This window comes from Floricoccus tropicus (genome assembly GCF_001832905.1).
GTDB lineage: Bacteria > Bacillota > Bacilli > Lactobacillales > Streptococcaceae > Floricoccus > Floricoccus tropicus.
On sequence record NZ_MKIR01000026.1, the window covers coordinates 173,015 to 230,685 of the forward strand.

A 57,671-nucleotide genomic window follows, 5' to 3' on the forward strand; every position below is an offset into this window, starting at 1 on the left:
TAAGAATTGGAGAACATAACATTAATTTTACTATAGAGATTATTAATAAATCAATCGAGAATATTAATCGTACTGCTATGCAGCCACATTAACTAGATCATCTAAAATCAGAATGCAATAATACTACCTTATAGCAATGGTAGATTTGAAGCCACGAACAATAATGCTATGTCTAAGAGAAGAATAATGATTACACAAGGAAATTTATCTCTGTCAACAAAAAAGTAACACGTTTAGCGTGCTACCCAAACTATTATTAACTGAACAGATATTTTATACCCCCATAACATTTGGTAAAGAGCTGGTATATAAAGGTTTTATAATCTATTTCAAAGCCCTTAGGCATGCCTAACTTCAATCGCAATCTCGTACTTCGATGTCGCTGAAACAAATGCAAATAAGCTTACTAGTTTCAGTGGCAAGTTCGGCGAGGGCTTTTCCGTACTTCGCTTCACTACGATGTCCATAGAACTTAGATCGCTAAAGCGATTAGTTCTAATGGCAAGTGTTCGTAATTCTTCGAATTACTCCTACTCCGCTAATTCCATTAGCTACGATGTCGATAAAACTTAAGCAAGTAAACTTGCTAGTTTTAATCGCTACTTCAAAGTTCTCAGACTCACTAAACTCTTTACTTCCTTTGGTCGTAAACTCGTTAAGTTCGGCGAGGAGCTTTTCCGTAAGTGTTCGTAATTCTTCGAATTACTCCTTACTAACTTCAAAGCTCAGGCTAGGGATTGCGTTTAGGTTTAATGGTGCGAAGTTTTCTTTTCCGTATTCACAGACGCTTGCTGCTGCTATCATTCCTGCGTTATCTCCACATAGTCTTAATGGTGGGATAATAACTTTGGTATCTGTAATCTCTTCTGCTAAGCGTTCTCTTAGTCCTTGGTTAGCGGCAACTCCACCTGCAACAACTAAGTTTTTAACTGGATATTGCGCAAGTGCTTTTTTAGTTTTTGCAAGTAGAATATCAAGAACTGCAGCTTGAAATGATGCAGATAAATCTTCATTTGATAGGGTTTCACCTTTTTGATCTGCATTATGTTTTAGATTAATGAAAGCTGATTTAAGTCCACTGAAACTGAACTCTAAATTATTTTCCTTAATCATGGCACGTGGAAAATTGTAAATATCCTTGCCAATATGAGCTAGTTGATCAATTTTACGTCCACTTGGATAAGTAAGCCCCATTACACGACCAACCTTGTCATAGGCTTCACCAACAGCATCATCACGAGTTTCACCTACTATTTTGTATGAACCTGGTTCTTCAACATAGACTAATTCAGTATGTCCACCAGAAACCAAAAGAGCTAGAAGTGGAAATTCTAATTCATCAACTAGGCGTGCAGCCCAAAGATGACCTGCCATATGATTAACAGGGATTAATGGCAAACTATTTGCCCAAGCAAAAGCTTTTGCAGCAGCGACACCGACCAAAAGTGCTCCAACTAGTCCTGGACCATAAGTCACAGCAACAGCATCAAGTTGTTCAACGTCAATATCAGCCTCAGCCATCGCCTCATCAATACATAAAGTAATTTGCTCTACGTGATGGCGGCTAGCAACCTCAGGCACCACCCCGCCAAATCGTTTATGACTAACAATTTGACTAGCAATAACATTCGACAATAAATCATCATCATTTTTCAAAACAGCCACACTAGTTTCGTCACAAGACGTTTCAATGGCTAAAATATATCTATCTTTCATCTTTATAATCTTTCTAAACGCATTAAAATTGCATCTTCCGTGGGATTTTTATAATAATTTTTTCGTTCATGATAAGCTTGAAAATTATACTTTTTATATAAATTCTTGGCAACTTCATTTGATTTTCGGACCTCTAGAAAAAAAGTACCATCAAATTTCAATAGGCGACTCAATAAATCCGATGAAATTCCTTGTCCCCTGAATTTTTGAATAACCGCAACATTAGTGATTTCAATCTCATCCATTACTTCCACCGCTGACAGAAAGCCTATTGGTTTTTCCTCATGATAAGCCAAGAAATAGATAGTGTCTAAATTTAATAAATCAGAAAATGTCTGTTCAAAAGTCCATGGTGGAGTATCATAAACATCACTTAGAATAAGATGAACATCGACCGCTATATCTCTTAAACAATCTAAATCAGGATTTATTCGTTTAATATATAATTCTCTCATCAATCCTCATCATCCAATAAATTTTTTTCCATCCATAAGCCATCACTTCCATCATCATAATATTCAGGTAAAATTTTTTCACTTGAAAATCCATTTGATCTGTATAAAGCTTGAGCTGTTTGATTAGTTAGCTTCACCTCTAGACTAATTTTATTGATTCCTAATTTTTCACACAAGTCCTCAATCTGAGCTAAAAAATTTTTAGCAATTCCTCTATGCTGGAATTCTTTTTTTACTGCAAGATTAGTAATATGAATACTATCTTCATGAAAATCTATTCTTGTACCAATAAATGCTATCGGCTTATCATTTTTAGCAGCTATTAAAAAGTTTGCATTAGGATTCTTCTCAATCTCAAATTCGAAATGACTATAAGTCCATGGAGTATCTCCATCATAAACGTCCCTTTCAATTGCAAGTAAATAAAAAATATCTGATTTTTCTGCTAAGTAATAATAAAAACCATCAATTTTTTCATCAAAATTCAATCCTTTGAGACCAAATAATCGCTGATTAAATTTTGTTAATATATCCTGTATCTTTATCTTCATGATGTGTTTCAAGCCATTTTTCTTCTGCTTCAACGCGTTTCAAATATTCTGGAACAAATGTGTGAATTTCCACTGGTTCCATTTCTGCTCCGATAAAAGCTATTTGATAGGCCGAAGGTAATTTTAATAATGAGTCATTAATTACTCTTGCATTTGGAAGTTTTTCTGAAATATCTTCGATAAAATTATCAACTTCTCCTGTAAATACAATTTCTTCATCTCTTTCTTGCAAGAGTGGCACTAAATCATCAAATGATGTGTGTCTATCTGTAATCACAGATTCTCCATTCAAGTAAGCCCCTGCGTATACATTTTTTCTTCTTGCATCCATCAAAGGTACTACAAGTGAAGGTGTCTCAAGGTTCTTTGCCATAGCCTGCAAGCTTGATACACCAACAAGTTCAATATCTAAACTATAGGCCAGTGTTTTGGCTGTTGTCACAGCGATTCTAAGTCCTGTATATGACCCTGGACCTTTTGCTACTGCAATACGATCCAAATCTTTTGGTTTGAGACTAACTTGCGCCATCAGAAAATCAATGGTAGGCATTAGAGTGATACTATGATTTTTCTTTATATTTAAGGTAACTTGACCTAGAATATCTCCATCTTCGACAAGTGCTACTGAAAGAGCTTTTGAAGATGTATCGAATGCTAAGATTTTCATTACTACCTCTTTTACTTATTCTTTTTATTGTTTATTTTAAATTTATACTTTTTGCAACCCTTACTATTTTATGCTATTATAGTAATAATTGCAATCATGCGACCTTTAGGTGCACAGGCAAAATATAGTTAATAACTATAAATAAAATACCCTCGTGGTACAAAATTTAACATTTAGGAGAAATAAAACATGCTATTTAAAGTATTTTACCAAGAAACAAAACTACGCTCACCAAAACGTGAAACAACTAAATCACTGTACGTTGAACTTGATAATGTAGATGCTAAAACAGGTATCGTTGAAGTACGTCAACTAGTTGCAGATAACACACCTTACAATGTTGAATTTATTGATGCTCTATCTAAAGATGCTGAAGAATACGAAAGAGAATCTGAAGGTTTCAAGATTACAAAATTTTAATAAAGAATGCAGAAAAGTCCTAAGTTAGGATGCTTTTTGCGTATATAAAAACAGGAGAAAGAATGTCTACAAAACTAAATATTAAGAATAATGAAGTCGGTGTCTTTGCCATCGGTGGATTGGGAGAAATAGGTAAAAATACCTATGGTATCCAATATCAAGATGAAATTATTCTGATTGATGCTGGTATTAAATTCCCAGAAGACGACTTGTTAGGTGTTGACTATGTCATACCTGATTACAGCTTTATTGTTGATAACATTGATCGTATTAAAGGTCTCTTTATCACTCATGGTCACGAAGACCACATTGGAGGAATTCCTTTCCTTTTAAAGCAAGCTAATATTCCTATTTATGCAGGTCCATTATCACTTGCCCTTATCCGTGGTAAACTTGAAGAACATGGTCTTTTACGCGATGCTACTCTATATGAAATTAACGAAAACAGCGTTATTAAATTCCGTAAAACTAGCATAAGCTTCTTCAACACTACTCACTCAATTCCAGAACCACTTGGTGTTGTTGTTCAAACACCTCCAGGAAAAATTGTCGCTACAGGTGACTTTAAATTTGATTTTACACCAGTTGGTAAGCCAGCAGATTTACACCGTATGGCACAACTTGGTGACGAAGGAGTATTACTTCTTCTTTCAGATTCTACAAATGCTGAAATACCAACTTTCTCTCACAGTGAAAAAGTTGTTGGTCAGTCAATTTTAAAAATCTTTGAAAAAATTGAAGGACGTATTATATTCGCAAGTTTTGCTTCAAATATTTTCCGTTTACAGCAGGCTGTTGAAGCAGCAGTTAAAACTGGACGCAAAGTTGTTGTGTTTGGTCGTAGCATGGAAAAAGCTATTGTCAATGGTCTAGAACTTGGATACATAAAAGCTCCAAAAGGAACTTTTATCGAGCCCCATGAAGTAAACCAATATCCAGGACACGAAATGTTAATCATGTGTACAGGTAGTCAAGGTGAACCAATGGCAGCCCTTAGTCGTATTGCTAATGGAATGCATAGACAGGTTACACTTCAACCAGGTGATACAGTAGTATTTTCATCTAATGCAATTCCTGGTAATACTCATGGAGTTAATCAACTTATCAATTCAATTTCTGAAGCCGGTGCTAAGGTTATCTATGGTAAGATGAACAACATCCATACATCAGGTCACGGCGGACAACAAGAGCAAAAACTTATGCTTCGCCTTATCAAACCTAAGTATTTCATGCCAGTTCATGGTGAGTACCGTATGTTAAAAATCCATGCTGGGCTCGCTCAAGATACAGGTGTACCAAAAGAAAATTGCTTTATTATGGAAAATGGTGATGTACTCGCCTTAACAAAAGATACTGCTCGTCCTGCTGGTCATTTCAATGCTCAAGATACTTATGTTGATGGATCTGGTATTGGAGATATCGGAAACGCAGTACTTCGTGATCGTCATGAATTATCTGATGATGGTGTTGTACTTGCAGTTGCGACTGTTGATTTCAAGTCAAAATTAATTCTTGCGGGTCCTGACCTTCTAAGCCGTGGATTTATCTACATGCGTGGATCAGGTGACCTAATTAGAAGTAGTCAACGTGTACTCTTCAATGCTATCCGTAAAGCTTTAAATGCTGAAAACTCAAATGAGTCTACAGTAGCTAAGGCGATGACTGATGCCCTTCGTCCTTTCCTTTATAAGGAAACTGAACGAAATCCAATCATTATTCCAATGGTACTAACACCTGACGAAGAAAAATAAATAAAATTTGCAAGACGGCTCTAAGAGTCGTCTTTTTTATATACAATTACAAGCAAAACGACCTACCAAAGTAAGTCGTTTTGCTTTTTTACAGTCACTTAGATTAATACATCGTTGCGATTTATACTAATAAGCTTGCTTATAAAAGTATAATCGACATCGGAGCATGGCGCAGCGATTCATCTCTATGAATACTAGTTCTATCATCAATTCGTCGCCATTAGAACTAATTGCTTTAGCAATTTAAGTTCTATGGACATCGTAGCGTAGCGAAGTGCCTTGTCTTGCGACACTTACACTAATAAGCTTGCTTATTTAAGTGTAATCGACAGCGTAGTAAAACGAAAATATTTCTGTTTTAATCAACTATATATACAATTGCAAAGCAAAACGACCTGCCAAAGTAAGTCGTTTTGCTTTTTATTAATTTATTTAGTAGCTTTTAGAGCAGAGAGAATTTGTGTTCTAATATCATCTGCACCTTCTGGACTAGCTGGTAGGAAAATTGATGAATTTCCATGTTCAGCAAATTGATTCAATGTATCAAGATATTGGTTAGTCAATAAGATTGACATAATTTCATCTTCACTAATATGAACTCCAGATTCTTTCATTTCAAGGATTGACGCTGATAAACCATCAACAATCGCTTTACGTTGTTCGGCAATACCAACCCCGTGAAGTCTATCTTTTTCAGCTTCTGCTTCGGCTGCTGTTACAACTTTGATTTTATCAGCCTTAGCAAGTTCTTGGGCTGCTTCACGTTTACGTTGAGCTGCATTAATTTCATTCATTGATTGTTTAACTTCAGCATCTGGATCAACTTTAGTAATAAGAGTTTTAACAATCATATAACCGTATGTTTCCATCTCTTCTGCCACTTGATGTTGTACTTCTAAAGCTATTTCATCTTTTTTCTCAAAAAGTTCATCCAAAGTTAATTTTGGTACACTTGAGCGAAGTGCATCTTCAATGTAAGACTTGATTTGTTCTACTGGATTCATCAATTTATAGTATGCATCCGTAATATTTTGTTCATTAACACGATATTGAGTCGCTACATTCATTTGAACGAATACATTATCACGTGTTTTTGTTTCAACAGTCATTTCACTTTGAATGAGACGAAGTTGCACACGCGCTGCAATTCTATCAATTCCAAACGGAAGTTTGACATGAATTCCTGAGCTTGCAGTTGTATGGTACTTACCAAAACGCTCAATAATAGCAACGGTCTGTTGCTTAACTACATAAAATAGAGTTCCTGCAGCTGCTATAAAAAACAACAATACAAGACCTAAGATAATTAATAATGTCCACATAATTTTTCCCCCGTAATTGTTTACGATTTTAGAAAGACTCTAAGTTTTTCTTGACTATATTGTAGCACTTTATCACAATCCTGACCAACTATTTGAGAAAGTTTCTTTATCTCTTCTAATCTATCAGATTCAATTACCAAATATGACTTATAATAAATAATTACCGAACTTGGAAACTGCGGTAATACCTTTCTATTCAAAGGCTCTTCATCATAATATTTTACTGGTACCAACTCAATATTAGATTTACCTTCATCCATATTCACAGCGTATGATGGAAATAATGTTGCTAACTGGATTATAACTTCTTCCTTAGCTAGCATTTCACTATTCTCTGGGAAAGCAATGGCCTCTCCTGCTTCATTCTTAAAGATAAAACCATAGGACATACCTTGCAAATTCAAGCGAATAAAACGATATGAAGGATAGTCTACTTGTCCCTCCTGTTGAAAACTAGGATTTTCATTAAAATTTCCCAAAGCTTTACTTAAATCAAGAAAATAATCTAAAGCAGCTTCCGAGTCTTTTTTCTGATAAAGCTCTGAAAAATAGGCATTCACAACACTAGCAGGTGGTGTAACGAAAGCTAGTTTCTCCTCATCTGTTGACAACCTATCAAGCGAATTCCTTAAAAGAACCTTGTCCATCTCCATGTATCCACCATATTTTAGTCCCAAATCAATCCATTTAGATGTGCTCATAATCTTCAATCCTCCACTCTTGATTTTTAGCAATTGAACCTTTGATTTTATAGGAATCATCCAGTTCATCCACCTCTTCAAGTAAGGTAATCTTTTTCAAATCAGGCAACTTATAAGATTCCGCGTATGGAAGCTTAATTGTAAACGGCACAAATACCTCTTGTAGCAACTGAACAATAGTTTCCTTCAACTTCTTAATGTCATCCTTATTTTTTGCAGATATTAAAATATGTGGGTAAACCGTTGGCGTAAAATCATTGCCAGTAAGGTCTGCCTTATTATATACATTCAGAACTGGAATATCAGACACATCAAGGTCTGACATAATTTTTTTAACTGTATCTTCATGTATTTCATGGTCAGGATTAGATGCATCAATAACATGTATTAATAGGTCAACATCTGAACTTTCTTCTAGAGTAGACTTAAATGCATCAACTAATTCTGTTGGTAAATCCTGAATGAATCCTACAGTATCAGTCAGGGTTGCTATAAAATCATCCTTTAAACTAAAATCTTTAGTGGTTGCATCTAAAGTGGCAAATAGCTCATCTTTTTCATATTGAATTTTATCAGTTAAGGCATTAAAAATACTAGATTTACCAGCATTAGTATATCCAATTAATCCAATTCGAAAAACACCAGATTTTTGACGCTTCTGACGAATATTAAGTCTAGTTTTTTCAGCTTTCTTAAGAGCCTTTTCAATATTTTCAATTCTAGTCCTAATGTATCGACGGTCCATTTCAAGTTGGCTTTCACCTGGTCCACGACTTCCAATTCCACCTGCTTGACGACTTAAGGCAATTCCTTTTCCTACCAAACGAGGTAACATATATTTAAGCTGAGCAAGTTCAACTTGTAGCATACCTTCATAACTTTTTGCACGCGCAGCGAAGATATCTAAAATTAACTGCATACGGTCAATTACCTTAACTCCTAGGTACTCTTCAAGATTCATATTTTGTCTAGGAGATAATCGTTCATTAAAGACAACAGTATCAATTTCATCTGCTTCAATATTTTGCCTAATTTCTTCGAGTTTTCCTTTTCCAACCAAGTAACGACCATCAGCACGTTCACGCTTTTGAGTAAAGTCTAAAATTACTTCACCACCAGCAGTTGTTACTAAGCTTGCTAGCTCATCCATTGAAACGGAGAAAGTCTTATAATTAGCTTCTGTCTCTACACCAACGATAGCAACCCGTTCTTTTTTTACTTCTGTTTCTATCAATTTCTATCCTCCTTGTTCAAAAATTCATCAACATCTCTCAAGACATTATTAGGAAATTCATTATCTAATACGTCGTAAAAATCAATGTTCATACGATTTTTAAACCAAGTAATTTGTCTTTTGGCATAATGCCTAGTATTTTTCTTAACAGTTTCTGTTGCTTCCTCTAAATCAATATGTCCATCAAAATAGGGGAAATATTCTTTGTAACCAATTGCTCTAGTAGCTTGTACGTCAGGAAATTTCTTGTATAGCATTTCTGCCTCTTCAAGGATTCCAATATTTGTCATAATATCGACACGTAAATTTATTCGGTCATATAGAGTTTGTCTATCCATATTTAAACCAACAAGCATAAACTCATAAGGAGATTCTTGATTCTCTAAATCACTACCTAGCTCAAACTTCTCAATTTCTCTAATTAGTCTCCTACGATTAGGTTCTTGAACAAAAAGATTATAAGAGTTAAACAATTTTTCCAACTCTTCATCACTTAAATCTTCAAGTTCTACTCGTCGCTTTCTCATTGCCTCATGGTTATCTGAACCGCCCAAATGATAGCCTTCTATCAGGCTTTGAAGATAAAGTCCTGTTCCACCAACGATGATAGGAAGTTTCCCTCGCGAAATTATATCTTCTATCAATATATTAGCCTCTGCTACAAAATCATGAGCAGAAAAGTTCTCTGTTATTTCTTTGGTATCCAGCAAATGATGAGGAGCCTGTTCTTGTTCTTCTTTACTGGCTTTGGCTGTTCCAATATCAAGTCCTTTATAAACTTGCTGGGAATCACCATTGATTATTTCTCCATTAAATTCTTGAGCAAGTTTGATACCTAGGGCTGTTTTCCCCACTGCGGTTGGACCTGCTACTACTATTACTTTATTTTTCATTTATTTTTCCAACTAATTATTTTTATGCCGATAAATATGGCTACTATTTGTATTATACCATTAATTAGAGTTGTTTCTAAACTAAAGAATTATGACTAAACTCCTCTGTTAATTCCCAATTTCATCCTATAGTCCTATACCTTATAAAGTGCCCTCAGAAAAATTATATGTTATAATATTCTCATAACAAATAACGGAGGTACTTAACATGAAAAAATTTACTAAAGGTGTTCTTGCTGGTGTTGCTTCAAGCGTAGCTATTGCTGCAACTGGTGCGTTAACTTATAAAAAGAAAGTTATTGATCCTGAATTAGAAAAAGAAGCATTCGTTGAAGACAATCGTAGAAAAGCTGCTCGTAAACGTACAGCACGCTAATAATAAAAGGCTTAGGCCTTTTTTATTTTATAAAAAATAAATAATATAAAAATGGATTAGCCCTATGGCTAGTCCATTTTACTTCAATTGATTAATTAAAAGTTGTTAGAAGCATCTTCAACATCTTCTTTGATATCTTCAGCTTTCTCAACTACTGCATCTTTGACATCTTCTGCCTTATCAGCTAAATCATCTTTAACGTCTTTTGCTTTATCTTCAACATCATCAAGAATATCAGTGATGTCAATTTGGTAGTCAAAATCATCTTTAGCTTTTTCAAATTCTTCACGTAACTCTTCTTCAGAATAATTTAAGTTTTCTTTGACTTTAGCATAGCGTTCAAAAGCTTCTTCTTTTTTAGCGTTTAGAAAGCCTACTGCTGAATCTACTGAGATATCACCGTTTTCAATAGCTTCACGTAATTCAACATATTTATCTTCAGCAAGATCACGAGCATCATATGCTTTATCAATAGCAGCATCTTTTAGTTCAGCAAATTTTGCTTGAGGATTTTCTTTGTATTCATTGAACTCATCTAAGAGGTCTTCACGAAGATCTTCACCTTTTTTAGAGGCTGTTAAGTATGCTCCCGCTGCACCAAGTGCTGCACCAAGAAGTGCTCCTGCTAGAAATCCAGATTTTTTTGCCATTTTATTGCTCCTTCTTATTCTTATTGTTTTTTCTTTTATTGTTTCTTAAAAGTTTACTTGTTGCTCGACCAACAGTTACAATTGATCCAGCTTTACCAATATTTGAAGACTCTGTTTTAAAGCGTGAAACAAAGTTTTGACCACTTTCGTTCACATTTGACACACTATTTGAAAGATCGGCTGCTGTGTGGAATACCGGATCAATCGTTACCATTTTTTCGTTAACATCATCCAATAAAACACTTGTTTTTGCCAAGATTTGATCAGCCTGACTCGATAAAAGATTTGCATCAGTAGTTAAAAGATTTACAGATTTTGTAACCTCATCGACTGATTTAGATAATTTATTAATGAATTGTACTAAGAATACTACTAGGACAACAAACGCAATTGCAATAATAAGCAAAGCTATTTGCCCCAACCCTATTTGTTCCACAAAAACCTCCTTCTAAAGCGCTACTGCGCTAACTAAATTACAGTAATTATAACAAAATATTTTTAATCTTGATAATATTTTTCTTTTTTCTTTGATTGATAAATAGTTATACCAATACCCGCCAATAAAATAAGAATCGATACAATCTGAGAAACCCTTATCGGACCAAGCATTAAGCTATCCGTTCTCATACCTTCAATAAAGAAACGACCTATTCCATACCAAATTAGATAAAAGGCAAAAATTTGACCCCTTCGCATAAATTTTGGTCTGCGACGCAATATTATGATAATGATAAATCCTATAAGGTTCCAGATACTTTCATAAAGAAAAGTAGGTACTCTATATTGACCGTCAATAAACATTTGATTTTGAATGAACTTTGGCAGGTAATTCAAATTATCTACTGCCTTACCAAAGGCTTCTTGATTAACAAAATTCCCCCAACGTCCAATGGCCTGAGCCAAAAAGATACCAGGACTTATTACATCTAGAAAATCATAAACATTAATAAACTTATAGTAGCAGTATATTATCAAAACAATTAAGCCCGTTATCAAACCACCATAAATGGCTAAACCACCATTCCAAATTGCAAATATTTCAGATAAATGCTTTGAGTAATATGACCACTCGAAGATAACATAATATAATCTTGCTCCAATTATTGAAATTGGAAAAGCCATTAATATAAAGTCCAAAATATCATCAGGTTTAATATTTTTTCTTGGAGCCTCTCGCATGGCAAGAACTACTGCAAGTACGGCACCCAATGTTATAAAGAGAGCATACCAATGTATTTGGATGGGGCCCAAACTAAAAGCGATTGGATTAATAGTTAAAAACATCATTCCTCCTAACTTTTAGCTATTTTCTTTGATTAAAGTATTTAAATTTTTAACAAAATTTTCAGTAGCATCATATCCCATATTTTTAGCATGGAAGTTCATAACAGCTGCTTCAATAATTACTGATATATTTCGACCAGTTTGAACTGGAATCTCAATTTGAGGAACCTTCACTTCTGCAAGTTCAATTGATTTTGTTCCATTACCAAGACGATCATATTGATAACCTTTTTCGTATGGTACAAGATTTACTGCAAGATTTATTTCTCCAAAGTCCTTTACAGCACCTGCACCAAAAAGCATCATAACATCAATAATACCAACACCACGGATCTCCATTAAATGTTTAAGAACATCAGCTGGCTGCCCCATAAGAGTAAACTCGTTCTTACGATAAACATCAACACGGTCATCCGCAATCAGACGGTGTCCGCGTTTAACTAGCTCTAAACCAGTTTCACTCTTACCAACACCACTTGCACCTTGAATCAAGACACCTGTACCAAAAATATCCATATGTACTCCATGGACAGTATGGCGTTCTGCTAAAGCTTCAATAAGATATGTTGTAAGATTTGCAGATAATCTGCTAGTTACTTCATTAGATTGAAGTAAGGCGACATCTTGTTTCTTAGCAGCGGCATACATTTCACTAGGTATTTCAAGACCACGCGCAACAATTACAGCTGGTGTTTCAGGCGTAATAATTTGTTTTAAACGGTCATAGCGATTATCGCTAGTATACTTCATCATATAAGACCATTCTTTCATCCCAAAAAGTTGAATACGTTCTGGGGTGTAATAATCAAAATACCCTGACATCTCAAGACCTGGGCGTGAAATATCAGCAGTAGTAACTTCTCTTTCTAAAGCCTCATCAGTTGCTTGAACGACTTGTAGTTTAATCTTTTTTACTAAATCACGAACAGTTACAGACATTCTTGTTCTCCTTATCATTATTATGTTTATTATAGCAAAAAAGGAGTCACTTGACCCCTATTTATCAAGATTAAACAAATTTTGTGATATCTTCAGCAGGAATACGATAAGTTGTTTTACCTTCCTCATTCGCAATACCCACACTAATAACAATAGCTGGATTCAAATTATCAGCAGGTGCAAAAGCGTTCTTAACTTGATCTCTTACAAAACCACCAATAACATTAGTATCATAACCGAAATGTCTTGCAGCATTTAAAAAGTTTGCAGTTAACAGACCAGCATCGAAAGTCGCAATATGTGCTTTAGAATCATCATCCATAGAAGCATAACTCTTCTTCATGTAGGCCACATACTCATCCTTATTTTCGGCAGGAAAGTTCCCACTCACCACTTCGCCTTCAGCTACTACTTCAATATTATCCTCAAGAATTTGGCGCGAGAAAATAATCAAAGCAAAACTTGAAGTTTTAATTTGTTGAACGTTTGAGTAGACCATTTGTGACAAATTATCTTTTGCTTCATCGCTCTCAACAACAACAAATTCCCAAGGTTGCATATTTCTACTACTTGGTGACTTAACAGCCAAATTTAAAATATCTAAAATTTCTTGTCTATCTATCTTTTTATCTTTATATCTACGAATTGAACGACGATTAACAACTACGTCCAAAAAATCATTATTACTCATGTTTTATAATCCTCCAATATCTTAATCTTATGAATTATATTATACCTCAAAAAATATTAATTTTAAAAGTTCAGAACTGAAAAATGCTTTTATAATTCCATTACTGATTGAAATATAGATTTCTTAATTATTTCAAAGATTCTAATATACTTCATCAGCCTACCATTTAATATTAAAAAACCAGCCGCAGCTGGTCATTATATATTAAAAGTCTGCCCAATCATCCTCATCTTCATGATAAATTGGTTCTGCATCTTTTCTTTTACGTTCAGAATTATTATATCTATCTCTTTGGTTTCGATCATAGTAATTTCCACTGAAACTATCGAAGTTTCGATGGTTTGTATTTTGATTTTCTGATTTAGGGATTATTATTGAGAGTAGTATATAAAGGGTAATGCCTGGGAAGCCAGAAGAACAAACTGACAGAACCACATAGGCAATTCTCACCCAAGTTGAATCCAGACCGAAATATTCTGAAATCCCTCCTAGAACCCCTGACCAAACCTTATCTGTAGATGACTTTGTCAGTTTTTTCTTTGGCATGATTTTCCTCTTTCTTGTTATTTTGTCTATATCTATAATATCTTATTTTTCTTGTTTATTTCAAGTGTTATTTAGTTATTTATTGAAGCAAGCTATCTCTTGTTTTTAAACAATTGATAGCTTGGTCCAAATTATTTGCATTCTTTAACTTATCTATTCAGCATCTTTAAGCCAAATGCTACCCATTTTTGATTCAATATCAAATGTGATTACATCATCACCCTTACGTACAAGGGCAACACCACTCTTACCAATGTCTACTGGATTATCTAATTCAAGACGAGTCTTGTAATTACCAAATGAAGTTTTAGCAAGTCCTGTAATTCCTGCTTTAGATGGAACTGACATCTTTATATCACCATTAACATTCTTAGCAGTAACTTTTTTAGCCTTAAGTGTTGGAGTCATACGAATAGCTCCGTTAACTGACGAAATATCACTTGTTTCAAAATCAGCATTTATACGAATATCACCATTGATTGTACTTGCCTTAAGGTCAGTAAAATTACCATCTGTAACTTTCAAATCACCATTCTTAGTAGTTAGCTCAGCAATAGAAGAAGATAAATCATCAGTATCTAAATCTCCATTGATTGTTGAAACTCTTACGTAGTCAATAATTGAAGATGAAATTGTTACTTCTCCGTTGATTGTATTAACTGTAAGTGAATCATAACGTTTTGCAGGCAAGCTAATCACCATGTCTGCTGAGATACGCTTACTTGAAATATTAATATCAAGGATTCCTGCATCATCAGTAACCGTTACATTTTCTTCAATGAATTTTTCTGGATCATCTACACCAAATACTTCAAAATCAAAGTCGATTTTAACCTTATCATCAGAGCTTTTAACAATTTCTACATCTCCTGTTTGTGATGCTATGTTAATTGCGCGGATGTCTTTATCAATTGTTCTACTTTCAGATTTTTTAGTAGTTTTTACTTTGAAAGTTCCACCCTTCCATTCAAAGTTGTCATCAACTTTGCTCTTAACACTGTCGAATAGTTCATTTCCCCATCCAACAAATCCTTTGAAGGCTTCTCCTAAAGTATCAGCAAAATCTGCTGCTTCTTTTTCTATTTTCTTTTTATCTTCTTCACTTTTAGAAGAATATTCATCATTTATTTTATCAAAATCTGCTCCATCAAAGAATGTTGAAGGATCGAATCCAGAAAAGATATCTTCTGTTCCTGCAGTATTTACTTCTTTATTTTTATTTTCTAAGTTTTCAAGTAGTTCGATTGCTTCTTCGTTTGAGATAACTCCACGACGCATCAAATCTAAAATTCTTTCTTTTTTGTTCATTTGTTTTTCCCTCCTGTTAGGTATGTATACATTATGCCAAATTAAAAGCATAAAAAAATCAGTCCATGGACTGAAATTAAAAAAGGTGCGTAGATGACTGTTAAAGATTTACGAACAATGTAGATAGCAGTTCATTAACTCCAAACGTCAGTTTGGAGCTGCTAGCGAAATAGTGAGATAAATCTTAGGAACCGTAGCCCGTAAATCAAGGTGCTGAATCGACTGCTAAAAGTTTGAGCACAAGGAAATTTGTGGTTTATTAACTTTGAACATCGTTAAAAGGCACAAATGCACTTGTGTTGAAAACTTTAGGAGATGAAGCCCGTAAATCAAGGTGCGTAGGTGACTGTTAAATGTTTAAACAGAATTAAACTTCAATATTTAATATTATTTTTCCTGAACGCTATTTTGTCCAGTTAAGTAATCAATCTCAACACCTGGTTGTACATTGAAAACATAAACGTTTAAATCATAAGTCTTTCCATTATCTTCAATACTTTTAGCCATCATCTGTACTCCACGAGGCAAAAGCTCATTACCAGAATATATTGGTGTAACACGATAGCGAATGTGAGTCTTACCATAATACAAGGCATTAGAAATCTTACCTTCATAATAATTCATACCTGGATTATTAAAAGCACGGGTCCCTGTAACCAAGTTCTCCATACTACCAGCATCTGCTATAAACATCCAAGCAATCAAATGACTTCTATTATAGAGAGCTTGATTTTCACCATCAAAGTATATCTGACCATTGTTAGATTTTCCTCTATAGCGCCAGCCCACAGGATCGTTACCTTGCGGAATTCTCGGACGTTGAATAGATTTAACCTTCATATAAGTATCCCGATTAAGTCTAGCATTTGCTTCTTGAGCTCTGCCTAACTTATCACGCTTAGAAAACTTAACCCAAAAATCTTCACTTCCATCCTCTTTAAGATCGGAATCAGTAAAGGTGGATCTATTATTATTGACTGGTATTGCAATATTTTGCACTGTACCATCCCATTTTAGGTTTAAAAGTGATTCATCATCAGCTGATTGAACAACCTCTTTTTCCTTCTTAGGTTTCTCAACTTCTTCATACTGCGGACTATCTTTTCCGACCGGAGGTTGTTTACTTTCGTATTCATTTAAAAAGTAAAAGGCTAATGCAAAGGCAAGAACGACCAATATCGCTAAAAAAGGAGATTTCTTTTTCGCCTTACCAAACAAAAAGTTCTGTAATTGCCTTAAAAGCGATCTATTATATTTGTTATTCATATTTTTCTTCCATAATAAAATATTTTCCATATCTTCTTACCTATGAATAATGACTTAGATAAGCATAATACCTAATTTTAGCATATAAAATTATAAACTAAAAGACAATAAAAAAGATACCAAGCTATGTTGAACATATTGCTTGATATCATTCAAATATTAAATATTTTCCCTAAAAATTAATTTTTAGCGTTCTTAGTAGCTTCTTTCCACTTTTTAATAGCAGCTACATCCATATCTGACCAAAAGTCAATTGTATGTCCATCATTGTCAACAATTTTCACAAGCGGCATTGATTTCACACCATATTTTTCTTTAATCTTCTCTACTTTTGAAAGTGACCAATTTTTCTTATTTTCATCTTCACTTAAAATATCAATAACATTTGTTTCATCAACATTATCTTTATAGTAATCTTGAACAGTCAAACTTACATCAATACCTTCATCATTTTTAATTGATTTAGCGAAATTTTGTTTAGTAATTCTACATTTCATACAGTTTGGAGTTGAATACATAACAACATGTAAACCAGAATTAAGAGGAGTTATAATTACGTTAAGATTTGCCATAAGTACATTGCTATCAGAAAATCCATGTTTAGCCATTACTTCTTCTTGTTCAGGAGTCAAACCTTCAAACTGATAACCAATTTTTGAAATTTTATCGTATTGCTGATTATCGTCGCCTGTAACCTCAAGAGTCTCAAAATCCGAAACTACAACATCAAAATTATCAGCACCATCTAAATACTTACTAGATAGATTGCTCTTAATAGCCTCTGAAAGTTCTTCTTTAACATTACTTTGATCAACAAGTCTTAAGTTCTTACCCTTTTTTAAAATAAATTGCATTTCTTCTCCTTAATTTAATCGACAATTACATTTAAGATTACCATAATTGAGGAGTGTTTAAAAGACTTGAACTATAATTTTTTTGCGAATTAGGACTATATTTTGGACATGACAACAGATATACACTTGCTGATTTATTCAGTTATGAATATCTGATTTTCAAATATTAAATATATTTATATTATCATAAAAAACAGATACTCACTTACTAATTTACTCAGATATGGGTATCTATTTTTGTCTTATTTCACTATTTCCTCAATACTTCGAGAAATTCTGAAGGAATGTAGTCTGCTAGCCATACCTTCTCATTTCCCAAATAAAATTTTATTCCTTTTGCGCTTGCTTCTTCTGTATTAACTTTCAAAATAATTGGATTTTTATCTTTTCTTTTTCCTACCGAGTTAGCTGTTTGTATATCTTCAGACAAATGAACATATTGTCGAGACATAGACGATAAGCCTTGTTTTTTAATTTCAGTGAGAGAACTATGTGCAGTTCCGTGATAGAGAAACTTAGGAGGAACAGCTTCTTCTTTTTTTATTTTCATTGGGATAGAGTGTCCATATAATGCTCGAATATTATTCTCTTTAATTTCATGTCGCTTTTTTTCTGATTTCTCAATCATTACTTTCAGATCTTCATCTTCTACACTCTGCCATTCATTAGACTGATGGAGAGCTTGTAATAATTGATTCACTGATACCCAACCATTTTCATCTAGTTCCAGCTCATATTCCCATGGAGCATGACGTAATGCATATGAAACTTCTTTACTTATTTTTTTATAATCTATATCCTCAAATTTCATTATATTCAGTTCGCCTTTCAAAGTAATAACCTTTCAATTAAAAATTAACATCTTCAGTAATTATTTCAACATTGGTTGCCAAAAATTCATATAATCCATCATCTCCGAAAAAAATAACATAGTGCTTTAAATCAAAATATTTTATATCCTTGGGGTTAATTTGACTAAACCTTTTAACCCAAGAAGAATTTTTCACTTCTACTAATTGTTCAAAAGCATTATAAATGTCTACTACAAAAATTGGTAAGCAATACTGGCTGCCAGCTACTGTATTAAACAGCAAAGTCGTCTTTTTCTCTTTGTTATTTTCTTCAAAACACCAAGATAACTTACAATTCATTCCCTCCGCATATAGCTCAAGACCACTACTAAAAAATTCTGAAGCAACAGGTAAATAATACAACATTTCAGTGCAATAGTCGCTCACCTTATTTTCCTCCATCCTTTCTGACATTCGAGATACCACTCTTGTCTAGTTTGTTTCTACTTAATTTCCCATCAAGGGATGTTTCAGCTGGTTTATAACCAGTCTTGTCAATTTCTATCCATTTACTCTTCTGGTTTATTACCAAGTTTATGCGAATTAATAAGTCTTACTTCCGCATTAACATATCTTTAGCCATCTTAACATGGTATATTTTCATAAAGTGAAAAGATTTTCGTTTCTTTCTTATAAATTTAAAAGGATTATTTAATTATTAAAGATTCATCTATTTTCCCAAAACATAAACATTTAAAAAAAATATATAATCACTATGATTATTAATATTAGATAGAAAGTTCAATTCCAAAAAAACTTAAAAAATCTTTTCAATATTTACATATAAATATTATCATGAAGTACAGATACTCACTTACTTCTTTATTCTGATATGGTATCTACCATATCATTTTAATTAACTCCTTTTTATGCATATTCAAGCAACATTATTAAATTACTCTAATACCATTCTTCTTTTTCTCAAATCAATTATCGCTTCATATTTTCTGATGGTTAATTCTTTTATGGTGGTAAGCTCACAATATAAAAAACATTATATAACAGCCTCCGTTATGTTAAAGTCTCTACAACTATCACTGAATCAAACCGTGAAATATTCTATACTAGATTTATTTGGAATATTTTTTAATATCATTTTAATGTATTCCAAATTATTTGAATAAACTTCAAAATACGAAAAATCAAATGCTCTTACCTCAATAAGACAATCAGATAGCTGTAATTCTTCTGATGCCTCAGTAAAAGGAATCTCATCATCTTTATATATTTTCAATTCTCCCTCTATTAAACAAAATACTCCACTTTCAAACTGAATGATTTTTTTTACCTCAGTAAGCAATTGTTTTGTATCAAAATACCAGTAGTTCATTTTTTCATTGTTAAATGGTAGAAATACATCATGATGAGTTGCTCCTTCTATATCTGATACTAACCATTTACTATGTGAAATTTTCGAAAAACTTTTTAATACTTCAAACAACTGCTCTCCTGTACAAGCAATGTTACAACAAAAACAATCGGAATTTAGTTGTAATTTATGAGTCATTTCTTTCCACCTGCATTATTTTTATCTTTAAAATTCCATCATCAATTCTTGCATATTCAAAATCCATCCATAAACACTCATTTAATAAGTATTTATTTTTAATATTTCTTCATTGATTTCGCTTGGTACTTTTTCATTTCTCTATAGTACAACTCCTAACAGCATCAAATTTCGTCTTGTTATTCATATAAATAATTAAACTATAAATTTATTAGATAATCGGTAATATAATCTAGTTCCAGTTCTAGATCCTTTTTATTCGTATTATTGTCATCATACCAAAAATAATCTTTTATAGATATATCTTTTGCACCTAAATGAATAGATACAAATCTATATGGGGTCCAACCAGGATCATCAACTAGGATACGCCCCATTCCTTTTTCATTTTTAACCCATATACTCAACGATTGTTTACTCTCTACTATATCAAAAATTTTTATTCCATTTTTTCTAAAATAAGTTTCTTTATCTTTAACCCATTTAGAAACTATTGATATAGCATCATAAAGCGTAAGATCTTTACTATTCATCATTTTTCACCAACTTTTAATATTTTTAGCTTCAGGACTTTCAATAATTGGAGGCAATCCTTTATATTGATTTAATCTATCAGCGAAGAACCATGACCAGGTATTTGCGACCATGATTTGTTGTCATCTTGAACCAAAGAATCAGAATTGACATCAAATTCCACATATATTGATCCTTTAGGTGTTCCAATATCAAATACATAATATGTATGAGCATTCTCAACTTCAAAGTTGTATACCACTGTACCTTTGGTCTTTCTTACGACAACTTCGTCTACTGCGATTGTTTTCCCGATTGATGTGACTAGCTTATCTCCAGACTTAGATCTTTCGCTGGTGTAAATCCTTTACCTTCTACATAGAATGGATGTTCATCTGTTGTGGAAATTACCTCACCATCAACCTGAACGTCATATATCTCATAAACTATTCGTTTAAAGGTTTGTAATATACGTTACAAATTTATTTTATCATAAAAAAATAGATTACTGCCTTACTGTCTTGTTCAGTATGGAGTATCTGCTTTATTTTTTTAATTCAATATTAATTATTATAGAAATCCCACGTAACATCATCTACTTTATACGACTCAGCAAAAAATTTGAAATTTAATTCTCTTTTAGATATTATGCTAAACATTCCATCACTCTGTTGTTTAATATCTATTGAATTACTTTCTGTAATATGATTTACATCATTAGTTATTCCAAATTGTGAAATACCAGAGAATTTTAACTGACATTTTACAAACTTTCTACCATGCATCTTCCAACTGGGTGGTTTATTATCAACTTCTTGATTAAATCCAATCTCGATAACAATTCTACCTTTGCTAGGATTAAATTCAGTAGTGTAGATTTTAATATCATTTAGTAAGGGAATAGTATCATAAAAACTATCTAAATCACTCTTATTAAGATATTCATACCAATTTTTTTGTTTCATGTACTAATCCCCTCCTTCAATCTTCTGAATTAGGCCGCCTACATTTTTTGAGACAATCTCAAACGAAATATCTCCATAGGATTTAACAACAAGACCATCATTACCATCTGATTCAATTTCCATTGATATTTCATCGCCAGGAGAATGTTGCTCAAGAAAAACATCTACAACATTAGCTAAATCAATGTGAATATAAGGATAATTAAAACCTTTTTCCGTCCATTTTAACGGAGGGTAGTCGACTGATTTAGGTAATCTTATTATTAATTCTACTTTATAAGGATAAAAGCCACGTACCTTTATATTTATTAAATTTATTTTTTCTAATGGCGGTATCTCGTTATATAGTCTTTTTAAAAATTCTGTGCAATCAATATTTTCATACCACATATTTATTCCATTCTTTTTTTCATTAGATTTTGATAGCATTATAATATTATTTAAAAACAACAGAATATAGATAATTATTACCATTTATTTTATAAAATTTATCAATATAATCTTCCGTAATTTTATAAGACTCATCTATCGCTTTATCATCGGAAATGTACCAATTGTTACTTGATAAATTTATTGTATCTTTCTCATATGTATAAACATCCCCACCTAATATTCTACAACTCTTATTTTTTTCAATATAAGCTATAATTTTTTTAAAATCAGAAAATTTCCAAGCATAAGCATAAATTCCCAAGCCCTCTAAATCTTCTGATTTCTCTAGTAACTCTTTTGGAAAAATTTTATACTGTTCTTTCCATTCACACATATACTATTCTCCTATTTTAATATCACAATTTATCGAGGTAAATTATAATAATATGACCAAGTAATTTTTTATCTCAAAAAATTTATATATTGATAAAATAAGTAATTCCTCTCGTTAATTGTTCCTTTAGCTCTTTTTTAGAAGTGCTTTCATTATCATACCAACTATATGATATTTTTGTCCTATCATTCTCAATAGTAGCTACTTCAAACGAAACAAATCTATAAGGTGTAAATATAGCTTGTTCTACAACTAATTCAGCCATAGAAACCCCGTTGTCAAAGATAACAACAAAACTATCTTTCCCATCCTGTAAGACATCAATATTTATATTATTACTTTTAAAAATGGAGTCATTTTCTTCGTACCACTCTATAGCAGTTGATTTAATTTCTTGAAATAACTTTTCTCTATTATTCATTATTATTTACCACCCAATTTTTTTATATTAAGAGCATCTGGCATTTCAGTAATTGCTGGTAATCCTTATTTACAACAATATACGAACATCATTATAATTAAAATTGCTCAGAAATTTCGTTACAAGAAACTTTAAAAAAATATTTCAATACTCAATATGCTAATCTTATCATAAAAGAGCAGATACTCACTTACTGATTTATTCAGTGATAGGTACCTGATTTTTCCTTTACAATACTTCTGTATTAATTAAAATCTCTTTACATTATTTTATTTAATGAATCTAAATAAGTTATTTTTTTTCAAATCAATCTTCTAAGACACGGTAGTATTGTTTTTCTTGAGGAATAATTCAATTTCCATTATAGGGTTATAAAAATCATAATTTACAAAGCGAATTAAACCCTTTTAAAAACTCTTGAGGCCCAACTAATTCAATTACATACCAATTTACCGAAATAAGATAGTCATATTTATCATTGGTCACAAAATATTCCATACCAAATGTCTCCTCAAGAATTTGACTTAAAAGCTGTATATTTTCAATTTCAATACAATATTTAGATTGCTTTGAATTATCCTGTTCAAAAAATATGTATCCTTTGCCCTTTGGTAAGTACTTAGAAAATATGAATTCATTAGAATCTGTGTCAAGTTTCATAGAGTCATTAGATATAGCTACATGTCCCGTTAATCTATAAGGAGAAAATTTCTCTATAACATTTTCTATTATCACTTGAGAATTTTCTTTTCCTAAAAGTTTAATATTTATACCTAAACTTTTAGCGCTACGAATTATTTCATTAATTTCATTCAATGCTATCAACTCCTTATGTGCTGGTATACTATCAATAAGCATATTTTCACTTTTAGTAAAGTCGTGACTTTTAGGTTAATAATACCATTTAATTATTTAATTTCCTTTGAGATGTAGTTTTTCAAAACTATTTATTAAAACTACAAACCAACTTTACCGTATACAAATTAATAATATAAAAATTTCTCATATTTTAATTATAGATATTCAAAATATCCGACGAATTTTCTTTTTATTTTAACATTCGTTAAACCATAAAAAGAACCATCTTCAATTTGATATATCCTTATTTAATGATAGATTCAGGTATTTCCACTATTATGGAAACATTGAATTCCTCAACAAATATATCTATAATAGCTCCTTTTCTATTATTTATCATAAAATAATTTTGCGTACTATCATTCTACAACTGTTGACAATACTTCTCTGAATTCTTACTCGAATTTAATCATGCTCTCACTTACTAATATAACATTCATTTTTACTACTAAAAATATATTTCAATAATCAAAAGCATGGAGAGTAATACAAATTATATTTTAAAACGGTTCATCGTTTAAAATTATACATTCAATTCCATTTGCGACTATTTTTATTGTATCTTCTTGATCCTCTGTATTTATTTCGAAAACAAAGTTTATTTCATCAGGTTCCCATGAATTCCCAATTAATTCATAGTATTGTTCTTTATTTGTTAAAGAAATAAATTTTTTTGAATCATCTAAATGCCATTCCATAAATGATGTTATATGATAGGGTTCAATAAATTTTATCTGGATGTCGTACTCCCCCAATGTATTATCTACTGCGCCAGAAAGCATTATATCATTCCCGTTAAATCCTGTAATCTCAAATTCCTCATGAGTCTAGAAAGCCATACCATTCTAGTTATAGTATTATCAATCCAATCATTTTTTTGAACATTTAAAGTAAAATCTCCCCTCTGTTCCCCAAATGAAATTATTATTACTCCTTCCCTTACTTTCCCTCCAAATTCAAGATTTCTAACTAACATGCTACCTGTGCCTTTTTGTCTCAAAGTACTCAGACAAACTTGATATTTCTATATACTCACAATCCCTATTTTTATATAGAAGTGCGACCTAACGATATTAGCCTCTGAAATACGCTTAACATTCCCAATATATTCAAATTACAGTCACTGTTTTTCTGTAATGTACAACCTACCACCAAACTCCTTTTATTGCCTTCTCTTCAACATATACGGTTACCTATGTAATAATAACACGAGGTTTTCGTAATATTAAAATTATACAGTAATGTTTTTAAAATGGATTTTGATTTACAATTTCTACTTTAATATTTTTGCTTGCAATCACAATCGGAGCTGTTCCGAAACCTTCAGCATTGATAGTAAAAATGTAATTCCCCTTTTCAATTTGATACTCATCATCAATTTTTTGCTTCTCTTCTCCAACTATAAGTTTTATAAATAGTTTAGAATCATCTAGGTGCCATGACAACAGGCTAGAAATATAGAAAGGTGTGCCAAATTCTATATTGATTGCAAATTCATCATATGAAGTATCAATTCTGCCTGCAATAACAATATCTCCACCATCCATTCTTATAAATTCAAAATCCATCCACAAACACTTACTTAGATAAGTATTTATTACTTGTATTTGCTTTTCAACTTCTTCTATACTCATTTAGCTCTCCCCGTATATTTTTTCTATTACTTAATTAAATTTTAAGAGAATATATACAAACATAATTTTCCAAGACACTTTTTAAAACGCTTTCATTTAATATTATCATAAAAAAGGTAAATTCCAGTTCACGACTAGAATCCACCTGTTTTATTTATATTTCCTTCAATCTACCTCGACATTTACCACAGACATATTTTCTTGTATTTATTCTTCTTTTTCTGACATATCCTTGTCCACACTTGGTGCATATATACTTATGTTGACTGGAAATGGGAGTTTGCGGTCTGTCATAAGTCGGTGTATATCTTAAGCCTTCAACCGCCTTTAGAAGATTTTTGAAATCTCTATCCGCATGTCGATACCCTTTCCCTGCCTTGTATAAATGATAATGACAGAGTTCATGCCTTACAATCCCTCTAAAGACATTTAAGTCAAATTTTTCATAGATTTTTGGATTAAAATCTAGATGGAAATCTTTTGGGAAAAAGCGACCACCTGTTGTCCTCAAGCGATTATTCCAGTATGCCTGATTTGTAAAAGCAATACCAAAATCTTCAAGCGATACCTTTTCAACATATTCTTGAAGATTAAAGTCCTGCCAACTTACAGTATTCATTATTAACCTCGTGGGTCTAACAGACTTAGGTTGACCTTACCACGTTCATTATCGATTTTATCAACCCAGACAGTTACTATTTCACCAACAGCCACCACTTCTGATGGATGCTTAATGAAGTTTTTACTGATTTTAGAAATATGAATTAGACCATCTTCTTTGATACCAATATCAACAAACGCTCCAAAATCAACTACATTACGTACAACACCTTCTAATTTTTGACCGATAGAAAGGTCCTTGATAGATAGAACATCCTGTCTTAAAACTGGTGCATCAAAGCTATCACGCATATCACGACCAGGTTTCATCAAATCTGCCACGATATCACGAAGAGTCTCTTGACCGACCTCAAGTTTTTCAGCCATTTGAGGATAATTGATATTCTCTAATTTTTTACGTGCATCATCGTCTAAATCATTTATCTTCAAATCATTTAAAAGATTCTTAACAACATTATAAGACTCTGGGTGAACACCCGTATTATCCAAAACATTTTTCCCGTTAGGAATACGCAAGAAACCAGCTGCCTGCTCAAACGCCTTAGCACCTAAGCGCGGTACTTTCTTAATTTCACTACGACTTGCAAGAGCGCCATTTTCCTCGCGGTACTTAACAATGTTTTCAGCTATCGTTTTATTAAGACCAGATACATGGCTTAAAAGTGCCGGACTAGCGGTATTTACGTTGACACCAACCTGGTTAACTACTGTTTCAACGACGAAGTCTAGATTTTCAGCAAGCTTCTTATCACTAACATCATGTTGATATTGTCCAACCCCGATTGATTGTGGGTCGATTTTAACTAACTCTGCTAGTGGATCTTGTAATCTGCGTGCTATAGAAATTGCGCTACGTTTTTCAACAGTAAGCTCAGGAAACTCTTTACGTGCAAGTTCACTAGCTGAGTAAATTGATGCTCCTGACTCATTAACAATTACATAGTAAGCATCAAGATTTTCATTCTTAATAACTTCGGAAACAAAAGATTCACTTTCACGTGATGCAGTACCATTACCAATGGCAATCATTTCAACACCATATTTTTTGATAATAGCTGCTAAATCTTTTTTAGCCTGTTCAATTTCACTAGCCTTAGCAGGTTTAACTGGATAGATAACTTTTGTTTCCAAAAGCTTCCCAGTCTCATCCACAACAGCAAGTTTTGCTCCTGTACGGAAAGCAGGGTCAAAACCTAAGATAACCTTACCTTTTAAAGGAGCAACTAGAAGAAGATTACGTAAGTTTTCAGAGAAGACCTTGATAGCAGAATCTTCAGCGGCTTCAGTGATTTCACTTCTAATTTGTCTTTCCATAGCAGGAATGATTTTCTTTTTGGTACTGTCTTTAATTGCTAAAGACAGGTATTTATTATTTCGAGCATTGAAGCGAGTTTCAAAGAAACGCTCAATCTTCTCATCATTATTTTCAAATTTAACTGATAAAATACCTAATTTTTCACCACGATTAAGGGCTAGAACACGGTAATTTGGAAGTTTTGAAAGGTCATTATCAAAGTCATAATACATTTGGAAGACCTTCTTCTCATCAAGGCTTTCATCCTTAACTTTTGAAGCAATACGACTATTATTTTTAATTTCAGACAAAGTCCAATTTCTTAATTTTACATCTTCGCTGATAGCTTCGCTTAAAATAGCCAGTGCTCCATCTAATGCAGCCTTGCCATCTTTTACATTTTCATTTACGAATTTTTCAGCCTCATCCTCGATATTAGGAACGTTTTGCATGATTAGCTTAGCTAGTGGGAATAGTCCATTCTCACGCGCAATAGTAGCCTTCGTGCGACGTTTTTCCTTATAAGGAAGATACAAGTCTTCAACCTCTTGAAGTTTCTCAGATGCCTCAATTTGAGCGCGTAGCTCATCCGTAAGTTTCCCTTGCTCCTCGATTTTTGCAAGAACTGTTGCCTTACGCTCATCTAATTTTTCAAGCTGATTATGGCTATCAATGATTTCTTTAATTTGCACCTCATCAAGACTACCTGTCATTTCCTTACGGTAGCGGGCGATAAAAGGAATTGTATTTCCTTCTTGAGTAAGTTGCAACACAGTCTCGACTTGACTTGTTTTTAAAGATAAATTTTGTGCGATTTTTTCAATATTTTTTTCCATAGCAATTTATTTTACCATATTTTACAAGTTAGTGATAAAATATTAATAAGAAACGAGGTGTGACTATATGTCGGATGTAATTTTGGGGCTTCTGAAAGCTATTGTGCCATCACTAATAATTATCGGTTTGTTTTTCCTATTCACTCGTAAGGATAAATAGGCTAATTTAAACAATAATTATAATTTGTATATTTAAATTAAGAAATTTTTAATACTTTAGTAGTATTATTTAATAATAATTGATCAAAGAACGGAGAAACACATGGGACTAACATACAAAAAAAGAGATGACCTTGAAAAAGTACTTGGCGAGTTTGCTACTTTTCCAGATGATTTTTTAAATACAAAAACTGATAAAGTCGTTGAAGCTCAAAAAGATGCAAATATTCAAGTTAAAACTGAGCAAAAACCTGATGCAGATGATAAAAAGGATTTAGATACAAATGCTTAACAATTTACCATATGGGGTGCTTCAATGTGCGACAATTTTTATGTCAATCATTATTGAAGCACTTCCTTTTGTTTTACTGGGGTCAATCGTTTCAGGATTTCTGGAAGTCTTTTTAACACCTCAGTTTATAAACAAAATACTACCTAAAAATAAAGTCCTAAGAATTTTCTTTGGTGTCTTCCTAGGATTTTTCTTCCCCTCATGCGAGTGTGGTATTGTACCAATAGTCCACAGACTGATGGCAAAAGGAATACCTGGCTACACAGCTCTTCCCTTCATGGTTGCAGCTCCAATCGTAAATCCAGTTGTCCTTTTTGCAACATATATCGCTTTTGGTAATTCATGGCGTTTTGCCCTCCTTCGTATGTTTGGAGCAATCTTAATAGCTACAATCGTCGGACTATTCATCGCTTACATTTACAACGGGGACATCCTTAAAGAAGGTGATATAGAAATCAGTCATAGCCATGACCACCATCATACACACGATACAAACCATAAAGAAAATCTAGGACATAGAATTTGGGATGCTCTAAGTCATGCCATTGATGAGTTCTTTGATACTGGTCGCTATCTAATTATCGGTAGTGCAATAGCAAGTATCATGCAAATTTATATTCCAACACGCTACATCACCAATATCAGCCACAATAAGCTAATGGCAATTTTACTGATGATGCTTTTAGCCTTCATCATGTCACTATGTTCAGAAGCTGATGCCTTTATCGGTTCAAGTCTTCTAGGGCTCTTCGGTCCGGCTCCAGTAATCGCCTTTCTACTATTTGGACCAGTTGTTGATATTAAAAACTTATTGATGATGAATCGCTTCTTCAAGCCTAAATTCACCCTTCAATTTATAGCAATAGTCACAGTAGCCACCATCATTTTTGCGGAGGTATTCGTATGATTAGATTTCTCATATTATCAGGCTATTTCGAGCTCATGATGTATCTCATGGCCACAGGAAAGCTAAATCAATATATCAACGTTCACTACAGTTACCTAGCAATCCTTTCAATGATTCTTTCCTTTATCTTATCCCTTGTCCAACTGATTAATTGGGTAAAATCAAATAACAAACCAGATAAAGAAAGCTTCAAAGCTAAGTACAAAAAAGCTTTTTCATATCTCCTACTAGCTACCCCACTTCTGATTTGTCTGTTTATCCCTTACAAGTCACTAGATGCTTCAGTTGTAGATAGCAAAGGATTTACTTTTCCCCTTGATAAGGAATCTGGAACCAGTGATGATGGTACAAGTATCCAGTATCTTCAGCCTAACACTAGCTCCTACTTCACTAAGTCGGATTACGATGAATTGATGAAAAAGACGCTAGCAAAATATAAGGATTCTGACGAAATAAAAATTGATGAAAAAAATTACATGGAAGCCATGGAATTAATTTATAATTTCCCAAGTGAATTTATCGGGAAAAAGGTTTCATTTACAGGCTTCATTTATAATAACTCACTAGACGGACAAAAATATCAGTTCTTATTCCGCTTTGGAATAATCCACTGTATTGCCGACTCCGGAGTGTTTGGACTCATGCTAGATGAAAAAGAAGAGTATGAAAACAATACTTGGGTTCATGTAGAGGGAACAATCGAAAGCAAGTACTTTGCCCCATATAAACGAAATCTCCCAACAGTTCTTGTAAACAAATCAGAAAAAGTTAATAAACCAAGTAATCCATATGTTTATAGAACATTTTAATAGGATTTATATTAACGAATATTTCGTCAAAATTCACAATAAAAGCTCACTCTTGTTGCAAGAGTGAGCTTTTATTGTGAATCGAGATCTAATAATTCTTTCGCTTTATTTATGCGTTCAACGCTTCCTTTAAATAAATCAATATTACCTGAATTAATTTTGTCAACTGATTCTATACAAAATTCTTCGTATCCATCATATCTATTAATAGCTGAGAGATTAAAAATTCCATCATATTTTGCACAAAAGATTATACCATTAGCATTTCGGCCATTTTTTCTTGTGTAATTGTATATTCCGAGAGGAGTGGGCTCTCCAACTTCATCTTTAACAATGGTAATACTCCTTTCATCAGTTAAAAAGTTAGAATAATATCCAAGCAACTCTTCATCAACTTTTTTTGAAATTGTTAAATTTACACAACCAAAATCATACTTCCCTGGTTTGCTTTTGTTGATTCCTCTCTTCATCAATAAAATATTATAGTTATTATCAAAGATAATCATGGCTAAATGAATTTCTGCAAAATGATTTATATATTGAGTAGTAGCAGAGATACGCGCACCATCTTCTGACGAATCTTTTATGATATCAATACAACTTAATACTATTTCTTTTTTTCCAACATCTCGCAGAACCTTATCTAGATATACTAATGTACTGGCATCCTTCTGCTGATAGTAAGTTTTATAGAAATCAAAATCATCATCATCATCATAATCTGAGACATCTTCTTCCCATTGTTCCCTATACCAAATTACCGGATACTTTCTTCCATGCCATATTCCCTTTAATTTTTCAAAATTCATTATTTTGTACTTCGAAGTAATTTTAATACGTTCATCATTACTCTCAGTCTTTTCTGCTAAGGATAAGATTATGTAAACTAGTTCAGTGCTGACTAGTACTTGGTTCTTCTTTGCACAGTTTTTCGCTAACCTAAAGCCAGCATCTATCTCTGAGCCAAAAAAATCATACTCACCTACAGAATATTGACTATCTTTATTAGTATTTGTATAGAGGTAATTCACGCCTTTACCAATAGGGTGATCACCTTCATCCTTCATTTGTTCAACATTAGCGCACCAGATAGTTGATTTGATATTCAATAATCCTTTAGATTCTGGATAATTTTTATGTATGGAATCATTAATTTGTCTCATAGTCAAATTTACTTTTGTAGGAACATACAATAAATCCATTGTATTTCTAATTATCCCAAAAAATATTACTTCATCACCAATAAACTTCCAAGGAAGGAATATGGTAGAACTATCAAAGTTGAATTTCACACTACTAATTGCTTGCTCATAAAAATCAGTAATAACATTTGGCCAATTAGAGTCTATACTTTTATATAAGGTAGAATTAACAATATCAAATGAAAAAAATACATAAAACCCTGAATAATCCTCTTTATATTTTTTTTTCACCTCTTTATCTGATTCGGTATCTAATTCTTTGTATTTCGCATACATTTCCGAAAACTTTGAAGATGTAGGGTCGTTTACCATGCTAGAATACCCAAAAACTTCCCTCTATTTGCAGCTGCATCTTTAGAAACTCCAAATTCTCTAGCTACCTCTAAGATATCAACCTGATCTGCACTGCAATTTTCCATAATAACCTGCCTATATATATCCTCAGGCATTAAAAAAGCAGCCGCAAATTCATTTGCCTCATATTCTATCTTACCAGTCCCTTTCCTAGAATAAATCAGCTCCGGTCTTTCTGGATCATAATGTAAAAATAAATGGCCTAATTCATGAGCTAATGTAAATTTATCTCTAGGATTATTTTCGTCATATCTTTTTGATAAAGTTATAACAAATTTATCGTCATCATTGCTAAATGTACCTTCTGCACCATTAAATACATTTTCTCTGAGTACAATACCTAAGACATTTAATATTTCTATCATATTAATGTCTCTTTCCATATCGACTCCTGTAATTTTTCTTACATCTTGAGCCTTCATTTCTATTTCTTCACTATAGTAACTCATCTTATCCTCCAATATTATTAACACTAAAATTATGTATCAACAAAATAATTTTCCTATAATGTTCCAGTTAACAAACAGCCCATATAATATGGCCAATATAAAAATAAATAAACTATAACGAAATTTCTTCGATTTTTTAGATATTACAAGTGCGATGTCCTTGCATTGCGTTTTATAGCTTTTTTCTAACTTGGATATTTCTGCAGTATCTTTATCAATCCAAGATCCAAAATAAACGACATTTTTGCTAGTTTTATCTATTCTTGGTATTAAACTAGTTAAAAGAATAAATATTGAAACTAAAAACGCTACGCTAGTTAATCCGATTCTCACATTCTGTAATTTCAAAATAGCATACAGTGCTCCCAATTGTATTGTAAGAAATGCTAAATTTTTTGCTTCAATAAATTTTAACCAACCGGAAAAATCTTCATATATATTTTTATAATCGTCATCATCCATAATATTCTTTTCTCTTTCAATATACTTGGTACTATATAATTATAACATATAAATAAATAATAAATACTCACGTTATATTTTTCTATACTCCATTTTAGTTTTAAATGAAGAATTATCTAGTAAATAAAAAAATACTTATAATTAACTATATAAGATTCATCTTACAAGAGTGAGAATAATTTTATATAAAAGATAAATATATTTCCATAATCCATGACTAAAACTCATTTAATTTTAATTTCAAACAGTATAATAATATATTTTCTTTTCCATTTAGTAGTCTACTTATATTTCTCTTATTGCTTTGTTTTACAATTCATTTCAGTTAATATACTTACTACTACAACTAAAACGTTACTTGACATTCTTAAAAACTGGTTATTTTCGTACTAAGTTGAAACCATTACACGGTACTGTGCTATCTTTCATGTTTTTGACAGAATTTTATGATAAAATATAGAGAATACTAATAGAAATTAAGGAAATGATATATGTCAAAAGTTTTAATTACAATATTTGGTGCAACTGGTGATCTTGCCAAACGTAAACTTTATCCATCACTTTATCGTTTATATAAATCTGGTGTCCTCGAAGAAGATTTCGCGGTTATTGGTACTGCTCGTAGACCGTGGACAAAAGAAATGTATGAGGATGTTGTTCATGAAAGCATCTCTAGTCTAATTGAAAATGAAGAAGATGCTAAAACTTTTGCAAGTCACTTCTACTATCAAGCACATGATGTAAATGACTCTGAGCATTATGAAACTTTAAGAGAACTTTCAAATGAACTAGGTGAAAAATATGATACTGATCATAATAAAGTTTTCTTTTTAGCTATGGCTCCGGAATTCTTTGGAACAATTGCAAGTCACTTAAAATCAGAACATATTACTGACGGTAAAGGTTATGAAAGATTAATCATTGAAAAACCTTTTGGTACAAGCCTTGCTACTGCAGAAAAATTAAACGACGATTTATCAAAAGCTTTTTCTGAAGACCAAATCTACCGTATCGACCACTATCTAGGCAAAGAAATGATTCAAAATATTTTTGCTATCCGTTTTACTAATTTTGTTTTTGAAAAAATTTGGAATCGCGATTTCATCGATAATATTCAAATCACCTTTGCGGAGTCTATTGGTGTTGAAGACCGTGGTGGCTACTACGATCATTCAGGTGCCTTAAAAGACATGGTTCAAAACCATATTCTTCAAGTACTATCTCTTCTTGCTATGGATAAACCTAAAACTTATCACAGCAAAGATATCCTAGCTGAAAAGATAAAAGCCTTGCAATCAATCAAGATCCCAACTACAGAAGAAGTTAAAGAAGACTTTGTCCGCGGGCAATATGTTGAAAATGACTTCAACGGTCAACATTTCGTTAGCTACCGTGATGAAAGCCAAGTTGACCCTGAGTCTACGACAGAAACTTTTGCATCTGGTGCTTTCTTTGTTAATAACGGTCGCTTTAACGACGTACCTTTCTTCTTCAGAACAGGTAAGCGCATGACTGAAAAAGGGACACGCATCAATATTATCTTTAAAAAAGAAGACTCTATCTTCGGTCCAGATCAAAAATTACAACAAAATGTTTTAACTATCTACATCCAACCAACCGAAGGATTCTCCTTCCTAATGAACGGTAAAGAAGTTGGTAAAGACTTTAATATTGGTGAAATTAAACTTGATTTCCGTCATGATGCTGCAATCCTCGGTAATTCTCCTGAGGCTTACGAAAAGCTAATTTACGATGTTCTGAAAGGTGACGGTTCAAACTTCACTCATTGGGATGAGTTAAAAGCTAGCTGGACTTTAATCGATAAGATTGTTGATGTATGGTCAAAAAATGAAGTCCCTTTATATGATTATAAAGCAGGGACAATGGGACCAAAGGCAAGTTTCGATTTATTAGAAAAATATGATACCGAGTGGAACTGGACTCCAGACGAATGGTATAAGGAACGTAATTTATAATTATTTTGAACTGCTGCTAACTATTAAGTTGGCAGTTTTTTGATAAAAATATTTTTAATTTTTACTATCTAAGTCAAATTTCTTTACAATTATTGTTTAGCCCTATACAATATAAAAACAGAATAGTATAGTATAGATCTAAACAATATAAAAGGAGATTTATGAGTAGAATAAAAAATGAGGATTTTAATTTATTAGTTGAAAACTTTTTCAAAGTAAACAATAAAATTACTCAGATTCAAAGAATACCTCTATCATTTACAAATAACATTAAATTATCAACTAACGCCCTTCATTTAATTGAAGCAATAGGTAAATATCCTAATTCAAATCCTACAGAGCTAGCTCAAATACTAGGTGTTACTAAAGGTGCAATATCCCAGCAGATACCAAGATTAGAAAAACAAGGCTTAATAAAAAAGAAAAAACTAGAGTCCAACAAAAAAGAAATATTGCTATCACTCACAGAAGCCGGTCTAGAAATTTTCAGACTTCATGAAAATATGCACTTGAAATTATACAAAGATATCCAGAAGGACTTAGAAAATTTAACTTCTGTAGATTTGGAATTAATAAATTCAGTACTAGAAAAAATCTCAAGTAGTATCAATCAATATCAAGAAGAGTACAAGAAATAAAGGAGGAATATAATGAAAATTAATAATGATTTAGTGTTTGAAATTAACGGTAAAGTAGTATCACATGATAAGGTTAATGAATGGGAATTTAAGAGAATGGTTGCTGTTCATAAAATGCTTAAAAAGATGGAAGGTGCTAAGTTCTCACCAAACTTTGATAAGTGGATAAAAGATAAAAAAATAGATGCCATACGTTCTGATATTTTAAGAGTAAAAATGCAATTAGGGATAGATAGAATGCGTTCAGAGCTTAAAAGTAGAACCAATTTAGCAGATGCAATTTCAAAGTTTTCTAATATACTTACTAACAAAAGAAAATTTAGCATGACAGAAATTGTTATACCAAATACAAACCTAACACCAAGCGAACTACTTGATAGAATTGTTGAAATTATGATGGTAAATAATGACAAACACTTAGAAATTAATTTAAATACAAACCCTGACCATTATGTTTTGCAAGAAGTGGCCGATAATATTCAAGAAGTTTTAGAGACAACTGGTGGTTCACCCCTACCAACTCATTTCTATGCACATTACAATGATGAAGAAAACTTAAAATCTTCATTTGATACTAAATTTGAAGTTCAAGCTCCAGGTACTGCACGATTAGAAGATGGAACAATAATTGGTGGAGTTCGTCATCAAGTCGGTCGCGATAAAAATGGTTTAAGATTTAGAGCATTAGTTGAATTCCCAGCTGTTTTACCAAATTATATGATTAAAGCACATCAATTACATTTAGCTTGTGAGTTCGGACATTGGATAAGCTCTGCACTTGATGAAAGAAACTTCAATTCTTAAAATGATTTAACTAAAAAAAGAACCTACAAAGTAGGAACTTCTTTAATTTATTCTGAAACGTTTACGCAGACTTACACCTTTATCACCTAAAAGTATATCAATTAATTTAGATTTCATTAATAAATACATATATGTTATCATCCCTGCTCCACCAGCAAATAAAATAATAATAAGAGATTTCATTTTAGTATTCGGGATAATAAATATCTTCATTAAAAGATAAACCGCTGTTGTGGCTAATGCCATAATAATTGTTAATGTCAATATTCCAGAAAGTCTTCTAAGAAGTGTATTGACATTAAATTTAGTTATTTCTTGAGTTTTTCTTAGATAAACTACTATACCGAATGTAAAAGCAGCACTACTAGCAAATATTGGACCATATGATTCAAACATATAAATACAAGGAATTTGTAATACAAGTTTTAGAAGCAATACTATTCCAAAATATCTAAGTGCAAATCGACTATGTCTTAAAGCTTGCAGTGTTGGAGTTAACATTCCATATAAAGCAACTGGTATACTAAATACTACAGCTAATACAAATAAATTCAAAGCTAATCGATTTGGAACACGATAAAATAGTGTGTACAATGGCTGAGCTAAAATACTTATTCCAACTACACTCGGAATGATAAAAGCTGCACCTAAAATAAGATTATCAACAACTAATTTACCAGCTGATTTCATATCACCTTTAACATAATTTTCAGTCAACAGGGGAACTCCAATACCACTTAAAGAAACAACTATTGCTATCAAAATTGCAGTAATTTTATCTGGATTAGCAGAAAAATAACTAAAGAAAACCAGCACTTCATTAGTAGTAAAATTTCCAATTCTGGTCATTAAATTTGGAAAAGTAAATTGGTCTAGTAGCTTAAATATCTGTATGGCACTTCCTAAGATAATAAAAGGAATCGCTTGTATTACTGTATTGATTAATAATTCCCTAGAAGAAATATCCATATTCCCTGGTAAAGGCATCAATATCTTAGTTAAAGTATTTGTCTTTTGCAGATAGAAAATCAATACTAAATAACTTGCAATCATTCCGACAAACGCTGCGAAAGTCCCTTGTGTCACAGCTTGAACATAGTCTCCACTTCCTATTTTCATTATCATAAATGCAGTTACAAGCATCCAAATAACCCTTATAAATTGTTCAGCAAGCTGACTCATAGCATTAGGTTTTATATTATTATTTCCTTGGAAAAAACCTCTGATTACACTCATTGAAGGAAATATCATAACCGCTGGAGCTAAACTTCTCAGAACAGGGGTTAATTGTTTACCTCCACCACTCATTATAGCAAGTGTTGGAGATATGATATACATCAACAATGCACAAACAAAACCAACAATTGACATAAATATCAACATTTGCCTAACCAATCTATAACCTTGGTTTTCATCCCCTAAAGCATTATACTTTGCTACCTCCTTAGCAACAGCAATATTAATACCTGCAGTGGAGATTAAAAGGAAAAGAGCATAAATAGTATAACCCATATTAAATAGACTATTAGCACTATCTCCATTTGCACCCATCCAAGAGTACCACGGAATTATATATATAAGGCCTAACATGCGAGATAAGAAGTCAGCAGCAGTTGACCAAAAGGCCCCTTCCAACATCTTATTTTTTTGTCTTAACTCTGTATTTTCAATCGTTAGATCAATTTCATCAATATTATCATTCATATCTATATTTTATCTAATTTTCAAACTTTTACAAGATAAATAGACGTTTTTCACAAAATGTTTTATACTTAAATCATGATTAAATTAGATGAATTGATTAAAATCTTGAAAGACGATGAAAACTTTCATGAAATTATCGTAGATGGCTGCTACCACTACGATTACAAAAAAAATATTAGCTTTAATAAACTATCATATGACTCTCGTATTGTAGATGAAAATACACTGTTTTTTGCCAAAGGTCTAAACTTCAGAAAGGAATTTTTAGAAGGAGCAATTAACAAAGGTCTGAAATTTTATATATCTGAAATTGACTACGAAGTAGAGATACCCGCTATTATTGTTAGCAACATAAAACATGCAATGAGTTTAGTAGCTCAAAAATTCTATGATTACCCTCAAAATAGCTTAAAAATATTAGCATTCACAGGAACAAAAGGAAAGACCACTGCTGCTTACTTTGCAAAAAATATCTTAGAACTTTCAAGTAAACAAAAAACTGCAATGCTTTCTACCATGAATACAACACTTGACGGGGTGAACTATTTTAAATCAGCACTAACGACTCCAGAAAGCCTTGATTTATTTCAAATGATGGCTCAAGCGCGTGATAACGGAATGACTCATCTAGTTATGGAAGTTAGTAGTCAAGCCTATAAAACCGCACGAGTTTATGGCTTAACTTTTGATGTGGGTGTGTTCTTAAATATCTCACCTGATCATATTGGACCAATTGAACACCCAACCTTTGAAGATTATTTCTATTGTAAGAGGCAACTTCTCCATAATAGTAAATTTGTTGTAGCCAATTCGGACATGGATCAGTTTTCTGTTATTAAAGAAGAATTAAAAAATAAACCTACTGCCTTTTATGGCGATAACTCAGAAAATAAAATTACTGAGTCAAATCCATTTAATTTTTCAACCAACGGAACTTTCAACGAGACTTTCAGCATTGAACTTTTAGGTAAATTCAACCAAGAAAATGCCCTTGCTGCTGCTCTTGCCTGTAAAGAGCTCGGAGCATCTACTGACGACATTTTAAACGGTATTGCACAAACTACCGTTCCTGGTCGTATGGAGGTCTTTAAACAAGCGAATGGGGCTCGTGTATACGTTGACTACGCTCATAACGGCGTCAGCCTTGCTAACCTACTAAATGTCGTAAAGGGTGCTCATAAGGGCAATATTTACCTTATTTTAGGTGCACCAGGTAATAAGGGCGAAAGTCGACGTGAAGATTTTGGTCATCTCCTTAATGATGAAAAAGAAATCCACGTTATACTAAGTGCGGACGATCCTAATTTTGAAAACCCTGTAGATATAGCTAAGCAGATTGCCCAATTCATTGAAAGACCAATTGAAACAATTATTGATCGTGAAGAAGCAATTAAAGAAGCGATGAGTAGAACATTAAGTGATTCAGACGCTGTAATTATTGCTGGCAAGGGAGCAGATGCCTATCAGATTGTTGACGGTGCACATGCTGAGTATGCTGGTGACCACATTATTGCACAAAAATATTTATAGAAAAAATCCAAGCTAGACAATAAAGCTAGTTTGGATTTTTCTTGTCGTCTTCAGTTGGGCTGCGATAAATTCTTCTGGATTATCAAAAATAATTACTTGAGGATTTACAAAATCATCATTAATTTTAATATTAATTTTGTAGTATTTACCATCAACTGCCTCGATATAATTATATTTAATAAGAGTCTGAATAAAAATATCAGGCTTTTTATTAGGTACAAGTTCACGCTTTGTATACTTCAAAAGAAAAACAGTCATATAGCGTAAGGCATAATTAGGATCTACATCCCCCATAATTCTATATATATCCTTTTCAAGATTAGATAATGGAATACCTTGAGCAACATGATAAAAATAATTTGCTAAATTATCATCTGTTCTAGCAAAATTGCTTGAAAAGAAAAACTTCAAATCATTAACTTCATTTTCCAGTAATAAATAGGTTTGACTTTCATTTAATTTACTGCTTAACATGGAATTATCTCTTAAGAAAAATGGTTTACTGTAAGATAAAATTTGAATTTTGTTAGGTTCTTCTAATTCTTCCTCTAATTCCTTAGTGAAATCAATATCATCAAAAACTTTAAAATTATTATAATAACGTCGATTTTCTCTTTTAATTAAACCAGACTGAATATAATCTTCTAGTTTCCTATCTAAATTATTTGTATCTTTAAATTCACCTTTTATTACACGCAAAGTTACATCATGGTTAATGTCTAGAAATTCCATTAAACTGTGAAAAAACGGCTGTTTAGTCAGCCGATTTTCGTTATATATTTTAATTGACATTATTTTTCAAATGCTTCTGTTAATTGTGGAACTACTTGTTTTTTACGTGATACTGCACCTTCAAGGAAAGCATGGTTATTTTCAAGTTTGAAATTAAATGCAGATTCAACTCTATCAACATTTTCACCTAAGTGAAGGATTTCAGAGTTACTATTTACGATATCAGTAATCATAAGTACAAAATCAGAATATCCATTTTCTTCCATTGAAGATTTAATTGCTGCTTCAATTTCGTCTTGGCGAGCAAGAACTTCATCAATATCAACAGTATTAACTTGTGCTACACGAACAGCATTACCGTTTAGTTCAAATGTTTTAGCATCAATATCAATTAATTCATCAGCAGATTTGCTAGCAAGGTTTGTTCCTGCTTTAAGCATAGCAAGTCCGTACTCTTCAAGATCTACTCCAGCAATTTCAGCTAATTTTGGAGCAATTTCTTTATCAAAATCAGTAGTTGTTGGTGATTTCAAAAGAAGCGTGTCAGAAATTAGTCCTGAAAGCATAAGTCCTGCAATCTCACTTGGAATTTCTACACCATATTCATTGTATAATTTGTAAATTACAGATGAACATGAGCCTAGAGGTTCAAGACGCATAAATAGTGGGTTTGCTGTTTGGAAATTTGCCACACGATGGTGATCGACAACTGCAAATACTTCAACATCTTCAATATCAGAAATTGATTGTTGGAATTCATTATGGTCAGTAAGGGCTACTTTTTCAACGCCTTCAGCTTTAGCAGATTCTACAACACGAGGTGCAGCCACTCCAAATTTTTCAAGTACAAAAGCTGTTTCTTCGTTAACTTCTCCAAGAGCTACTGCTTCTACATCAAGTTTATCTTCAACTTTTAAAAGGTGAGCAAATGCAACACTAGAAGCAATCGCATCTGTATCAGGGTTTTGGTGACCAAAAACTAAAATTTTTGACATTGTTTTATCTCCATTTATCTTTTTTCTTCATACTATTTTAGCAAATTTTCTTCATTTTTTCTAGCTATAAGAAAAAGCGAACCATCGTTCGCCTTACTCTTTTGAGATAATCTATGCTCTATGTACTCTTGTCAAATATTCAGTATATGATTCCGTATGCATTAATTCTTTTGCATTTTCAACTCTTTCTTTTGTTGGTGGTTTTACACCAGCAAGCGGGTATTTAAGCCCCATCTCTTGCCATTTGATTTCCCCCATTGTATGGTATGGAAGAATTTCAAACTTATCAACATTCTTAAGAGTTTTAACAAATTTATCTAATTCAATCAAATCTTCATCAAAATCTGTTTCACCTGGAACTAATACGTGTCTAACCCACGCTGGTACTCCGTAGTCAGAAAGATATCTAGCAAAATCTAAAATAGTTTTATTATCATGACCTGTTAAAATCTTGTGACGTTTAGGGTTTATTTCTTTCAAGTCTAATAAAACCAAATCTGTAACATCTAAAAGAGCATTTATTGTCTCTAAAAACTCTGGACTTCTATTGAATGGAAGTGCTGCTGTATCAAGAGTTGTATGTATTCCGAGTTCATGAGCTCTAGTAAATAAAGCAGTAACAAACTCAGCTTGTAGCATTGCTTCACCACCACTAACTGTAATACCACCATTTTTCCCCCAGAAAGACTTAAAGCGAAGTGCCTCATTTAAAACATCTTCAACAGTTCTTTCTTCAGCCTTTTCACTCTTAAATGCTAATGTGTCTGGATTATGGCAATATTTGCAACGCATTTTACAACCTTGCATAAATATAATAAAACGAATCCCTGGACCATCTACACTACCGAAACTTTCAGTAGAATGAACTAAACCAGTAACTTGTGTAATATCTTTTTCAGTCATCTCTAACTCTCCATCGTCTTTATTTCCTATACATAGGATACATGATTTTGAAAGCATTTTCAAATCTTCTGTTTTACTACAAAGTATAGAAAAAGGAGGCTAATTCTCCTCCTCTTCCTCTTTATCTTCAATGTCAAAAAATTCAAGTTGAAGAACATCAACACGAGGTCCTTCCATCTTCAAGTTAGTCAATGTAAATGACTTCCCTTTAGATACTAGATCTAGGTTGATATGCTCGTCTTCTCCTGGAATTGTACCAATTTCAGTAACAAAGAATCCAGCAATTGTATCAACATCATTATTTTCAAGTTCTACTTCAAATTCCTCATTGAAATCACTTAATGGCATTCTACCTTTAATCTGATATAGATTATCACTAATTTGCTCAACTTCTGGATCTTCCTTAGCATCACTTTCGTCTTCAATTTCACCGACAATTTCTTCTAATAAGTCTTCAAGCGTTACAATACCTTCTACACCACCATACTCATTAAGCAAGATAGCCATTTGGTTTTTTGTTCTCTTGAGCTCTTTCATTAGATCATCAACATAAATTGTTTCAGGAACAAATAATGGCTCCTGCATAATGCTTAAGATATCAACATTTTCAAAGCCCTTATTATATGCTTCTCTTAATAAATTTTTAGTATGAAGAATACCGATAATTTTGTCTTTGTCACCATCATAAACAGGGAATCTTGAATAGATAGAATCAATAATATATTTAATGTTGTAAGCCGTATCGTCTTGAATATCAATCATTGATGCGTCAGTTCTAGGAACCATTATTTCACGCGCCACAAGCTCATCTAGCGAGAAAATACCTGCAAGCATTTCACGCTCGTCAGAATCAAGTGCTGCTGCACTCGTATTTAAAAGATATTCGATTTCATCACGCGTCATATTATCACTGTGATCATCGAACTTCATCGGTGTCAACTTACTTAAGAGGTTAGTTGAACTTGCTAATAACCATACGAATGGTTTCATAATAACACCAAGCATTTGAATTGGTGTTACAACTTTGACCGCTAGACTCTCTTTTAAGTTTTGCGCAATTCTTTTTGGATAAAGTTCACCAAATACAATTGAGAAGTACGTCAATAAAGTAAGGATAATAACTTGTGCAATTGTTTTTGCACCAGCAATATTTCCTAAAAATGGTACTAGTTTAGCTGCTAATGTCTCAGCAAGACTCGCCCCAGTTAAGATATTAATTAAAGTAATACCAACCTGAATTGTTGAAAGGAAGTTACTTGGATTATTGATTACACTTAACAGCTTTGAATATTTTTTATCACCTTCTGCTGCGCGTTGTTCAACCCTTGAACGATTGACACTTACTAGAGCCATCTCGCTGGCTGCAAAAAAAGCATTTAATGCTGTAAGAACAACTAATAATATTAATTGAATTAAAATCGACTGACCCTCGGGATCTGCATTCATGTTTGTTTTTCTTCTCCTATTTTATAAATTCTTTTGTAAAGGTAGTATAATTATATCATATTTTATTTTCTTGAAAAGAGATTATGCTTTTGCTTTTTTTCTCTCTTCAAAAATGTTAGCAATAAACTTAACTACTTCCTTAATCAATGAATATGCAGGTACTGCAATAATCATTCCGACCAAACCATATAAATTACCAACAACTAACATCAATAACATTATAGTTACTGGATGAATCTTCATTGCATTTCCAACAACCTTTGGATAAATGAAATTACCATCAATTTGTTGAACGACTGCAACATATATTACTGCAATAACAGCCTTCTTCCAATCGTCGGCTGCAACAACTAAAACCATCGGAGCCATACCAATATAAGGACCCAAATATGGAATCAAATTTGTAATTGCTGAAAAAGTCGCAAGTAAGAAAGCATAGGGAATACCCATAACAAGGTAACCAATGAACACAAAAATAAATATGATTGAACAATCTATTGCTGATCCTAGAATGTAACGAGACATAGTATCATTTAAAGTTTCTAAAAGACCAGTTATATTATACTTATCATCTTTTAAAATTGTCTTCTTAAGAGTTGGTAGTAGCTTATGACCATCTCTAAGCATGTAGTAAAGAAGTATTGGTGCTAATACTAATATCAGTCCAACCCTTGTTATCGTTGAAAGCATACCATTTAAACTTAGGGTTACTCCATTCAATACATTTTTTAGTATTGATGAGTATGATAAATTTAACTTTTGAAAGGCTTCTTCAATATTTAAATTACGGAATTCCTTTCTTTGAGCAAGTTCTTCAACCCACTTTTGAATATCTGGGATTGCATTTGCTGTCGCATTTACAAGGCCAGTTAACTGATTAATGATTGTTGGAACAAAACTAACTACCATAAATACTACTAGTCCAATTAAAATTATAAAAACGATTAAAATCCCTAGACTTCTCTTAATTTTAAATTTTTTCTGAAGAAGTTCGATTAAAGGATTAAAAGCATAGTATAAAAACCCAGCGATTAAAAAAGGGATAAAAACTGTAGCGAATAGGCTCCCTATTGGTTTAAATAGAAAATCTAATTTTGTTAAAATGAAAATTAACGAAGCTATGGCCAGTATCTCAACAGTCCAAAAAAACAATTTATTATTCTTAAACATAATTCCTCACTCACTATTTGTTGAAAGACTTTCTTTATATTATAATTTATTTAGACTAATTATAAAAGGACTAAAATGAAAATTAAACAAACCAAAGATATACAATCAAAAACATATTTAGATGCAGTACAAATACGTAATAGCGTATTCGTCAAGGAGCAAGGTGTACCATTCACACTTGAAATTGATGATAATGAAAATTTTTGCATACATTTTATATTATACACTTCCCTAAACGTGGCAGTAGCCACTCTACGACTCTTGCCTCAGAATAATGGGCAAGTAACTCTCCAACGTATGGCGGTCCTTAAAGAATATCGGAAACTTGGATACGCCAAATTACTTATACAAGAAGCATTAAAATTCGCTACTAGTAATGGATATAGTAATATCATTCTCCATGCCCAGCTCCCTGCCCGAGATTTTTATAAGAAAATTGGTTTCGACGAGTTTGGACAAGTGTTTGAGGAAGCCGGTATAAAACACATCAGCATGAAAAAAGAACTATAATTACTTGTATGATCATTATGGTTCATTATCTAAGTCGGTAGTCCAATAGATAACCACATTTATATATAAAATAATATCGTATGATGAATTTAACACAAAAACCCTTAGCAAGCTAAGGGTTTTTGTGTTAAGTAGTGTTCCAAGAGGGATTCGAACCCCCGACCGTTCGCTTAGAAGGCGAATGCTCTATCCAGCTGAGCTATTGAAACATGACAATTTACATAAAAACAACTAGAATGACGAGGCAACCCGCCACCTAGTTCTTGTAAACGTTAATTATATTTTATCAAAAAATCACAATTTGTCAATCTGATTTTTTGATTTTCCTCTAAATACAATAAAAATAATTAATGTGAAGACTCTTCCTGTGAAGTAGAAGTACCCGAGTTTCCACTATTAGAAGATTCAGTTGTCTCTAATACAGGCATTTCTTTATCAGGTTCACCATCTTTTTTCAAATAATATGTATTTGAAGTATTATCTTTGCTAATTGCAATACTCGGTATTTCATATGTACCTGGAGAAGATCCAAAATATTTTTCAAACGTAACAATATCTGGAGAAAGTGAATCCGATATATCTTTCCCAATTGAACGTCTCAATGTATTCTGAACACTCAACAAATTATTTTCAGGCATTACTTGATAAGATACATCATTAATCATTTCTCCAACACCTTGAAGTTTAATTGATTGAATCGTCTCAAATGACGAACTAAATCCCATAAGCTGCATCAAAGTATTAGAATTGATCTTTATATTTGTCTTCAAATTACCACTTAAAGACTCAAAAATATTTCTATAATTTGAAATACTGTTCATTGATAGAAGCTTCTCAATGACTTTAGTGATTACTTCTCTCTGCCTTGCCTGTCTACCAATATCTCCTTCTGGATCCTGATACCTCATTCGAGAATATACAAGTGCCTGATCTCCATTCAAGTGTTGAACACCCGGCTTTATAATTGCTTTGTAATCTGGTTCAGTATCTTCAATTGAAATAGTTTCTCCTAAAGTATTATTAACTGTAATCCCCCCTATTGCATCAACAAGGGTAACCAAACCCTGCATATTAATGAACGCATATGCATCTATTTTAAAACCAATAATATCTTGAATATTCACGATACTCATCTTTGGCCCCCCCTCAGAATAAGCATCATTCAATTTCGTTAACTTTCCTGTAGGATTTCCATTCTTATCCAATAAATCAACTAGCATATCACGTTCTAAACTCGTCATTGTAGTCGTGTTAGTTTTAGGATTTACCGTAGCAACGATCATTGAATCACTTCTACCTTCCCATGGATTCTCACGACCAGCCCCACCAGTATCAATACCCATTAGTAATATGGTAAAAGGCTTAGAATTATCAAACTGTACACCTTCCTCTGAACCCAACCCTAAATCATCAAAAGTTGATGCCATCATATTTTCCGCACCATTCATCAAGGTATAACCGTAAGCAAATAATGCACCTATCGTTAACACTGTAATCATAGTTAACATAGTTAATATTTTCTTCATTTTTTATTATATTCTCGCTTTTTATTATATTCCACTATTATCACATTTTCTCGAGAATCTTACAACAAAATCTTTCTCTTTGTAATAAAAAGTTAATTACTTCTGGTAATTTTGAGGTAAAAATCTTTCATAACTATCTCCATGGGCAACTAAGGTTACATCTCTACCCTCATCATCTCTTTCAAAAATGATTTCCAAATACTCTTTTGGAAGATCTGCTTCCAATAGATTTCCCCATTCAATTACTGTTACTCCATCACCAAAAATATAAGAATCTAAATCAATTGAATCTGGGTCATCTCCTATTCTGTATACATCCATATGATAAAGAGGTAATCTTCCTTCATACTCCCTAACTATGGTATAAGTAGGGCTTTTAATCATCTGATTAATACCCAAGCCTTTTCCAAGGCCTTTAGTAAAAGTAGTCTTTCCCACTCCAAGGTCACCTGTCAATATAATGACATCACCTACATTTAATTTATGAGCTAAACCTTCAGCAAAAGTTAGCATATCATTTTCATTTAATTTCATATATTATATTTTATCAAAATTATGGACACATTTCACGATATTTAAGTTTATTTTAAAATGGAAATATTTGATGTACATACATCTATACGAAATTTAAACAAAATTTTATCGAAAAAAAGATGTGATAAACTCACACCTTTGAAATAGTATTAATGATTATTTTTCTTCAGAATTTTTCTTTTTCTTATTAGCCTTTTCACGTTCAGCTTTGTTAAGAATTTGTTTACGAAGACGAATAGATTCTGGAGTTACTTCCATATACTCATCATCATTCAAGAATTCAAGTGATTCTTCAAGGGTAAGGATTCTTGGAGTTTTAATAACAGAAGTTTGGTCTTTATTAGCAGAACGAACGTTAGTCATTTGTTTTGCTTTTGTGATATTAACTGTTAAATCGTTATCACGACTGTTTTCACCAATAATCATTCCTTCATAAACTTCAGTACCTGGGTTTACAAAGATAGTTCCACGTTCTTCAACTGACATGATAGAGTATGTTGTTGCTTTACCTGTATCAATTGATACAAGAGCTCCACGATTACGGCCACCAATTTCAGCTTGAATAAGAGGTAAGTATTGATCAAATGTATGGTTCATAATACCATATCCACGAGTCATTGAAAGGAAGTCAGTTGAGTATCCGATAAGTCCACGTGCAGGTACAAGGAAAATCAAACGAACTTGACCATTTCCAGCATTTTGCATATCTAGCATTTCACCCTTGCGTTCAGATAAGCTTTGAATGATTGATCCTTGATATTCTTCTGGAGTATCAATTTGAACACGTTCGAATGGTTCACATTTAACGCCATCAATTTCTTTAACAATAACCTCAGGACGAGATACTTGAAGCTCATATCCTTCACGACGCATTGTTTCAATAAGAATAGACAAGTGAAGTTCTCCACGACCAGATACAGTCCAACGGTCAGGAGAATCTGTTGGATCAACTCTAAGCGATACGTCTGTTTGTAATTCAGCTTCTAAACGTTCTTCAACTTTTCTTGAAGTAACAAATTTACCTTCGCGACCTGCAAATGGTGAATTATTTACTAGGAAAGTCATTTGAAGAGTTGGTTCATCAATATGAAGAATCGGAAGTGGTTCAACTGCATCAGTAGGAGTTACAGTTTCTCCAACGAAGATATCAGCCATACCAGAAACAGCAATAAGATCTCCAGCCTTCGCTTCTGGAATTTCACGACGTTCAAGACCAAAGAAACCAAATAACTTAGTTACACGGAAGTTTTGAGTAGTACCGTCAAGTTTTGAAAGAGTAACTTGATCTCCAACTTTAATTTTACCACGGAATACACGTCCAATACCAATACGTCCAACATAATCATTGTAATCAAGTAATGAAACTTGGAATTGTAATGGTTCATCAGAGTTATCGACTGGTGCTGGGATATGTTCGATAATTGTATCGAAAATTGGTGCCATAGTTTCTTCTTGATCAGCAGGATCATCTGAAAGACTAGAAGTACCATTAACTGCTGCTGCGTAAATTACTGGGAAATCTAATTGTTCATCATCAGCTCCAAGTTCAATAAACAGTTCAAGAACTTCATCAACAACTTCAGCTGGACGTGCTGCTGGCTTATCAATTTTATTAACTACAACAATTGGAGTTAATTTTTGATCAAGAGCTTTTTTCAATACAAAACGAGTTTGAGGCATTGTACCTTCGTAGGCATCTACTACTAATACTACACCGTCAACCATTTTCATAATACGTTCAACTTCTCCACCAAAGTCCGCGTGTCCCGGTGTATCCAAGATATTGATACGTGTTCCATTATATGAGACAGCCGTATTTTTAGCTAGGATTGTAATTCCACGTTCTTTTTCAATGGCATTTGAATCCATTGCGCGTTCTTGAAGTGTAAAGTGGTCATCTAATGTATCTGATTGTTTTAATAATTCATCAACCAAAGTAGTTTTACCATGGTCAACGTGGGCTATGATTGCAACGTTGCGAATATCATCACGTAATTTTGTCAATTTTTTTCTTCCTTATATTTTACTTTAACCTAAAAAAGGCTCTTAGGGTAATAAGTATAACAGATTTTTTTCAAAAGTAAAAGCATCATGAATTTACTAGAACAGAAATAGTACGATATCTACCTTCTGGTAATACTGATTAAATTTATAATATATCAAAAAAAGTTAATCAGATTAAACTGATTAACTTTTTAAATGGTTTTATTGTTTTTTATCAAGCCCCATTGCACGTTGAATTGCTTTCACAATTTCAACAATTACAAACATTGATAGACTTCCAATAATTACCGCAGCCCATTGATGACCATCTAAATTAGTAACATGGAATACCTTATTGAATCCTGGGACAACAATAGTAATTGCAAGTAAAACGAATGAAATTAAAATTGAAATATTAAATACTTTAGACTTAAAGAATCCAACTTTAAATAATGATTGATGTACCGATTTAACGTTAAAGGCATGAACTAATTGGATAAGACCAAGTGTTGCATACGCCATAGTTAAAGCATCAGCATGGATAGCATCATATCCTGAATGAACTGGGAACTTAATTCCGTACCAGTAAACACCTAGAGTTAAAGCAGCCTGAAGGATACCTTGATAAATAATAGATGACATTACACCATTTGAGAAAAGACTTGCTTTTCTTCCGCGAGGTTTTTGATCCATAATTCCAGGTTCAACTGGTTCAACACCTAAAGCAATCGCTGGGAAAGTATCTGTAACTAAGTTAATCCACAATAAGTGTACTGGTTTGAGAACATCCCAACCAAACAATGTTGCTAAGAAAATTGTAAGTACTTCTGCTGTGTTAGCTGATAGTAAATACTGAACAGTTTTTTGAATATTTGAGAATACTTTACGTCCCTCTTCAACTGCAACGATAATTGTTGCAAAGTTGTCATCCGCAAGTACCATATCCGAAGCACCTTTAGATACTTCTGTACCAGTGATACCCATACCAATTCCAATATCGGCTGTCTTAAGCGCTGGTGCATCATTAACACCATCACCAGTCATGGCTACTACTTTACCTTCGTTCTGCCATGCTTTTACAATACGAACTTTATGTTGTGGAGACACACGCGCATACACTGAGTATTGAGACACAGCTTTTTGGAACTCTTCATCAGACATCTCATTGAGTTGTGCACCTGTAAGTACATGACTATCTGCTTCTGCATTATCCTCAAGAATTCCTAAACGAATTGCAATAGCTTCCGCTGTATCTTGATGGTCACCAGTAATCATAATTGGACGAATTCCAGCTTCTTTTGCTACTTTAACAGCATCAGCAGCTTCCTTACGTTCTGGGTCAATCATACCAACTAGACCAGCAAAGATTAAATCATTTTCAATAACTTCAGAGCTTAACTCTGGCATTGTGTCTTCAATTTTGTAGGCCATCATCAAAACACGAAGTGCTTGTTTAGCTAAACTCTTATTAATTTTAAGAATCTCTTGTTTATCTGCATCAGTCATTGGTAATACTTGACCATCTACAAGTTTTCTAGTGACGCGTTTTAATAATTGGTCAGGAGCACCTTTAACTGCTATTAAAAGTTTACCATCTGCTTGCTTATGGATTGTAGACATAAGTTTACGATCACTGTCAAATGGTAATTCACCAACACGAGGTTCTTTTTTAAGTGCATCACGAACGTCAAAATTATGATCAAGACCATATTGTACAAGTGCAGTTTCAGTTGGGTCACCGATTAGTTTCCCTTGCTCAGAAATTTTTGTATCGTTTGCATAGTTCATAACTCGTAGAGTCAAATCATCTGAAGGTATTTCATCAGTGGCATCAATTAGCTTACCATTAGTAAATACTTTTTCGATTGTCATTTGGTTCATAGTTAAAGTACCAGTTTTATCACTAGCAATAATCTCTGTCGAACCCAATGTTTCTACCGCTGGTAATTTACGTACAATAGCATTCTTTTTAGATAAAACTTGAGTACCTAATGCAAGTACAATTGTAACAATAGCTGGTAAACCTTCTGGAATTGCAGCAACTGCTAGAGCTACTGAAGTCATCAAAGCTTCAAGAGGATCTTGATGTTGAACAAATACTCCAACTGCAAATGTAACTGCTGCAATTACTAAAATTGCATATGTGAGAATTTTTGAAAGTTTATTCAAGTTAGTCTTAAGCGGAGTTTCAGTTTCATCAGCATTTTGCAAAAGATGAGCAATATGACCAACTTCTGTATTCATACCTGTTGCAACAACAACCCCAGTTCCTCTACCATATGTAACATTTGAATTTTGGTAAGCCATATTAACTCGGTCACCGACTTCAGCATCATCTGCTACGATAGCATCTTGATTTTTATCGACTGGAACTGATTCACCTGTCAGACCTGATTCTTCAATTTGTAAGCTTGCTGTAGTCAATAGTCTCATATCAGCAGGAACAACATCTCCAGCTTCTAAAAGAACAATATCACCAGGAACAAGTAAAGTAGAATCAACTTCTTCAACATGTCCGTTTCTTCGTACACGTGCAATTGGTGTGCTCATTTCCTTCAATGCATCAATTGCTGCTTCTGCCCTGTTTTCTTGAATAACACCAAATACAGCATTAATAATTACCACAGCCATAATGATTATTGCATCGCTAATATCTTTACCACCACTTGTAACAACTGATAAAATAGCAGCAACAATTAGAATAATAATCATCAAGTCTTTGAATTGATCAAGGAACTTTTGAAGTAATGATTTCTTCTTTCCTTCATCTAATTGGTTTTTACCATACTTTTCAAGTCTTGACTCTGCTTCAGCACTAGTTAACCCTTTAGATGTTACTGATAATTCTTGTAATGTTTCCTCACCCGTTTGAGTAAAAAACTTTTTCTCTGACATAATAGTCCTTTCTATTTCACATTGTAAAGTAGAAAAAAAATAGAGACTTGTGGCACGGCCACAAGTCTCACTTTTTAAGATAATACCGGATTACTCGGATTGTCGATATTATCACGTTTACACGTTAGCTACTCCCTTGATGTTTGTAATAATTTTATCAAATTTGGAATTGCTAGTCAATGTACACCAGTGTTCTCTTGTGTTCTTCCTACAGTTTAAGGTCAAAACTTTCAAGTGGTACATCATAGAATTTGTCTTGTAAGCGTCCAAGATAATCCTTAGCTTGTTGAGGGAATAATGCATAGCTTAATACATCTTCCTCATTACGTGCATATGATCCAATTTCTTCACGTGCAGCTGGTAAACCTGGTTCAAGTAAATCAGCAGGACGGACAGTAATAACTGGTTCATCTCCAATAATTTTTTCTTTAACTTCTGGGTCAATTGGTGCTGGTGGGCGACCATATAATCCACGAACGTAGTCTTTTATTTCATTAGGAACTACTTTATAACGTTCACCTGTAATTACATTCATCATAGCTTGAGTACCAACCATTTGTGATAAAGGTGTAACCAATGGAGGATATCCTAGATCTTTTCTTACACGTGGTACTTCTTCAAGAACTTCTTGGTAGCGATCTGCAATTCCTTGTTCAGTCAATTGACTAAGAAGATTAGACAACATTCCTCCAGGTACTTGATAAATAAGGGATTTAGGTTCAATACCCAAAACTTTAATATTCATAGTTCCATTATCTTGGAATCTATCACGCACTACAGAAAAATGATCTGCAATTTTTTCAAGATTGTCCATGTCAAGATCAGTTTCAACCCCTAAGTCTTGTAAGGCAATTGCTACTGATTCTGTAGCGGGCTGACTAGTTCCACCAGCGAAAGGAGAAATAGCAAGGTCGATAATATCTGCACCTGCCTCAACAGCCTTAACATAAGTCATCTCAGAAATACCAGCAGTAGCATGCGTATGGACTTCAAGTGGGACAGAAATTTCATCTTTAATTTTTGTAACCAATTCATATGCAACTCCAGGAGTTAATACTCCGGCCATATCTTTTATACAAATTGAATCAGCGCCAAGATCTTCCATTTCTTTTGCAAGCTTCACAAAGTATGGAACAGTATGCACTGGAGAAGTTGTATATGATATAGCAAGTTGTGCATGACCACCAGCTTTTTTTGTAGCTTCAACTGCAGTTGCTAAATTACGTGTATCATTTAATGCATCAAAAATACGAATTACATCAATTCCATTTTCTACTGACTTTTTACAAAATTCAGCGACAACGTCATCTGGATAATTCTTGTATCCAAGTAAATTTTGTCCACGAAGGAGCATTTGTAACTTAGTATTTTTTGCACCTTTTCTAATAGTTCTTAGACGTTCCCATGGATCTTCATTCAAAAATCTTAAACATGAATCAAATGTTGCTCCACCCCATACTTCCATAGAGTGATATCCAGCTTGATCCATTGTCTCAAGAATTGGTGTCATATCTTCAATCGGCATACGTGTTGCAATCAAACTTTGTTGACCATCACGAAGAACCGTTTCCATTACTTTAACTTTACTCATTAATAACTAGCCTTTCAATTTCTTCTTGTAGCTCTTTAACGCTATGCTTTCTAGATCGGGAACACTCTTTTGCATTCTTTCCGCAAATCAAACATAAGCGTTTTGGAAGTTTGAGATCATCTCTTGAAATCTGGTAAATCACACCATCTTCATCAATCAAGACAACATCTAAATCAAATAACCTATTTAAAGGAGATTCTTCCTCAAGCTTTACTAATTTTCTTTTTATATCTTTTGCATTACCTTTAATAAGCAAAAAAGCTTCTCTACCTGTCTTGATATTAGCGTCATTGACAACAATAACATCTGGAACGAGAAGTTCTTTTACCCTACCTAGCATAGAGTCAAAAATATCAGATAACTGTTCTGAATTTTTGATCTCACCAGGTATGTTCATAGTCATGGAAACCATAACTAAATTTGGATATTTACACAAAAGATCTTTTTGTTTATACGATCTTTTTTCACGAGCATCCAGCATCTCTAATAGAGACACTGGCTTCCCGCTAAATAAATTAGACATTTTTAACTACATCAATCACTGTTCCATCACGATATTCAATAACAGCAACTACTTTATCACCATATTGAATTGGTTCAGGATTACCAACAATAGCATATGCCTTTTCTTTCAATTCTTCAATTGTAAATTGAGGAACGTCAAGATCTTTAAAGTGTTCAATTAAATCTTGACGAAGTGGATTAATTGCAACTCCAACTTCAGTTACAACTACGTCAACACTTGATCCTGGAGTAATAACAGTATTAACTTTATCAACAATTGTTGGGATGCGTCCACGAATAATTGGAGAAATCACCATGCTCATTTTAGAAGCAAATGCTGTATCTGAGTGACCACCAGATGCTCCACGGATAACACCGTCAGAACCTGTCATTACGTTGACATTGAAGTCAGTATCAATTTCAAGTGCAGATAAAATAGCAGTATCAAGTTGATTAATCACTGAACCTTTACTCAAAGCTGAAGCATACATATTAGCATCAATTTCATAGTGATTTTCATTACGTCCTAGTGATAGTCCTGATGGAGCATCGAAGTCTTGAACGTCAATGATTTTTTCAACTAAGCCTTCTTCAAGAAGTTCAACCATTGCATTTGTTATACCACCTAAAGCAAAACTTGCAGTAATACCTTCTTCAAGCATTTTTTCTCTAATAAAACGAGTTACAGCTAGTGAAGAACCACCAGTACCAGTTTGGAATGAGAATCCTTGTTTGAAGTAAGGAGAATTAGTAATTACTTTAGCAGCATATTCTGCAATAAGTAATTCTTTCGGATTTTTAGTAAAACGTGTTGCCCCTGAAGCGATACCTTTAGGGTCTCCAATTGAATCAACAACAACTACATAATCAACATCTGTTTGAGGAATTGAAATTGGTGTATTTGGATAAGGCATCAGGCTATCAGTAATGATAACAACTTGGTCAGCATATTTAGCGTCAACCATAGCATATCCTAAAGATCCACATGGCGCCTTACCTTTAGTACCATTTGCATTACCGTAAGCATCTGAGCTTGGTGCTCCAAGGAAAGCTACGTCAACTTTGATATCTCCACGGGCAACTGCTGCTGCACGACCACCATGTGAACGAATAACAACAGGGTTTTCCATAATTCCTGAAGAGATTGCAGCCCCAACTTTATCACGAAGTCCTGATGATGTAATGTTAGTTACAACACCATTCTTAATATGGTCAATAAGTGGTGCATGAACGTTTGCAATTGAAGATGGTGCAATTGAAATATCTTTAATTCCCATATTAGCGATTTCTTCCATTACCATATTTAAAACTTTATCACCTTCACGGAAATGGTGGTGGAAAGAAATTGTCATACCATCTTTAAGACCAGTTTTTACAATTGCATCATGGATGCTATCAAGTAATTTTTCATCACGTGGTTTTACTGGCTTAATTGTACGACTAGATTCTTCATAAGTATTAATATTAGCTAGTTCACCTTCGTAAACACCATGTTTGCTAACATATTCTTCTGGAATTTCAACTCCAACTTTATTTTTTGTCATGATTAAATTTCCTCCTCAGTAATCAATTTCGCTGCTTTTGCCAAAGCGATTACACGTTGTGCACGTTCTACGATTGGTTTATCAATCATTTTACCGTTAAGTGCAATTACGCCAGAACCTTTAGATTCAGCTTCACGAATTGCCCAAATAACTTCTTTGGCATTTTGAATTTCTTTATCAGTTGGAGCGTAAATTTTGTTTACGATAGGAATTTGGCGAGGGTTAATTACAGATTTACCATCAAATCCTAATTGTTTAATGCGTTCAACTTCAGCAGTGAATCCTTCAACATTATCAACATCAGAATACACAGTATCAATAGCTGCAATTCCAGCTGCACGTGCTGAATGGAGAATCAAGCTACGTGCAAAGAATAATTCATTACCATCAGGGTAACGTTTTGTCTTCATATTTGTAACGTAATCTTCTGCACCAAGTGCAATACCAATTAGACGATCAGAAGCACGAGCTATTTCAGGAGCATTTAAAGTTCCTTCAGCTGACTCGATTGCTGCCATCATTTTAGTAGTTCCGACTGGAATATTGTTTTCTTTTTCAACACGAGTAATAATTTCATCAACATCTACAATGTCTTGTGCTGTTTCTGTCTTTGGTAAACGGATTACGTTAACACCAGCAAGAACCATCGCTTCAACATCAAGGGCTCCCACTGTATCAAGGCCGTTGATACGTACAACTGTTTCAACATTAGAGTAGTCAAATGTTTTCAAAGCAAAATGTACAAGAGTTCTTGCTGAATCTTTTTCTTTTAAAGATACAGCATCTTCAAGGTCAAACATTATTGAATCTGCACCATAAAGTGGAGCATCACGTAGCATCGCAACATTAGCACCTGGTACAAACATCATTGTTCTTCTTAAGCGTTCCATGAGTCAATCTCCTTCCAATCGTATGCATCTACATCTGCAGCACGGTGAACAGCGTTAATTGTACGAGCTTGAACTGTACAATCCAATGCACCTTTGTCAACAGCAGTAACATCAACTGAATCAACTCCTAAGTTAGCCAATGTGTCTTTGATAACTTTACGAATTTGGTTACCAAATTGTTTTTCAACGCTACTTTCAAGATCAATCTTGATTTCGTGTGTGTCATTTGGAGCAATCGTAATCATAATATCACTAGATTCGACTGTTCCAGAAACGGCAGTGTGTTTAATTTCCATTTCCTTCACCTCATAATTCCTTATGTTCTTTAAGATAGTTATATGTAGTAGTTGGTAAAAACTCTCCAAGTAGAATGTAATCGTTTTCTTTTATTGCTGTGCGTACCTTCGTTGCACTAATAACATTGCCACCCACATCAATTCGCGGTAAAACTACTAGTTCAAGTTCATTACCAAAGACTTGCCTCATAGATTCATTGTAGATTTCAGTAACCGCAGAATACGGTTCTTCACCTACAAAACGTTTGGTAATATTTAAAGTTTTTGCAATTCTATCTTTAAATAATTTAGCATCCAAACTTGCTTGTTTCCTTGCTATATCAAGCTCTGCTTCATCCTTTAAAAAGTATGATGGAAACGTAGCAGATGACACTATATAATCAGCAGTTGGTAAAACAGTAACATTATCAAGATGTGCCACTCCAAGTTCAACCATTGCAACTCGATCTTTAGTAGAGAAATAAGATTTATCTTCTGATAAAACAAACACATAAACATGTTCACTCTGACTTGCAGCTGTCTCTATCAAATATTGATGACCCCTAGTAAAAGGATTTGCATTCATTACTATTCCACTTGCTGTTGTGTTTAAATTTACTTTCTTTGATTCCAATAATTTTTCATAATCATTAAAATCAGGAAAGCCTTGTTCCATGAAGATTATCAGATCATTACCGATAATCTTATGGAAACCTAATGAAGTAAATAAATCTTCATTTTCTGGCTTAGTATAAACGAGGAAGTGATTCACTCCCTCAGCCCTCATCTTCTCCAATAAATGGACAAGAATCTGAGTAAGTAGATTTTCAGACTGATAATCTTTACACACTGCAAGACATTTCAGTATCTTACCTTCATATGAACCGGTTGCAACTAATTTGTCATCATCAAATATCCCTACTGAGTAATCTATCTGTTCTTTAGTAGGATTTAATGAACTTTTCTTCATTAGTTCAAGCCATTGATTATAAGTTTT

General features: G+C 33.2%; 62 protein-coding genes and 1 tRNA gene (1 of these 63 cut by a window edge). 11 read left to right on the forward strand and 52 right to left on the reverse strand.

What is annotated here, in order from left to right; genetic code table 11:
* Window positions 1-702: 702 nt before the first annotated feature.
* Genes tsaD through tsaB form a run of 4 tightly spaced genes read right to left on the reverse strand, consistent with a single transcriptional unit; the run spans window position 703 to window position 3,389 of the window.
* Window positions 703-1,716 carry a tRNA (adenosine(37)-N6)-threonylcarbamoyltransferase complex transferase subunit TsaD gene (gene tsaD / locus BG261_RS10655; protein ID WP_070793308.1) on the reverse strand — a complete coding sequence of 338 codons (1,014 nt, stop codon included), beginning with the start codon at window positions 1,714-1,716 and terminating at the stop codon, window positions 703-705.
* Between the two features lie 2 nt (window positions 1,717-1,718).
* The gene (gene rimI, locus BG261_RS10660; RefSeq protein WP_070793309.1) at window positions 1,719-2,171 is read right to left on the reverse strand and encodes a ribosomal protein S18-alanine N-acetyltransferase; all 453 of its coding nucleotides are present in this window, start codon (window positions 2,169-2,171) and stop codon (window positions 1,719-1,721) included.
* Window positions 2,171-2,722: a ribosomal protein S18-alanine N-acetyltransferase gene (gene rimI, locus BG261_RS10665; protein ID WP_070793310.1), complete on the reverse strand. Its 552-nt coding sequence runs from the start codon at window positions 2,720-2,722 to the stop codon at window positions 2,171-2,173. Before rimI (BG261_RS10665) ends, rimI (BG261_RS10660) begins: the two co-directional genes overlap by 1 nt.
* Entirely contained in the window at window positions 2,685-3,389 is a 705-nt protein-coding gene (gene tsaB / locus BG261_RS10670; RefSeq protein WP_070793311.1) for a tRNA (adenosine(37)-N6)-threonylcarbamoyltransferase complex dimerization subunit type 1 TsaB, read from the reverse strand. The genes rimI (BG261_RS10665) and tsaB overlap by 38 nt, the downstream gene beginning before the upstream one ends.
* Before the next feature lie 189 nt (window positions 3,390-3,578).
* On the opposite strand from tsaB, the gene BG261_RS10675 reads away from it, so the two are divergent.
* Complete coding sequence (locus tag BG261_RS10675) at window positions 3,579-3,809, forward strand: DNA-directed RNA polymerase subunit epsilon (RefSeq protein WP_070793312.1); 231 nt, start codon at window positions 3,579-3,581, stop codon at window positions 3,807-3,809.
* Window positions 3,810-3,871: 62 nt separating this feature from the next.
* Window positions 3,872-5,560, forward strand: coding sequence for a ribonuclease J1 (gene rnjA / locus BG261_RS10680; protein WP_070793313.1), 1,689 nt, complete (start codon window positions 3,872-3,874; stop codon window positions 5,558-5,560).
* 428 nt (window positions 5,561-5,988) lie between these two features.
* Here rnjA and BG261_RS10685 read toward each other — a convergent pair whose 3' ends face one another.
* Genes BG261_RS10685 through miaA form a run of 4 tightly spaced genes read right to left on the reverse strand, consistent with a single transcriptional unit; the run spans window position 5,989 to window position 9,710 of the window.
* The gene (locus BG261_RS10685) at window positions 5,989-6,882 is read right to left on the reverse strand and encodes an SPFH domain-containing protein (RefSeq protein ID WP_083318330.1); all 894 of its coding nucleotides are present in this window, start codon (window positions 6,880-6,882) and stop codon (window positions 5,989-5,991) included.
* A gap of 20 nt (window positions 6,883-6,902) precedes the next feature.
* Window positions 6,903-7,583 (reverse strand): hypothetical protein, encoded by a 681-nt coding sequence (locus BG261_RS10690; RefSeq protein WP_070793315.1) that lies wholly within the window; start codon window positions 7,581-7,583, stop codon window positions 6,903-6,905.
* Window positions 7,570-8,817, reverse strand: a complete 1,248-nt coding sequence (gene hflX / locus BG261_RS10695) for a GTPase HflX (protein ID WP_070793316.1) — start codon at window positions 8,815-8,817, stop codon at window positions 7,570-7,572. The genes BG261_RS10690 and hflX overlap by 14 nt, the downstream gene beginning before the upstream one ends.
* Window positions 8,814-9,710, reverse strand: coding sequence for a tRNA (adenosine(37)-N6)-dimethylallyltransferase MiaA (miaA, locus tag BG261_RS10700; protein WP_070793317.1), 897 nt, complete (start codon window positions 9,708-9,710; stop codon window positions 8,814-8,816). Before miaA ends, hflX begins: the two co-directional genes overlap by 4 nt.
* A 208-nt stretch (window positions 9,711-9,918) precedes the next feature.
* Between miaA and BG261_RS10705 the strand changes: the two genes are divergently transcribed.
* The gene (locus BG261_RS10705) at window positions 9,919-10,086 is read left to right on the forward strand and encodes a DUF3042 family protein (protein ID WP_070788391.1); all 168 of its coding nucleotides are present in this window, start codon (window positions 9,919-9,921) and stop codon (window positions 10,084-10,086) included.
* 95 nt (window positions 10,087-10,181) lie between these two features.
* On the opposite strand, the gene BG261_RS10710 is transcribed toward BG261_RS10705, so the two are convergent.
* The 24 genes from BG261_RS10710 to BG261_RS10820 form a co-directional block, all read right to left on the reverse strand.
* A complete protein-coding gene (locus BG261_RS10710) occupies window positions 10,182-10,736 on the reverse strand; it encodes a YtxH domain-containing protein (RefSeq protein ID WP_070793318.1) in 555 nt (184 codons plus the stop codon).
* Window position 10,737: 1 nt separating this feature from the next.
* Window positions 10,738-11,172, reverse strand: coding sequence for a DUF948 domain-containing protein (locus tag BG261_RS10715; protein WP_233278927.1), 435 nt, complete (start codon window positions 11,170-11,172; stop codon window positions 10,738-10,740).
* 62 nt (window positions 11,173-11,234) lie between these two features.
* Window positions 11,235-12,020 carry a prolipoprotein diacylglyceryl transferase gene (lgt, locus tag BG261_RS10720; protein ID WP_070793319.1) on the reverse strand — a complete coding sequence of 262 codons (786 nt, stop codon included), beginning with the start codon at window positions 12,018-12,020 and terminating at the stop codon, window positions 11,235-11,237.
* A 15-nt stretch (window positions 12,021-12,035) separates the two neighbouring features.
* Window positions 12,036-12,959, reverse strand: coding sequence for an HPr(Ser) kinase/phosphatase (hprK, locus tag BG261_RS10725; RefSeq protein ID WP_070793320.1), 924 nt, complete (start codon window positions 12,957-12,959; stop codon window positions 12,036-12,038).
* Between the two features lie 70 nt (window positions 12,960-13,029).
* The gene (locus BG261_RS10730) at window positions 13,030-13,650 is read right to left on the reverse strand and encodes a nitroreductase family protein (RefSeq protein ID WP_070793321.1); all 621 of its coding nucleotides are present in this window, start codon (window positions 13,648-13,650) and stop codon (window positions 13,030-13,032) included.
* Between the two features lie 204 nt (window positions 13,651-13,854).
* Window positions 13,855-14,196: a PspC domain-containing protein gene (locus BG261_RS10735; protein ID WP_070793322.1), complete on the reverse strand. Its 342-nt coding sequence runs from the start codon at window positions 14,194-14,196 to the stop codon at window positions 13,855-13,857.
* 153 nt (window positions 14,197-14,349) lie between these two features.
* Window positions 14,350-15,504 (reverse strand): DUF4097 family beta strand repeat-containing protein, encoded by a 1,155-nt coding sequence (locus BG261_RS10740; RefSeq protein WP_070793323.1) that lies wholly within the window; start codon window positions 15,502-15,504, stop codon window positions 14,350-14,352.
* Window positions 15,505-15,891: 387 nt separating this feature from the next.
* Window positions 15,892-16,770 (reverse strand): DNA/RNA non-specific endonuclease, encoded by an 879-nt coding sequence (locus tag BG261_RS10745; protein ID WP_158007205.1) that lies wholly within the window; start codon window positions 16,768-16,770, stop codon window positions 15,892-15,894.
* A gap of 179 nt (window positions 16,771-16,949) precedes the next feature.
* Window positions 16,950-17,624, reverse strand: coding sequence for a thioredoxin domain-containing protein (locus tag BG261_RS10750; RefSeq protein WP_070793325.1), 675 nt, complete (start codon window positions 17,622-17,624; stop codon window positions 16,950-16,952).
* Between the two features lie 250 nt (window positions 17,625-17,874).
* Window positions 17,875-18,435, reverse strand: coding sequence for an RNA 2'-phosphotransferase (locus BG261_RS10755; RefSeq protein WP_070793380.1), 561 nt, complete (start codon window positions 18,433-18,435; stop codon window positions 17,875-17,877).
* 37 nt (window positions 18,436-18,472) lie between these two features.
* The gene (locus BG261_RS10760) at window positions 18,473-18,889 is read right to left on the reverse strand and encodes a hypothetical protein (RefSeq protein ID WP_070793326.1); all 417 of its coding nucleotides are present in this window, start codon (window positions 18,887-18,889) and stop codon (window positions 18,473-18,475) included.
* 628 nt (window positions 18,890-19,517) lie between these two features.
* Window positions 19,518-19,982 carry a hypothetical protein gene (locus tag BG261_RS10765; RefSeq protein ID WP_143603396.1) on the reverse strand — a complete coding sequence of 155 codons (465 nt, stop codon included), beginning with the start codon at window positions 19,980-19,982 and terminating at the stop codon, window positions 19,518-19,520.
* A 200-nt stretch (window positions 19,983-20,182) separates the two neighbouring features.
* Window positions 20,183-20,515 carry a hypothetical protein gene (locus BG261_RS10770; protein WP_070793328.1) on the reverse strand — a complete coding sequence of 111 codons (333 nt, stop codon included), beginning with the start codon at window positions 20,513-20,515 and terminating at the stop codon, window positions 20,183-20,185.
* A gap of 71 nt (window positions 20,516-20,586) precedes the next feature.
* Window positions 20,587-20,859, reverse strand: coding sequence for a polymorphic toxin-type HINT domain-containing protein (locus BG261_RS11700; protein WP_083318332.1), 273 nt, complete (start codon window positions 20,857-20,859; stop codon window positions 20,587-20,589).
* A gap of 199 nt (window positions 20,860-21,058) precedes the next feature.
* Entirely contained in the window at window positions 21,059-21,460 is a 402-nt protein-coding gene (locus BG261_RS10775) for an Imm50 family immunity protein (protein WP_070793329.1), read from the reverse strand.
* 3 nt (window positions 21,461-21,463) lie between these two features.
* Complete coding sequence (locus tag BG261_RS10780; RefSeq protein ID WP_158007206.1) at window positions 21,464-21,850, reverse strand: Imm50 family immunity protein; 387 nt, start codon at window positions 21,848-21,850, stop codon at window positions 21,464-21,466.
* Between the two features lie 46 nt (window positions 21,851-21,896).
* Window positions 21,897-22,226, reverse strand: a complete 330-nt coding sequence (gene imm40, locus BG261_RS10785; protein WP_070793331.1) for an Imm40 family immunity protein — start codon at window positions 22,224-22,226, stop codon at window positions 21,897-21,899.
* 82 nt (window positions 22,227-22,308) lie between these two features.
* Window positions 22,309-22,647 (reverse strand): hypothetical protein, encoded by a 339-nt coding sequence (locus BG261_RS11590; RefSeq protein ID WP_070793332.1) that lies wholly within the window; start codon window positions 22,645-22,647, stop codon window positions 22,309-22,311.
* A 378-nt stretch (window positions 22,648-23,025) separates the two neighbouring features.
* Window positions 23,026-23,463 carry a hypothetical protein gene (locus tag BG261_RS11315; protein WP_143603397.1) on the reverse strand — a complete coding sequence of 146 codons (438 nt, stop codon included), beginning with the start codon at window positions 23,461-23,463 and terminating at the stop codon, window positions 23,026-23,028.
* 542 nt (window positions 23,464-24,005) lie between these two features.
* On the reverse strand, window positions 24,006-24,287 hold the full coding sequence (locus BG261_RS10800; RefSeq protein ID WP_070793333.1) for a hypothetical protein: 282 nt from the start codon (window positions 24,285-24,287) through the stop codon (window positions 24,006-24,008).
* On the reverse strand, window positions 24,287-24,481 hold the full coding sequence (locus BG261_RS10805; protein WP_070793334.1) for a hypothetical protein: 195 nt from the start codon (window positions 24,479-24,481) through the stop codon (window positions 24,287-24,289). Before BG261_RS10805 ends, BG261_RS10800 begins: the two co-directional genes overlap by 1 nt.
* Before the next feature lie 271 nt (window positions 24,482-24,752).
* Window positions 24,753-25,139, reverse strand: coding sequence for a hypothetical protein (locus BG261_RS10810; protein WP_070793335.1), 387 nt, complete (start codon window positions 25,137-25,139; stop codon window positions 24,753-24,755).
* Between the two features lie 154 nt (window positions 25,140-25,293).
* Window positions 25,294-25,758 (reverse strand): SprT family protein, encoded by a 465-nt coding sequence (locus BG261_RS10815; protein ID WP_070793336.1) that lies wholly within the window; start codon window positions 25,756-25,758, stop codon window positions 25,294-25,296.
* Between the two features lie 2 nt (window positions 25,759-25,760).
* Entirely contained in the window at window positions 25,761-27,890 is a 2,130-nt protein-coding gene (locus tag BG261_RS10820) for a Tex family protein (RefSeq protein WP_070793337.1), read from the reverse strand.
* Window positions 27,891-28,152: 262 nt separating this feature from the next.
* Between BG261_RS10820 and BG261_RS10825 the strand changes: the two genes are divergently transcribed.
* From BG261_RS10825 to BG261_RS10835, 3 genes are read left to right on the forward strand one after another with little or no spacing between them, the layout of a single operon-like run.
* Window positions 28,153-28,341, forward strand: coding sequence for an SPJ_0845 family protein (locus BG261_RS10825; protein WP_070793338.1), 189 nt, complete (start codon window positions 28,153-28,155; stop codon window positions 28,339-28,341).
* Window positions 28,328-29,248: a permease gene (locus tag BG261_RS10830; protein WP_070793339.1), complete on the forward strand. Its 921-nt coding sequence runs from the start codon at window positions 28,328-28,330 to the stop codon at window positions 29,246-29,248. The genes BG261_RS10825 and BG261_RS10830 overlap by 14 nt, the downstream gene beginning before the upstream one ends.
* Complete coding sequence (locus BG261_RS10835; protein WP_070793340.1) at window positions 29,245-30,057, forward strand: TIGR03943 family putative permease subunit; 813 nt, start codon at window positions 29,245-29,247, stop codon at window positions 30,055-30,057. The genes BG261_RS10830 and BG261_RS10835 overlap by 4 nt, the downstream gene beginning before the upstream one ends.
* Window positions 30,058-30,128: 71 nt before the next feature.
* On the opposite strand, the gene BG261_RS10840 is transcribed toward BG261_RS10835, so the two are convergent.
* Genes BG261_RS10840 through BG261_RS10850 form a run of 3 tightly spaced genes read right to left on the reverse strand, consistent with a single transcriptional unit; the run spans window position 30,129 to window position 32,524 of the window.
* Window positions 30,129-31,571 carry a hypothetical protein gene (locus BG261_RS10840; RefSeq protein ID WP_070793341.1) on the reverse strand — a complete coding sequence of 481 codons (1,443 nt, stop codon included), beginning with the start codon at window positions 31,569-31,571 and terminating at the stop codon, window positions 30,129-30,131.
* Entirely contained in the window at window positions 31,565-32,062 is a 498-nt protein-coding gene (locus tag BG261_RS10845; RefSeq protein WP_070793342.1) for an ImmA/IrrE family metallo-endopeptidase, read from the reverse strand. Before BG261_RS10845 ends, BG261_RS10840 begins: the two co-directional genes overlap by 7 nt.
* A gap of 36 nt (window positions 32,063-32,098) precedes the next feature.
* Window positions 32,099-32,524, reverse strand: a complete 426-nt coding sequence (locus BG261_RS10850; RefSeq protein WP_070793343.1) for a Pycsar system effector family protein — start codon at window positions 32,522-32,524, stop codon at window positions 32,099-32,101.
* A 491-nt stretch (window positions 32,525-33,015) separates the two neighbouring features.
* Between BG261_RS10850 and zwf the strand changes: the two genes are divergently transcribed.
* The 3 genes from zwf to BG261_RS10865 all read left to right on the forward strand — a co-directional run bounded on the left by zwf (window position 33,016) and on the right by BG261_RS10865 (window position 35,942).
* Complete coding sequence (zwf, locus tag BG261_RS10855; protein ID WP_070793344.1) at window positions 33,016-34,500, forward strand: glucose-6-phosphate dehydrogenase; 1,485 nt, start codon at window positions 33,016-33,018, stop codon at window positions 34,498-34,500.
* A 161-nt stretch (window positions 34,501-34,661) separates the two neighbouring features.
* Complete coding sequence (locus BG261_RS10860; RefSeq protein ID WP_070793345.1) at window positions 34,662-35,138, forward strand: MarR family winged helix-turn-helix transcriptional regulator; 477 nt, start codon at window positions 34,662-34,664, stop codon at window positions 35,136-35,138.
* A 12-nt stretch (window positions 35,139-35,150) separates the two neighbouring features.
* Entirely contained in the window at window positions 35,151-35,942 is a 792-nt protein-coding gene (locus BG261_RS10865) for a hypothetical protein (RefSeq protein ID WP_070793346.1), read from the forward strand.
* 42 nt (window positions 35,943-35,984) lie between these two features.
* On the opposite strand, the gene BG261_RS10870 is transcribed toward BG261_RS10865, so the two are convergent.
* A complete protein-coding gene (locus BG261_RS10870) occupies window positions 35,985-37,646 on the reverse strand; it encodes a putative polysaccharide biosynthesis protein (protein WP_070793347.1) in 1,662 nt (553 codons plus the stop codon).
* A 75-nt stretch (window positions 37,647-37,721) separates the two neighbouring features.
* On the opposite strand from BG261_RS10870, the gene BG261_RS10875 reads away from it, so the two are divergent.
* Window positions 37,722-39,176, forward strand: a complete 1,455-nt coding sequence (locus BG261_RS10875; protein WP_070793348.1) for a UDP-N-acetylmuramoyl-L-alanyl-D-glutamate--L-lysine ligase — start codon at window positions 37,722-37,724, stop codon at window positions 39,174-39,176.
* Between the two features lie 12 nt (window positions 39,177-39,188).
* Here BG261_RS10875 and BG261_RS10880 read toward each other — a convergent pair whose 3' ends face one another.
* From BG261_RS10880 to BG261_RS10900, 5 genes are all read right to left on the reverse strand, one after another.
* Window positions 39,189-39,968, reverse strand: coding sequence for a DUF1803 domain-containing protein (locus BG261_RS10880; protein ID WP_070793349.1), 780 nt, complete (start codon window positions 39,966-39,968; stop codon window positions 39,189-39,191).
* Window positions 39,968-40,903 (reverse strand): manganese-dependent inorganic pyrophosphatase, encoded by a 936-nt coding sequence (locus BG261_RS10885; protein ID WP_070793350.1) that lies wholly within the window; start codon window positions 40,901-40,903, stop codon window positions 39,968-39,970. The genes BG261_RS10880 and BG261_RS10885 overlap by 1 nt, the downstream gene beginning before the upstream one ends.
* 111 nt (window positions 40,904-41,014) lie before the next feature.
* Complete coding sequence (pflA, locus tag BG261_RS10890) at window positions 41,015-41,806, reverse strand: pyruvate formate-lyase-activating protein (RefSeq protein ID WP_070788446.1); 792 nt, start codon at window positions 41,804-41,806, stop codon at window positions 41,015-41,017.
* Between the two features lie 99 nt (window positions 41,807-41,905).
* The gene (locus BG261_RS10895) at window positions 41,906-43,252 is read right to left on the reverse strand and encodes a hemolysin family protein (RefSeq protein WP_070793351.1); all 1,347 of its coding nucleotides are present in this window, start codon (window positions 43,250-43,252) and stop codon (window positions 41,906-41,908) included.
* 81 nt (window positions 43,253-43,333) lie between these two features.
* The gene (locus BG261_RS10900) at window positions 43,334-44,422 is read right to left on the reverse strand and encodes an AI-2E family transporter (protein WP_070793352.1); all 1,089 of its coding nucleotides are present in this window, start codon (window positions 44,420-44,422) and stop codon (window positions 43,334-43,336) included.
* A 75-nt stretch (window positions 44,423-44,497) separates the two neighbouring features.
* Between BG261_RS10900 and BG261_RS10905 the strand changes: the two genes are divergently transcribed.
* Complete coding sequence (locus BG261_RS10905; RefSeq protein ID WP_070793353.1) at window positions 44,498-44,932, forward strand: GNAT family N-acetyltransferase; 435 nt, start codon at window positions 44,498-44,500, stop codon at window positions 44,930-44,932.
* Between the two features lie 135 nt (window positions 44,933-45,067).
* Here the strand turns inward: BG261_RS10905 and BG261_RS10910 are convergent.
* The 11 genes from BG261_RS10910 to citC all read right to left on the reverse strand — a co-directional run.
* Window positions 45,068-45,141: transfer RNA gene (locus BG261_RS10910), tRNA-Arg, on the reverse strand.
* A 138-nt stretch (window positions 45,142-45,279) separates the two neighbouring features.
* Entirely contained in the window at window positions 45,280-46,458 is a 1,179-nt protein-coding gene (locus BG261_RS10915) for an LCP family protein (RefSeq protein ID WP_083318334.1), read from the reverse strand.
* Window positions 46,459-46,554: 96 nt separating this feature from the next.
* Window positions 46,555-46,992, reverse strand: coding sequence for a tRNA (adenosine(37)-N6)-threonylcarbamoyltransferase complex ATPase subunit type 1 TsaE (tsaE, locus tag BG261_RS10920; RefSeq protein WP_070793355.1), 438 nt, complete (start codon window positions 46,990-46,992; stop codon window positions 46,555-46,557).
* A 156-nt stretch (window positions 46,993-47,148) separates the two neighbouring features.
* A complete protein-coding gene (gene typA, locus BG261_RS10925) occupies window positions 47,149-48,996 on the reverse strand; it encodes a translational GTPase TypA (RefSeq protein ID WP_070793356.1) in 1,848 nt (615 codons plus the stop codon).
* 201 nt (window positions 48,997-49,197) lie between these two features.
* Window positions 49,198-51,870 carry a calcium-translocating P-type ATPase, PMCA-type gene (locus BG261_RS10930; RefSeq protein WP_070793357.1) on the reverse strand — a complete coding sequence of 891 codons (2,673 nt, stop codon included), beginning with the start codon at window positions 51,868-51,870 and terminating at the stop codon, window positions 49,198-49,200.
* 208 nt (window positions 51,871-52,078) lie between these two features.
* Complete coding sequence (locus tag BG261_RS10935; RefSeq protein ID WP_070793358.1) at window positions 52,079-53,461, reverse strand: oxaloacetate decarboxylase subunit alpha; 1,383 nt, start codon at window positions 53,459-53,461, stop codon at window positions 52,079-52,081.
* Window positions 53,454-53,984, reverse strand: coding sequence for a citrate lyase holo-[acyl-carrier protein] synthase (gene citX / locus BG261_RS10940; protein ID WP_070793359.1), 531 nt, complete (start codon window positions 53,982-53,984; stop codon window positions 53,454-53,456). Before citX ends, BG261_RS10935 begins: the two co-directional genes overlap by 8 nt.
* Window positions 53,977-55,509, reverse strand: coding sequence for a citrate lyase subunit alpha (citF, locus tag BG261_RS10945; protein WP_070793360.1), 1,533 nt, complete (start codon window positions 55,507-55,509; stop codon window positions 53,977-53,979). Before citF ends, citX begins: the two co-directional genes overlap by 8 nt.
* A 2-nt stretch (window positions 55,510-55,511) precedes the next feature.
* The gene (citE, locus tag BG261_RS10950) at window positions 55,512-56,399 is read right to left on the reverse strand and encodes a citrate (pro-3S)-lyase subunit beta (RefSeq protein ID WP_070793361.1); all 888 of its coding nucleotides are present in this window, start codon (window positions 56,397-56,399) and stop codon (window positions 55,512-55,514) included.
* Window positions 56,387-56,695 (reverse strand): citrate lyase acyl carrier protein, encoded by a 309-nt coding sequence (citD, locus tag BG261_RS10955; protein WP_070788423.1) that lies wholly within the window; start codon window positions 56,693-56,695, stop codon window positions 56,387-56,389. Before citD ends, citE begins: the two co-directional genes overlap by 13 nt.
* 10 nt (window positions 56,696-56,705) lie before the next feature.
* Window positions 56,706-57,671: the 3' portion of a [citrate (pro-3S)-lyase] ligase gene (gene citC, locus BG261_RS10960; RefSeq protein ID WP_070793362.1), read on the reverse strand. It continues 39 nt past the right edge of the window; the window shows 966 of its 1,005 coding nt (coding positions 40-1,005); its start codon lies beyond the right edge, outside the window — the gene reads right to left on this strand; the stop codon is at window positions 56,706-56,708.

Bases quoted from the DNA above. Each gene is read 5' to 3' on its own strand.
- tsaD (WP_070793308.1), bottom strand. From the start codon at position 1,716: ATGAAAGATAGATATATTTTAGCCATTGAAACGTCTTGTGACGAAACT.
- rimI (WP_070793309.1), bottom strand. From the start codon at position 2,171: ATGAGAGAATTATATATTAAACGAATAAATCCTGATTTAGATTGTTTA.
- rimI (WP_070793310.1), bottom strand. From the start codon at position 2,722: ATGAAGATAAAGATACAGGATATATTAACAAAATTTAATCAGCGATTA.
- tsaB (WP_070793311.1), bottom strand. From the start codon at position 3,389: ATGAAAATCTTAGCATTCGATACATCTTCAAAAGCTCTTTCAGTAGCA.
- BG261_RS10675 (WP_070793312.1), top strand. From the start codon at position 3,579: ATGCTATTTAAAGTATTTTACCAAGAAACAAAACTACGCTCACCAAAA.
- rnjA (WP_070793313.1), top strand. From the start codon at position 3,872: ATGTCTACAAAACTAAATATTAAGAATAATGAAGTCGGTGTCTTTGCC.
- BG261_RS10685 (WP_083318330.1), bottom strand. From the start codon at position 6,882: ATGTGGACATTATTAATTATCTTAGGTCTTGTATTGTTGTTTTTTATA.
- BG261_RS10690 (WP_070793315.1), bottom strand. From the start codon at position 7,583: ATGAGCACATCTAAATGGATTGATTTGGGACTAAAATATGGTGGATAC.
- miaA (WP_070793317.1), bottom strand. From the start codon at position 9,710: ATGAAAAATAAAGTAATAGTAGTAGCAGGTCCAACCGCAGTGGGGAAA.
- BG261_RS10705 (WP_070788391.1), top strand. From the start codon at position 9,919: ATGAAAAAATTTACTAAAGGTGTTCTTGCTGGTGTTGCTTCAAGCGTA.
- BG261_RS10710 (WP_070793318.1), bottom strand. From the start codon at position 10,736: ATGGCAAAAAAATCTGGATTTCTAGCAGGAGCACTTCTTGGTGCAGCA.
- lgt (WP_070793319.1), bottom strand. From the start codon at position 12,020: ATGTTTTTAACTATTAATCCAATCGCTTTTAGTTTGGGCCCCATCCAA.
- hprK (WP_070793320.1), bottom strand. From the start codon at position 12,959: ATGTCTGTAACTGTTCGTGATTTAGTAAAAAAGATTAAACTACAAGTC.
- BG261_RS10730 (WP_070793321.1), bottom strand. From the start codon at position 13,650: ATGAGTAATAATGATTTTTTGGACGTAGTTGTTAATCGTCGTTCAATT.
- BG261_RS10735 (WP_070793322.1), bottom strand. From the start codon at position 14,196: ATGCCAAAGAAAAAACTGACAAAGTCATCTACAGATAAGGTTTGGTCA.
- BG261_RS10740 (WP_070793323.1), bottom strand. From the start codon at position 15,504: ATGAACAAAAAAGAAAGAATTTTAGATTTGATGCGTCGTGGAGTTATC.
- BG261_RS10745 (WP_158007205.1), bottom strand. From the start codon at position 16,770: ATGAATAACAAATATAATAGATCGCTTTTAAGGCAATTACAGAACTTT.
- BG261_RS10750 (WP_070793325.1), bottom strand. From the start codon at position 17,624: ATGCAATTTATTTTAAAAAAGGGTAAGAACTTAAGACTTGTTGATCAA.
- BG261_RS10755 (WP_070793380.1), bottom strand. From the start codon at position 18,435: ATGAAATTTGAGGATATAGATTATAAAAAAATAAGTAAAGAAGTTTCA.
- BG261_RS10760 (WP_070793326.1), bottom strand. From the start codon at position 18,889: ATGTCAGAAAGGATGGAGGAAAATAAGGTGAGCGACTATTGCACTGAA.
- BG261_RS10765 (WP_143603396.1), bottom strand. From the start codon at position 19,982: ATGACTCATAAATTACAACTAAATTCCGATTGTTTTTGTTGTAACATT.
- BG261_RS10770 (WP_070793328.1), bottom strand. From the start codon at position 20,515: ATGAATAGTAAAGATCTTACGCTTTATGATGCTATATCAATAGTTTCT.
- BG261_RS10775 (WP_070793329.1), bottom strand. From the start codon at position 21,460: ATGAAACAAAAAAATTGGTATGAATATCTTAATAAGAGTGATTTAGAT.
- BG261_RS10780 (WP_158007206.1), bottom strand. From the start codon at position 21,850: ATGTGGTATGAAAATATTGATTGCACAGAATTTTTAAAAAGACTATAT.
- imm40 (WP_070793331.1), bottom strand. From the start codon at position 22,226: ATGTGTGAATGGAAAGAACAGTATAAAATTTTTCCAAAAGAGTTACTA.
- BG261_RS11590 (WP_070793332.1), bottom strand. From the start codon at position 22,647: ATGAATAATAGAGAAAAGTTATTTCAAGAAATTAAATCAACTGCTATA.
- BG261_RS10800 (WP_070793333.1), bottom strand. From the start codon at position 24,287: ATGCTTTCTGGCGCAGTAGATAATACATTGGGGGAGTACGACATCCAG.
- BG261_RS10805 (WP_070793334.1), bottom strand. From the start codon at position 24,481: ATGTTAGTTAGAAATCTTGAATTTGGAGGGAAAGTAAGGGAAGGAGTA.
- BG261_RS10810 (WP_070793335.1), bottom strand. From the start codon at position 25,139: ATGAGTATAGAAGAAGTTGAAAAGCAAATACAAGTAATAAATACTTAT.
- BG261_RS10815 (WP_070793336.1), bottom strand. From the start codon at position 25,758: ATGAATACTGTAAGTTGGCAGGACTTTAATCTTCAAGAATATGTTGAA.
- BG261_RS10820 (WP_070793337.1), bottom strand. From the start codon at position 27,890: ATGGAAAAAAATATTGAAAAAATCGCACAAAATTTATCTTTAAAAACA.
- BG261_RS10825 (WP_070793338.1), top strand. From the start codon at position 28,153: ATGGGACTAACATACAAAAAAAGAGATGACCTTGAAAAAGTACTTGGC.
- BG261_RS10835 (WP_070793340.1), top strand. From the start codon at position 29,245: ATGATTAGATTTCTCATATTATCAGGCTATTTCGAGCTCATGATGTAT.
- BG261_RS10840 (WP_070793341.1), bottom strand. From the start codon at position 31,571: ATGGTAAACGACCCTACATCTTCAAAGTTTTCGGAAATGTATGCGAAA.
- BG261_RS10845 (WP_070793342.1), bottom strand. From the start codon at position 32,062: ATGAGTTACTATAGTGAAGAAATAGAAATGAAGGCTCAAGATGTAAGA.
- BG261_RS10850 (WP_070793343.1), bottom strand. From the start codon at position 32,524: ATGGATGATGACGATTATAAAAATATATATGAAGATTTTTCCGGTTGG.
- zwf (WP_070793344.1), top strand. From the start codon at position 33,016: ATGTCAAAAGTTTTAATTACAATATTTGGTGCAACTGGTGATCTTGCC.
- BG261_RS10860 (WP_070793345.1), top strand. From the start codon at position 34,662: ATGAGTAGAATAAAAAATGAGGATTTTAATTTATTAGTTGAAAACTTT.
- BG261_RS10865 (WP_070793346.1), top strand. From the start codon at position 35,151: ATGAAAATTAATAATGATTTAGTGTTTGAAATTAACGGTAAAGTAGTA.
- BG261_RS10870 (WP_070793347.1), bottom strand. From the start codon at position 37,646: ATGAATGATAATATTGATGAAATTGATCTAACGATTGAAAATACAGAG.
- BG261_RS10875 (WP_070793348.1), top strand. From the start codon at position 37,722: ATGATTAAATTAGATGAATTGATTAAAATCTTGAAAGACGATGAAAAC.
- BG261_RS10880 (WP_070793349.1), bottom strand. From the start codon at position 39,968: ATGTCAATTAAAATATATAACGAAAATCGGCTGACTAAACAGCCGTTT.
- BG261_RS10885 (WP_070793350.1), bottom strand. From the start codon at position 40,903: ATGTCAAAAATTTTAGTTTTTGGTCACCAAAACCCTGATACAGATGCG.
- pflA (WP_070788446.1), bottom strand. From the start codon at position 41,806: ATGACTGAAAAAGATATTACACAAGTTACTGGTTTAGTTCATTCTACT.
- BG261_RS10895 (WP_070793351.1), bottom strand. From the start codon at position 43,252: ATGAATGCAGATCCCGAGGGTCAGTCGATTTTAATTCAATTAATATTA.
- BG261_RS10900 (WP_070793352.1), bottom strand. From the start codon at position 44,422: ATGTTTAAGAATAATAAATTGTTTTTTTGGACTGTTGAGATACTGGCC.
- BG261_RS10905 (WP_070793353.1), top strand. From the start codon at position 44,498: ATGAAAATTAAACAAACCAAAGATATACAATCAAAAACATATTTAGAT.
- BG261_RS10915 (WP_083318334.1), bottom strand. From the start codon at position 46,458: ATGAAGAAAATATTAACTATGTTAACTATGATTACAGTGTTAACGATA.
- tsaE (WP_070793355.1), bottom strand. From the start codon at position 46,992: ATGAAATTAAATGAAAATGATATGCTAACTTTTGCTGAAGGTTTAGCT.
- BG261_RS10930 (WP_070793357.1), bottom strand. From the start codon at position 51,870: ATGTCAGAGAAAAAGTTTTTTACTCAAACGGGTGAGGAAACATTACAA.
- BG261_RS10935 (WP_070793358.1), bottom strand. From the start codon at position 53,461: ATGAGTAAAGTTAAAGTAATGGAAACGGTTCTTCGTGATGGTCAACAA.
- citX (WP_070793359.1), bottom strand. From the start codon at position 53,984: ATGTCTAATTTATTTAGCGGGAAGCCAGTGTCTCTATTAGAGATGCTG.
- citF (WP_070793360.1), bottom strand. From the start codon at position 55,509: ATGACAAAAAATAAAGTTGGAGTTGAAATTCCAGAAGAATATGTTAGC.
- citE (WP_070793361.1), bottom strand. From the start codon at position 56,399: ATGGAACGCTTAAGAAGAACAATGATGTTTGTACCAGGTGCTAATGTT.
- citD (WP_070788423.1), bottom strand. From the start codon at position 56,695: ATGGAAATTAAACACACTGCCGTTTCTGGAACAGTCGAATCTAGTGAT.